This window comes from Sessilibacter sp. MAH3, assembly GCF_054658275.1.
Genome location: NZ_BAAGIE010000009.1, coordinates 1 through 57,671, shown reverse-complemented (window position 1 = coordinate 57,671; position 57,671 = coordinate 1). Strand labels below are relative to the sequence as shown.

The window sequence follows — 57,671 nt, the reverse complement described above, 5'->3', positions numbered from 1 at the left end:
CTTTTTTAGACGGTGTTTCTAAGAATTTAACTTACCTTACAAAAACCATGCTAAAGAAATACCAACGATGAATATTTATTGGTTTTTTTATTTTTATGACTCAAGACGACTGCTGGGAGGATAGTTCCTACGCCCTAAGTTGATCAAAAAACTTAACAAAATCTCTTCATATTTGAGTAAAAATACTTTGTTAAGAATTTGTTTCAAAGACACTAGATTAAGTGTGACTATACACACAATAAATTAACACTATAGTTAAATTTCGTTAATTTCCGGGATCTAGGTCACGAAATTATTTATGCACAAGTGACGAAAATATTGAACGTTCAAAACCGTATATATGTGAAAACCCCAATTCCGGTATGAACATTATTACCAAAAGCTGGATTAGTCGGTCAGCTGCCATAATTTACATTCAAAGTTCATAAAACATTTATAACGATTTAGTGCCACCAATTACATTTTTTCTCACCACTTTTTCCGAGATAATACTGCACCTATATGGAAACAATATGTCAGCAGGCATTAAAAACCACATAAATTCTTTCATAAATTCACAGTTGAAATAACAACTCAAGTCAAAAGAGCAAAATAGTCTTAATGGAAAACAACATTTACGAACAAATCGCCAGTGAACTTGGTGTAAAAAACGAACAAGTTAAAGCAACAGTCACTTTATTGGATGAAGGTTCAACCGTTCCTTTCATTGCTCGTTACCGTAAAGAAGTGACCGGAGCACTCGACGATAACCAATTGCGCACTCTAGAGGAACGCTTGCACTATTTAAGGGAACTTGAGGATCGACGCGCCACTGTTTTGAAAAGCATCGAAGAACAAGGAAAGCTGACCAGTGAGTTAAGAAATCAAATTATTTCTGCTGAAACCAAGAACCGGCTTGAAGATCTTTATCTGCCTTTTAAACCAAAAAGAAGAACCAAGGGCCAAATTGCCATTGAAGCAGGTCTCGAACCTTTGGCAGATAAATTGTTTTTAGATCCAAAATTGAATCCAGAGACGACAGCCGAAGCCTTTTTGAATCCAGAAAACAATATTTCGACGCCAAAAGATGCCCTAGATGGTGCAAAATATATTTTAATGGAGAGATTTGCTGAAAACGCTGATTTAATCGAAAAAGTTAGACGTTATCTGCTAGAAAATGCGAAATTGACGGCACGAGTTATCGCCGGTAAAGAATCTGAAGGCGCAAAGTTTCTCGATTATTTCGAACACGATGAACCATTAAAGTCAGTCCCATCACATAGAGCCTTAGCTATGCTACGCGGAAGAAACGATGGCATTCTAACGCTCGCACTCACTATTGAAGGTTTTGAACCCCCTGCCGGCCATCCTTGTGAATCGATTATTGCTGAACACTTCAATATTAGGGATGAATCCCGAGCGGCAGACGCTTGGTTAAGAGAAGTCGTACGATGGACCTGGAAAATAAAGCTTCTCACCCACATAGAAACCGATCTTATTGGCCAAATGCGTGAACGATCGGAACAACAGGCTATTGAGGTTTTCGCTCACAACTTGAAAGACTTGCTGTTAGCAGCACCGGCGGGTGCCAAACCCACCATAGGATTAGATCCAGGACTTCGTACTGGGGTGAAGGTTGCGGTAATCGATGCGACAGGAAAGGTTGTTGATCACGGAGCGATTTTTCCGACGCCGCCTCAAAATCGAATAGTCGAAGCAGAGGCAACCCTGGTAGCGCTGTGCAAAAAACATCATATCGAACTGATCGCGATTGGAAACGGTACGGCAAGTCGAGAAACGGAGAAATTCGTGGCCGACATGTTGAAAGCGCATCCAGACATCAAAGCACAAAAAGTCATCGTCAATGAAGCCGGAGCATCGGTCTATTCTGCCAGCGAATTTGCGGCTAAAGAGTTTCCTGAACTGGACGTAACCATTCGAGGGGCTATTTCAATCGCCAGACGCCTACAAGATCCTTTGGCGGAGCTGGTTAAAATTGATCCAAAATCCATCGGTGTTGGTCAATACCAGCATGATGTGTCTCAGCCACAATTGGCTAAATCCCTCGATACCGTGGTTGAAGACTGTGTAAACGCGGTCGGCGTGGAGGTAAATACTGCTTCGGCACCATTACTGGCGAGAGTTTCTGGTCTCACCCAAAGCATCGCAAATAATATCGTTTCCTTCAGAGATACCAACGGTCGCTTTAATACTCGTGCCGATCTTAAAAAAGTGCCTCGTTTTGGTGACAAAACCTTCGAACAAGCGGCGGGTTTCTTAAGAATTGTTGATGGTGAAAACCCTTTAGACAGATCCGCAGTTCACCCAGAATCTTACAGCGTTGTCGAATCAATTGCCGAACAGAACAAAAAAAGCGTTACATCTTTAATTGGCGACAGCCAGTTCTTGCGCTCCATAAAAGCAGAAGCTTTTGTCAGCGAAAAGACTGGCTTATTAACCGTAAAAGACATTATTGCGGAATTGGACAAACCCGGTCGAGATCCTCGCCCTGAATTTAAAACTGCCCAATTCCAGGATGGTGTGGAGAAGATTTCAGACCTGGAACCAGGAATGATCTTGGAGGGAGCAATTACAAACGTAACAGCCTTCGGCGCGTTTGTTGATATTGGTGTGCATCAAGATGGTCTAGTGCATATTTCAGCACTCTCAAATACCTTTGTGAAAGACCCAAGAGAAGTTGTTAAAGCAGGCGATATCGTGAAAGTGAAGGTTATGGAAGTTGATGTGCCTCGCAAACGAATTGGATTATCCATGCGACTCAGCGACGAACCGGGCGAGAAAATCACCGCTCAAGGGCAATCGAAACCCAAACAGAAAGCTAATCGACAAAAATTCGAAAAAGCCGAAGTTAAGAGTAATGGGGTGGGAAGTATGGGAGCACTGCTTGCGCAGGCGATGAAGAAGAAATAAGTATTTTTAAGACTGTGGTGCCCGAAAATAATTTAGGGCACCACATAGACGTGAATATCTGAGCTAATTAGGGCGAAACAGCAATTCCAAATCTGAAGTCACCATCTAAATCAGGATTATCAGCAACTAGATTAATAGCACCATCAACACCTGAAGCCGTGAAAGGGACTGTTACAGGAAAAGGTGTAGATCTGTTATCAATAGTTACTGAGGCCGCGACAAAACTGAGACCACCTGAAGACATAATATCAACATCGGTACCTATACCCGGAGGATTACCTTCAATGTCAAAGTCCTCTAACAAAATTCTTAAGAAGCCAGAAGTCACACCTCCTAATTCCAAAATTCCGTTATGATTAGAAGATGCTACTAAATTGGTAAGGCCAGCATCAGAATAAACCTCTACAGTTAATCCAACGCCATCACCACTGCCAACAACTAAGCCGTGAGCAAAGATAGTTGCTGTATCGTCTCCATCACAATTCGCGCTTGGAATAATGTCAATCAAACATACACCATCCCAAAAGCCATTTGGTTGGTCATAAACATTAGCTTGACCAGAGACACGATCTACGAAGATTTCACCAAACTCCCATGAGCCTGATTCATTCGCATCAAGGAACGGCTCAGGTAAGTCATCTTCGTCCAAATCAAAAACATCAACATCTTCATACACGAAGTTAGCATTTACATCCGCAAAGGTTTCCGTTCCTTCTGTAAAAGCTAAAATAGAACAGCGCTGTCCAGCATCATCTTGGCTAGCATTGTTACTCTCCCAAGTGACTGTACAACTACTATCATCACCAATTTCACACGATGGCTCTATACGTCCGCATTCAGCGAAGAAGTTTACTTGAGTTCCAGTAGCAATATCGTTCCCGAATTGATCGGTTGCACGAATACTAACGTCGATTTCTATACCATCGGCAGAGCCAGCGCGAGAAGGATTAACTGAGGTTTGCGAAAGAGAGAAAGAACGCTGTACGGGTAATCCTGAAGAAACCACAATACTGTCAGACTGCGCTGATATTTGAGTTGCATCGTGCGTAACAATTACTCGGACGTTACCAGCCGCTGTGCCAGATTGTAGTACTGTGCTGACGATCCCTTCAGCATTCGAGATATCTGTTTCTGCACCAGAAGCAATTCTGGCTCCACCGCTTCTATTTTGAGCATCTGTAGTAAAAGTCACCGACTCACCAACAATACTAGCGCCCTGAGCACCCACCAAACGGAAGGTTAAAAGAGATGTCTGGGTACCACCGATACCGGCAAGACTTAGGAATTCATTCGTTGCGCTTTCAAACGATATCGATAGAACCTGATCAGTTTCAATCGTTAAAGTGACCTGAGCAACGACAACGTCACCTGAAGCTAGTACCGCAGTCGCGGTAACAACGTCTTCGCCACTACAACCATTCGCTGTGTAGTTAGTGGTACCAAAACCGCTGCCGTTAGTTTCCAACGTTGGAAGACTGAAAGTAGACAAATTCATTGCAAAACATTGCGAACTAAAACTTACCGTCTGCACGGCTGTAACTGGGTCCGCATCACTGTCTACAAAGTTAATACGCAACGTAGTGCTGCCACCGGCCTGCAAGCTAGTATCGTCTGCACCAATAACACCCAGCTGGAAATTAGCACCAGTACCGTTACCAATTCTAACAACCGGATCAACAGTTACTGTTCCACTGTCATCTTCGCCTGTTGCCGATCCGCCACCACCAGAAGAAGGAGCCTCACCGATAGCGTTGTCACTAGAACCGCCGCTACCGCCGCCGCAGGCGACCAATACAAATGATGTGAAAGCAACAACCAAGAACTTAGCTAATACTGCCAAGGTCTTGTTATTGCCAGTGCGAGTAGCTTGCAAATTCATTAACTATTCTCCTGAGAGTCCAATTCTTCAGTCCAGCAAGTCCCTTCAACTTTGCGTTGAAAATATGGTTTAGTCGCTGGCTTTGTTTGTTAAAATTTTACTTGAACAGTATACGATAGAACCTTGAATACAAAGTAGTTAAAACACTTCGGTAGGTATAAATTTTAATATAGATTCAAAAATACTTAGATTTATTTTAGTAGATTGAGCACTGTTGCGATGCAGAGTACAAAAGAACAATTTATACATGTGTGTATCAAGTCACATAAATGAGTACTTATTAACATTCCAAGATTCAAGCCCAGCCTATCACATCATGATTGCGAATCTTTTAAGGCCAATCTAGGCAGTGATTCTCATTACAAAAGTGAACTTATCAGCGATTTAAACGCCCCACATTTATCTCACCTTTTACTAAGCTATTGAAATAGCACACTTTACGATGAAAACTTTCTTTAAAAACCGGGCTCTTGCGTTATTTAATACACTTACATTACTTGCTGCGCTCAGCAGTGCGAAAAGTTTTGCCGCGGTTGTGATTCAATATCACCACGTTTCTGAACAGACGCCGAAGATTACCAGCATTACGCCTAAACTATTTTCTGAACAAATAGAATTATTGATTAAAGATAATTTCGAATTTTTAAACGCTGCTCAGTTTGCTTCTCTCAATAATCAATACGATCTAGATCACACCCAAAAAAAACAGATATTGGTTACTTTTGATGACGGTTACGAGTCGGTGCTATCGAATGCTGCGCCGATATTGAACGCTCACAATATTCCTTTTGTTGTATTCATTAATCCCTCTTTGTTGGGAAAGAACGGATATTTATCTCTGAGTCAGCTCAGAGATCTTCAGAATCAAGGCGCAATTATCGCCAATCACACAATGACTCATCCACATTTGATAAGATCTCTCGATGGGGAGAACCAACAGCAATGGCAAAAAAGAGTCACAAAAGAAATAACCGAAGCCCAGGAATTTATCGAAAAAAACTTCGATAAAACAGCATCGTTTTTCGCGTACCCTTACGGAGAGTTCAATTCAGCACTTAAGAAAATTCTCAAAGAAAAGGGCTTGATAGGATTCTCTCAGCATTCCGGAGCAGTAGGAGCCGATAGTGATTGGCAGGCACTGCCTAGATTTGCCTTTGGAGGAGACTACGGACAAATAGATACCTTTGCTGATAAGGTGAATAGCCTGCCACTACCCTTGGAAAGCATCAGTATCTACGGTGAAACCGGCGCACATTTGTTAGATCCGTTACTGCCGCACACCAGCTCTACTCCCATCGTAAAACTAAAATCAAGTCATTCCATTCAACTAAGCTGCTACGCAAGTGGGCAGGGCAAAATCAATGTCACCAAGCAATCAGATCAATCATTGGTGGTACAAGCAAATTCGCCATTACCTATCGGAAGAAGTCGATATAACTGCACAGCGCCAAGCGATATAACCGGTCGATATTATTGGGTGTCTTTTCCATTTTATCGAAAGAACGAGAATGGCAGTTGGTATTTAGAATATTGAAATTAATATGTAAAAATCAGAAAACTAAAAACATAATATTGATATGAAAAAGGCCACATTAAGTGGCCTTTTTCACGTAATTGTATTTGAAGCTAAAGCGGATTAGATAAACTTCCGTTAAAGATAGGCTCAAAGGCTGTTAACGCATCTCGACTGGTAACATTACCTAAACCATGATTAGGAAACAGATTAGCGAAATTACCTTGAAGGTTATGCAGTGCAAGGTAATTAAGAACCACGGTCTCAACCAATAAATTCACGTTATTCGATGCCGGGGTCGCCGCCGTTTCTACATCACCACTGGCGCGCATAAAGCCAATTTGTTGATGCATGGCTTGCTGACTAGGCGTTGATCCCATCAGTACTGCTCGGGAACCTGGGTTATAAACCAAGAAAAACGCCGATGATGTTTGCTGGTTGTCACCCGTCCAAACGCCTTTACCTCGGCCTTCTACCGATTCATCTCGATTTCCGTTACTGAAGACAGAACCGTCAGTGAAAACATAAAGCATTAACGGACGACCAAGTTTAGCGGCATATTCAATACAAGCACCCATAGCCCTACCAGCGCGAAGGTCACGTAACTCACCGGTTGCACGATCACCAGTATGGTAATCATAGCCGCCCATGGTGACGGTACCTGCCGCAGAAAAACCATTTACAACTAATTTTGCGATGGAGGCCGTTTTCTCAAATTCGCGATCACCGTTGTACTCGGCGAAAGAGAAAACACCGGCTGGCCCGACAAGATCAGGATCGGCCAATGGATTAAGGTCGTTGGGATTACCAAAACGATCAGCAAGATCAGCTGCGCCAATGTAGCCACATCGAACTAAATCTTTAACTACATCGTCTGCGGTAATTCGAGTATCAACAGAGTTTAATTTCTGATCACTAATGCGATAAATAGATTCCATTACCGCTACCGTATCTTGTTGGCTTAAAAGACCAACAAGATCACCCGTATCAACCAAACCAGTAACATCGCTGGCACGATCGACCTTAGTTGGGCGAACCTCTGGATTGATCATACTGATCGGCGCTTCTGAGTTGCCGCCAGAAATACTGGAGCGCGAACCCACCAAGGTCACTAACTCACCCTCACCGCCGGCAATGTTGATGCCGTACATTGGGTTATGAGGGTTGTTACTGGTGTCATTCTCTGATCGAGCAACAATAACCGCACCGTTGGTACGACCCATGGTGTCGGCTGAAACTTTTTCTAAGATACCACGCAAAAAACCGCTGTCGGAGTGAAACGCCAACCCTAAATCGGTGTTGATAAAATCAGAGGCACCAGCCTGAACATTGGCTGCCTGCGGAACCATATCGGCGGGTAAGCCTTGTTTGACATACCCTTGGGTCGATAAAAAATCCAACTGACCACCACGCTGCCCCACAAGCACATTAGAACCCGCAATGTTAGCGCCACCGGCCAAATCGAAACAGATGAACGGAATTCGGTCAGCCGTAGCTATACCTCCACAAGTGTTATTGAGCACTTGGAAAATATCATCAGACAAAGTCGCATGAGCTTTACGAGGGTTTGCAAACAACCCTAAAACACTGCCACCAACGATGCTTGAAACACCTGCGGCCAAACCCTGTGCGATGAACGAGCGTCGGGTCAGTGGTTTGTGGTCATTAAACAACAACGGCTCATCAAGATTACGAAAGTTTTTTCGTCTGCTCATACAACCAATCCAGGTTTTAATATGGGTTTGTTGCCGGTCACACCAGCAACACTAATTTTTTGTCAACGTTTATTACTGAACCAACATCAATGCACTACCAGCAGCGGCGGCACAGGTCGCAGTAGCGGCAGCGTTAGCATTAGTCGATGTCAAAATACGATCATAAAGTTGTTCTAACTCGCTGCGAACCGAACGAGTTGCGCCACCAACCGGAGTTTCGGGGTCTGGCTGCGTGTTAAGTGCCTGACCTGAATTGACGGATAGACGGTTGGCCAGTAAACGATCTAAGAGCGTATCAATCAGCGCATCGCGACCGGTTAAGCCTTGTGTAGTCACCATTTGGTTACAATAGGCGACAGCAAGTTGAGCAATACCAGTTTGATGTGATGTTAAGAAACCAGAAATATTCTCAACGGTTGGCAACTGCTGCTGCAACGTATTGTAAGACTCGGCAACGTTTGCCTGAGTAATTGGAACACCCGTAACAGATGACAGAGTCGCATTAATCTCTGCAAAGGTTTTAATACCAATATCAGACACAGGCTCCAAATCCAGCGCCGGAGCGGCTGTTGGTGGCGTCGGAATCGGACGATTGAAAGAGCTATTGCCAATTTGATCGAAACTCAAGAAGAACAGATCATCGTCAGGACCAAAATCCAAAGGTACCAAAGCACCCAATCGTGAAAGCACCTGGCCGTTCACTGGATCGTAACTTGCGGTCGTAATATCAACATCCAAGTTTGCAAACGCTTGGCCTACCTCAGCCTCTTGCCCATTCACACCAAGGTACATACCTTCAATATGAACCTGACCAATGGTTGCATTAGGATCAAGGCTGATGAAAAACGGCTCGGTAAATAGATACGAGAAGCTGTCTAGCTGCTGAACCTCAAACGCTATATAAGATTCAGAAACATTAGTGTGCTCTTCAACGTTGAAGAGTAAGAAGAAGCGCTCACCAACACCGACTTCAAAGTTGTTGATGATGTCTTCTTGAGACATAGCCCGGTTGTGAATAGCTAACAGTCGAATCACACCCTGCCAAGGATCTGTTCCATCAACTTCGGACCCCAAAACCAACGCAAAGCTGCTGTTCCAAGCATTGAGGTTGCCACCGGCAGCACCTTCTTCTGCGACGAGAACACCATTCACATATAAACGTCGACCATCGACAGGATCAAAGGTAGCAACCACATGTTGCAAGGTAGCTTGTAAAATTTCGTCGCCGTTGTCGGTGCTCAAAGCGGGCTCACCGTTGGCGTCAGAAGTACTGCTGCGAGCAAGAAAATCGTAGGCAAATTCAGTCTGCCCCAGCAATAGGTTTCTCGTATTCGCAGAACCCGAGTAACTGACAATTCGAGCTGGGCCGTCTTGGCTGACATTGGCCGGAACGACCCAAGCCTCAACGGTATATTCACCCGTTGCAGTGATAAGATCATAGAGCTTACGGCTTTGCGATGTCGGCGCTTGGGCACGGCCACCGTCACCGATATCAATACCAAAACCACCTACCCATTCAACATCACCAGTAAGATTTAGGTTAACGGACGGTTCTACACCACTGGTATCAAAAGCGGTTCGTCCTTCACCTTCTGAGAAATCCCAAAGAGCGATTAGATTGGTTTCAACTCGACCGCCGCTGCTGGCAATAATGCCGTCGCTAGTTAAGTTAACCGCGCGACTGATAACCAACGCTGGATCTACTTCGGTCACAGGAATGGTGCCAGATAAGGCTGCAATTGCTTCTGCCATGGTGATGGCGTTGTCTGGACAATCACTCCAGCAGTTGTGAGATTCATTGAGGCGAATTACCAAACGAGAGTTGGTTGGTGTTGCCAAATCAATACGCGGCTGAGCGGCTGCGTAGGCAACATCTACATCACTACTGCCAAAAAATGGTTGCTGTGGTGTGGATGAATCTTCCGAGTGACAATCTGAACAGAATGCACTCAAAAGCGGATAAACCGTCGCCGCAAATTCGCTAGAATCTTGCGGGAAGACCTGTGCACCACCAACGTCACGTAAAACCGGAGCGGTCAGTTCAATAGAGTTTGAAGAAGTGCCAGACGCTTCGGCCCAATCACGAATAAAGCCTTCAATTAAAGTTAAACATACGGAATTTACCGCCAACCAACAGTTATGCGGTTCTGCAACTTTAGTAACTAGGCGCGATTGAGCGGGGTTTTCCAAATCAACCAAGGCATTAACTTCGGCATAAGCTAGGTTGATATCGTCGGTTCGAACAAAGGTCGGCGGTGTTTCACCGGTATCATGACAGGCGCCACAACGATCTGGACGAGCTAAGTTTTCCCACACATTTAACCGGAAGTTCTGAACGTCGTCATTAGCAGGGTCAGGACCGTTATAAACCACCATCGGTGGAATATCGTTACTGGTGTCTTGGTTTACTATGACATCCGCACCAGAACCACTACTACCACCGCAGGCGACGAGAGCTAAGGAAAGGGAGATAATTGAAAAATATGCGAATAGTGTCTTCATGATATTCTCCTATTCGCCCTTGCAGTAGTTTGCGCTCTCTGCAAACACTTGTTTTATATTGTAGTTTGTCGATTGAAAACTAGAGACCATTGCATCAATCTGATTTCGATCGGTCGCGTCAACGGGTGGGCGTAAACACACAGTGTTAAATACCTTAGTAACTTGGCAACTTGCAAACGCATCACTGTGAGCAAGCTCCATACTCATACTTCTCGCACCAGATCCCGAGCCGGGCAGCGATTCATCCCAACCGATGGCGCGGTTAATTCCTTGGCGCCAGTAGTTATCCCAATTATCGTTAGGCGTGATAAATCCAAATGGGAAACTATTACTGTTGATCAGGTATTTTTCTTGAACACGAGTCCCAGTAACCGGGTCAATGTCTCCGGCTCTGTGGTAGTCAATCTGACCATTCTCACCGGTCGGGTCGGTATCAACATCAAAATTCCATGAGTAATAAGCGTATGCTTGAGCTAAAGGGTCCATTCCCGAATGGCAACCCACACAGTTATTAAGGAAGACTCGGCTATCACCACCCGGACTTCTCGATACATCTTGGCGGATTCGGTCTGGAATTCTTGTGTTATCTTGAAGCTGCTCAAGATCGGTACAAAGATGATTCAACAAGGTAAAGCGGAACATTGCCCGGTTGGTACCGGCAAAAAAGAAAGCTCTCGCTCCAGCACGACTGGTAATGATTCCCGATGCTGCATCGGCCGGTAACCCGGTAACCTCAGATTGCACTCGCAGCTCTAAGTTATCGCGAAGGTTGATACCGCGTGATTCGAGTTGCTCGTAATGATTGTTGTTGCTGTTAGAGTAAGCCGCAACACCCGTGCTCGCAGCACCAACGTAAAGAATGTTGTCGTAGAGAATACGTCTAAAATCGATTTCATCTCGTGTCGCACCAATGACGGTGGCGGTGTAGTCATTCAACGGACGAAACACGTCCTCGTCACGGTTAGTCCAGGGTGTCACCCAGTTTTTAACCGTCACGCTGTAAAACCGCTCATCGTTCATGGCTATTCGAGCAGCCTGAACGCCATTTCCCTCGGCAATTAAATTGGCCATGGCCAATAACGTTGACTCAGTGGCTGGGGCACCAACCAAACGGTCATGCATCCGTTTGGCCTGTTCAAAAGGCCCTGCTTGCACGGATGTTGAAAGAGCTAGAGCTACAGCAAAAGCAGCACATTGAGCTACATTTTTGGTAAACGCTCGCAAGGTGAACCCTATTTCATTATCTAGGCTAATCATGTGATTTCGCAGAATGTTCTCAGTATTTTGAGCTGAATGGACAGAATCCATCATCGTTGTTAACCACAAAGTTTAACCTTTAATGGTTAGAAACTTGTGTTTATTGCAACACAAAATCTTCAAATTTAAGGAATAGCACTTTCTTATCGGAATCATCAGTGCAAATAATGGTTGCCTCGGCAAACCAGCATCCAAGTCAAATTCACTGATATTATGCGGATAAAAACCGAGATAGACAGGACTTGTTCGCGCCAGTAGATGTTAAACAAGTCTCAAGTTAGAGCATCACTAATGTCTAAATTTAAATAACATCTAAACATAACAAAATTATATTCTAATAATCTTTAAATTATGTATTCTCAGTTATTAATTGCTAATGAATAAATCAAACATCTGATAAATCTAGCATTTTTCTGTTTGCCGTTTTAAATCCCGAATCTTGTGCTTTCGAGCTGTGCTTTTAATTTCGTGAATTATGGCACGGATAGATTTAGCGGATTTCCAGACAATTCAGGGCATTAAAAGTCTGTGCGAAGACTCAGTGTTAGTAAAACTAACTTCATACACGTTAAAAGATTACTCAGAGCAATTTAACTGGTCTGCGTCGGTTGCTACTTAGGCCAAAGCCTTACCGAGCACCTTATTTAACCATCATTTGGGAAACCCCATGTTGTTACGTCGTTATCATCGTCTGTATCTGCCAACTCTTTTAGCAATAGCACTTACAGGCTGCGGCGGCGCAGGCTCCAGCGGAGGCAATGGTGGTGTCAGTTCGGGCGACGAGCCCGATGTGGTTGTTCAAGATATCCCCATCGCATACATTCGCCGACCAATACCGGTTGATGATAACGGCGATATGATTGCTAACGAACTGCTCGACCCAACGCAATTTTTCCCAGGGGCCGAGTTGATTATTCGTGAACGAGCCGATTCAGATGCACAGGAGTTTATTGTTACTGAGGGAGTGTTTGCCGAAGGCGAGCTTTACGATGTAAAAGATTTGAGCGTATCCAACGACGGCGAATTGTTGCTGTTTGCAATGCGAGCGCCTGAAATCGAAGACGCCGATGACGACGAACAGCCCACTTGGAACATTTGGGAATACAACCTTGCGGAAAATATTCTGCGCCGAATCATAGTCGATGACATCACCGCCGAGGCAGGCCAAGATGTGAACCCGCACTATCTTCCTGATGGGAGAATTGTTTTTTCTTCTACTCGCCAAGAGCGCAGCCGTGCCGTCTTACTCGACGATGGCAAACCTCAGTATGCCGCTCAAACAGAAGCTAACGCTGAAGATGGCTTTGTACTGCACGTCATGGAAAATACCGGCATTAATATTCAACAAATCACTTACAATCAAAGCCACGACTTACAACCCACCGTGATCGCCAACGGACAAATCGTATTCAATCGTTGGAGCAACAAAGATCGAACCAACCGTGTTTCACTGTTTAGCATTCGCCCAGACGGTCAAGACAATCAACAGTTATATGGCTATAACAGTCAAACCACAGGCTTTGAAGGCTCACAAGCGGTTTTTTTCGATCCGAAACCTATGGCCGATGGCAGGATGCTCGCCCTACTTCGAACGCGTAACTCCACCAACTGGGGCGGCGACATAGTTGCAATTGATATTGATAATTTCAGTGACGCTAACCAAGACATCAACCTGCCCATAAATGTCGACAACCCCGGTGACGCCGACATGACCGGCGGGCAAGAATCCTTGGCATTTGGTGTGATTCCTGTCGATAACAACCCAAATACTATTTCTCTGAATGGGTACTTCGCCGCGGCTACAGACCTGTTTGACAGTACCTCAAGACTGCTCGTGAGCTGGACAAACTGCCGATTAGAAGATCCAAATACCGGCGCGACACTCGCCTGTACCGACGATAACTTTACAATTGAAGGCATTACCGAAGCACAACCATTGTATGGGCTTTGGATTTACGATTTATCCGCCCGAACGCTTCTGCCAATCTTTCCGGCTACAGTCGGTGTCATGTACACCGATGTGGTCTCCTTTGGCGCGAGAGCAGAAGATTTGTTCTTGGCCGATCGACAACCCGGCGTCGAGCTTGATCAAATGCAGGTTGACGCTAACCTTGCCGAACTGCACATTCGCAACGTTTACGAAACTAACGGCGAAGATACCAGCATTGGTATCGCAAGGCTCGCTGACCCTGTACTTACAACAGCGGCGCAACGTCCGGCTCGCTTCTTAAAAATAGAAAAAGCCGTTAGCATTCCAGACGATGACGTGTTCGACTTCGATCGCTCCGCTTTTGGTTTTTCTAACTCGATGCGCGAAATAATTGGGTATGTGCCTGTTGAGCCCGACGGCTCGGTAATGACGTTGGTTCCAACCGATGTCGCATTAACCGTATCCATCACCAACGCCCAAGGTCAACGTATTAGCCGAACCAGCCCAACGTGGTTTACCGCCCGCCCTGGTGAAAACATTCAATCCAATGATTTGAGCATTGCACTGCGTCGCCTCGATGCGAGTCAACCATCCAGTAACCCCGGCGCACCGACAAACGGCTTCAACTTCCCAAATACCGAACCTCTACTTATCGCCTTTGAAGGCGAAACCATGGCTGAGACTTTTGCTCGCATTAACGGCATTCGTGAACCCAGCGTCGATTTGATTTTTGTCGACGACTGGACCGACCCGAATATTCGTCCAAAAGACCCGAGCTTCTCCTTTTTGTATGCCGACCTAGAAACACAAGCACCAGCCATTGAGGCCTGCCAAGATGATTGGGACGCAACCTGTAGAACCATCATCCACTACCCCGACCACATTCAACCTCTCTGGGATTTAGAACGCATCACGCTTGATATCAATGGTAACGAAATCAGCAACAACACCTGCACAGTTTGTCACAGTACTCGTGATGCTATGGATCAACTTCAGGTTCCGGCAGGTCAGCTCGAACTCGGCCAAATGCCATTAGACGGGAATCAGCAATTTCGCTCATTTAGAGAACTATTGGCTAATGATACCGAGGATGCCATTGTTGATGGGGCCCTCGTCCAAAGAACCGAAGAAGAATTCGCTCGGGATGAAAACGGCAATGTCATTTTTGAGACAGACGCCAACGGCAACATCATCCTTGATGAAAATGGCGCACCAATACCAGTAATAAATATCATAACCTTCCCTGTAGTTCGCAGCATGATTGCTAACAATGCACAAGCGAGCTCTTTCTTCGATATTTTCGAAGCTGGAGCCAGCCATGAGGGATTCTTGTCCGACGCTGAACTAAAACTCATTAGTGAGTGGCTAGATTTAGGCGCACAGTATTACAATAACCCTTTTGATGCTCCGGAAGATTGAGCATTAACTCGCTAAAAATACGGAATATATTTTGTCGCTGCCTACTTACTTCACTCGCCTAATCTGCGTTTGTAGTCTACTGTTCATCACGCCTGCGTGTTTGGCCAAAGACGCTACCAACGTCATAGTTGATACAGGATACATTGATGTTCACACAGGCCCTGGCCGAGGCTACCCTGTTTTTCATGCCCTTGAAAAAGGCGAAACCATTGAGCTACTAAAACAGCGCACCGACTGGATTAAAGTAAAAACCAAGCGTGGAAAAAAAGGCTGGATTCACGTCAGTGACGTTAACAAAACTCGTGGCGTAAACGGCGAAGTGGTAGCGTTTTCTACGCCGGGATTTGAACAATTCTCAAACCGCAAGTTTGAACTTGGCTTTTCGGCTGGGCAGTTCGAAAATTCTGACTCCATAAGCGCCTATGTGGGCTGGCATCTCAACAAAAACATCGCTCTTGAAGCTCACGCAACTCAGGTGGTTGGCGACTTCTCAGACAGCAGCATGTTTACCGCAAACGTTGTGTTAACACCATTTACGAACTGGAGAATCACTCCCTTTGTAACTTTAGGCGCAGGCACAATTGATATCAGCCCAGATGCAACTCTGGTGAGCACCGAAGATCGCACTAACGACGTTCTTCAAGTGGGTGGCGGAATTTACGGTTATATTGGACGTCGTTTTGTTGCACGCTTGCAATACAACAACAACACACTGGTCACGGATCGCAACGAAAATGAGGAGATTAACGAATGGCGACTCGGAATAACGGCTTTCTTTTAGGCCTTGCCATAGTTGCGACTGCAATCAGTTCGGTTTCTTACGCACAAGATGATGATGTTTTAGAAGCGATTATTACTCCAGATTTGGAGCGTCGCGAAATCAAAGAAAGTGATCTAGACACAGAAGATTTTGAAGTCGGCCTCTACTTTGGTGTGATCAATATCGAAGATTTTGGCAGTAACGACGTCGTCGGTGTTCGATTTGCGTATCATGTGAGTGAAGATTTTTTTATCGAAGCGGCCTACGCAGAAAGCTCTCTTAGCGAAACCAGCTTCGAGCGTCTATCGGGTGACATTCAGTTATTGACAGATGATCAACGCGACGTCACCTACTACAATCTGTCTGTTGGCTATAACTTTTTACCCGGAGAAGTGTTTCTTGGCTCCAAAAGAGCTCTGAATACCAATTTTTATTTGATTGCCGGAATTGGAAGCACCGAGTTTGCCGACGAAGAGCAGTTTACCTACAACGTTGGCGCCGGCCTGAATGTCTTTCCAACAGACTGGCTAAGTATTCGTCTGGATTTTCGTGATTACATCTTTGAACACGATATTTTTGGCGAAACAGTAAGCACGAATAACCTAGAGGCCACATTAGGATTCAACATTTATTTCTAACTGTTGTCATACGTCCGTTCAAATTGGCCCAACTAACAGATTATCGAGGATTAAGGATATGACTCTTAAACAACTATTAGCTCCATTGGCAACGCTGGCTCTGGGACTAACACTTATGACATCTACCGCCAATGCATCGGTAGAGCTCGACATTAAAGCCCCTGACTTTACGCTTAAACAACGCGGCGGCGAGAACTTCCGCCTGTCTGAGCATCGCGGCGAAGTGTTGTTCATCAACTTTTGGGCATCTTGGTGTGGCCCTTGCCGCCAAGAAATGCCGCTTTTGGATGAACTGCATCAACGCTACAGCGACGCTGGCTTTAAAGTCATTGGTATCAGCATTGATGAAGAACAATCTGCCGCTGATGCCATGCTGAAAAAAATCCCTGTTACATTCCCAGTTCTATACGATTCACAAAGCTCCGTAAGCCAGTTGTTTGATGTAGACGCCATGCCGACCAGCGTATTGGTTGATCGCAACGGCAACATGCGCTTTTTGCATCGCGGCTACAAACCAGGTTACGAAGACGACTACCGCGCACAAGTTAAAGAGTTGATCCGCGAATGAATCGAGTGATTCAACTGATCCTTTTATGGTGTTTGCTCATGCTGATGGGCTGCACCATAAAACCTTGGGTAAAACCCTATGAACGCCAAAATTTGGCCGATCCTATTATGAGCTTTGAGCGTGATCCTGTAGCAGCGGCTTACATCAATCACGTTTATGACGCTCGTGAAGCAGCACGTGGAGCCGAAGGCGGTTCTGGCGGTGGCTGCGGTTGTAACTAATCTGAAAGCATTATGAATAAAACTGCTGCAATACTGTTTCTGCGTTCATTCGTCCTGTTAACCGCGTCATTTGGTTTGTTAAATACAAGCAATGCCGCTGTGCTGCCCGAAGATCGAGCCGATATTCTCTACCACTCTTACGATGGCGGCGGTGTAAAAATCGACGGTCCATCTATTTTGGTTCGTAAAAATATTGCCGATAAAGTCTCGGTTTACGGTAATTATTATGTCGATGAAGTCACCGGTGCATCCATTGACGTAATGACCTTTGGTAGTCCGTATACCGAAGAGCGGGAAGAATTCAGTGTTGGTGCAGATTATCTGTACGACAAAACCATTATGAGTTTTGGTTACACCAACAGTAACGAAAATGACTTTGAAGCCGAAACCTACAACATTGGTTTTAGCCAAGATTTCTTTGGTGATTTATCTACCTTATCGATTGGTTTCACCTACGGTGAAAATACCATTGGCCGTACAGGCGATCCTGAGTTTGAAGAGTTTTCCGACTCGAAGCGCTTTCGTATCGGACTCACCCAAGTTATTACCAAAAACTTTTTGCTAAGCCTAAATGCCGAAACCGTTACCGATCAGGGCTTTTTAAATAACCCCTATCGTCAAGTGCGTTTCTTAACTGGCGATGGCACAACCGCCTCTTCACGCAGCGAGCTTTATCCCAACACTCGCAACAGCGATGCGTTTTCTATTAAGGGCATATACTATCTACCTTACCGGGCATCATTACGTGCCGACTATCGCACCTATTCCGACAGCTTTGGTGTAGAAGCAGAAAACTACGAAATTCGTTACGTTCATCCACTCAAAAGCGTACAAGGCTTAATTCTAGAAGCGCGAGTTAGAACCAACGACCAAACCCAAGCAGATTTCTACTCAGACCTACTACCCTTTGATGGCGCCACCAACTTTTTTGCCCGCGACAAAGAACTCAGCACCTTTACCAGTATTCAATTTGGCTTTGGAATCTCCTACGAACTTAAAGCCAAATGGCTTTCAGCTTTCGACAAAACCACCATCAACCTTCAATACGACCGCATCGAATTCGACTACGACAACTTCAGAGACCTAACCGCCAACCAAAACGGCGAATTCGCCATTGGCGAAGAACCCCTGTACAGCTTTGAAGCCGACGTAGTCAGACTGTATTTATCGTTTTGGTATTAGCAAGACAGTATAAGAACATTGAAAAATATACTCCTATTAGCCTAGCTTAATAATCTGTTAGCTAGGCCACTTCTCAAAGATCCGTGCTCTCCCCCTACTTTAGAATTAATTAAGCACTCACTTAATTATTAATAATAAAAATCAAAAATATAAAATTAATATATTTTATTTATAATAAATATTACTCAGCAATATAATCCTTTGTTCAAACCGGAACCTAACGCTATATCGCAATTCATTTCACAAAGGAACTTCAACCGTGAATAAACTTTTTGTATCTTTAATTTTTGCCGCAGCTTCATTTAACGCAGTAGCTGGATCAGGAAATGGATTCCACAAAATAACTTCTGTTAACTTGTCTGATACCGGATATTTACTTATCACTTTTGATGGTCGCGATCACACAGAATCGTGCACAACCACTAGCACCGGTAATACTTTAATTGTGGATCGCGCGAATGCTGACTACTTGGATCGCCGATATACAATGGCTTTATCAGCTTTGCTAGCTGGGAAGGAAGTTTACGCCTATGTAAACGGCTGCTTGTCTGAATTTAATAACGCAACGATGTATGGCAGGGCAACCAAGATGATCATAAAAGATTAACTTAAAAAAAGCCCGCATAAATGCGGGCTTCAAGCGCTCGGTTTAAAATGAACAAACAATAACCAAATTAGAATTGGTTCATGGTGTTGTCTTTACCACTTGCTTTAAGTGCAGCGTCACCAGAGAAGTATTCTTTGTGATCATCACCAATATTTGAACCAGCCATGTCTTGGTGTTTAACACAATCCAATCCTTCACGGATTTCTTTACGCTGTACGCCAGCAACATAAGCCAACATACCTTGGTCACCGAAGTAGCCTTTCGCAAGATTGTCAGTAGACAATGCAGCGGTGTGGTAAGTTGGTAGAGTGATCAAGTGGTGGAAAATACCCGCTTCACGTGATGCATCTGCTTGGAAAGACTGAATGCGAGCATCAGCTTCTTGCGCAAGATCGGTTGCATCGTAATCAACTGACATCAACTTAGCACGGTCGTAAGCAGATACGTCTTTACCTTCTGCAGCCCAAGCATCGAATACTTGTTGACGGAAGTTTAGAGTCCAGTTGAATGAAGGCGAGTTGTTGTAAACAAGTTTCGCATCAGGCACAACTTCACGAATACGGTTAACCATTTCGGCGATTTGGCCAACGTGTGGTTTTTCAGTTTCGATCCAAAGAAGGTCTGCACCGTTTTGTAGTGAAGTAATACAGTCAAGTACAACACGGTCAACACCAGAACCTGCTTTGAACTGGAACAAGCCAGAAGCCAAACGCTTAGGCTTAAGCAACTTGCCGTTTGCTTTAACAACAACGTCACCGTTAGCAATGTCGTCAGCGCTTTCGATGTAATCACCGTCAAGGAAGCTGTTGTATTTGTCGCCAAGGTCGCCTGGTTCGTTAGTAACCGCGATTTGCTTGGTAAGACCAGCACCTAAAGAGTCGGTACGAGCAACAATAACGCCGTCTTCAACACCTAGCTCCATAAACGCGTAACGAACAGCGTTGATTTTTGCTAAGAAGTCAGAGTGTGGAACGGTTACTTTACCGTCTTGGTGACCACATTGCTTCTCGTCAGATACTTGGTTTTCGATTTGGATGCAGCAAGCACCCGCTTCGATCATTTTCTTAGCAAGCAAGTAAGTTGCTTCTTCGTTACCGAAACCAGCGTCGATGTCCGCAATAATTGGCACAACGTGAGTTTGGAAGTTATCAACTTTAGCGATTGCCGCTTCTTCAGCTGCTTTGTCGCCTGCTGCACGAGCTGCGTCTAATTCTTTGAAGATATGACGAAGTTCACGAGCGTCAGCTTGTTTCAAGAAGGTGTAAAGCTCTTCGATCAAGTTAGCAACAGAGGTTTTTTCGTGCATTGATTGGTCTGGTAATGGACCGAAATCAGAGCGAAGTGCCGCAACCATCCAGCCAGAAAGGTACAAGTAACGGCTTTTGGTTTGACCAAAGTGCTTTTTAATGGCGATCAATTTTTGTTGACCGATAAAACCGTGCCAGCAACCCAAAGATTGAGTGTAGTTTGCTGGAGATTGGTCGTAAGCTGCCATGTCTTCACGCATAATTTTGGCAGTGTAGCGAGCGATATCCAAACCAGTTTTAAAGCGGTTTTGAAGATCCATACGCACAGCGTATTCAGGATTAATTTCACGCCATGCATTACCGTTCTTATCAATAACGCTTGCTGCGGCTTGGATTTTTTCTAAATAATTGCTCATGTCAATCTCCTCTGGGTAATACGTTGAGAGTCCAGCGTTAAATTCTTTCAGTTACAGTGCTTTCGCTTTTTGGCGGTAAGCATGTAGTAGTGGTTCGGTATAGCCGTTAGGCTGTGTTGTGCCTTCAAAAACCAAAGCTTCTGCAGCTTGATAGGCTACGCTCTGCTCAAAGTTTGGCGCCATATTTTGGTAATTAGGGTCACCGGCATTTTGTTGATCTACAACTTCAGCCATGCGCTGCATAACTTCTTTAACTTGTTCTACGGTACAAATTTCGTGCTTCAACCAGTTCGCAATGTGCTGGCTAGAAATACGTAAAGTTGCACGGTCTTCCATTAAACCTACGCCATTGATATCAGGTACTTTCGAACAGCCAACACCTTGATCAATCCAGCGAACAACGTAGCCCAAGATACCTTGCGCGTTGTTTTCCAGTTCTGCTTCGATAATTTTGGCAGTCGGTTGCATACCATGCGGCATCAACGGAATGGTCAAAATATCGGTTAAAGAAGCTCGCTCACGACCTTTCAACTCTTCTTGCGTCGCGAATACATCTACTTGGTGGTAGTGCATTGCGTGCAAAGTTGCAGCTGTAGGCGAAGGTACCCATGCGGTGCTAGCACCAGCTTTTGGGTGACCAATTTTTTGTTCCATCATGGCGGCCATTTCATCTGGCATCGCCCACATACCTTTACCGATTTGCGCTTTACCAGTGAATCCGCACTCAAGGCCGATATCCACGTTCCAGTTTTCGTAAGCAGCAATCCATGGTTGTGACTTGATTTGACCTTTAGGAATAAAGGCACCTGCTAACATGCTGGTGTGAATCTCGTCACCGGTACGATCTAAGAAGCCAGTATTAATGAAGAAAACACGCTCTTTAGCAGCACGGATACACTCTTTCAAATTAACCGTGGTGCGACGTTCTTCATCCATAATGCCGACTTTTAAGGTGTTCTTTTCAAGACCAAGCAATTGCTCAACACGTGTGAACAAGTCACAGGTGAACTGAACTTCAGCAGGGCCATGCATTTTTGGCTTAACGATGTAGATGCTGCCAGTACGACTGTTACGGTATTTACCTTTTTGGTTAAGGTCGATAGTCGCAATCAAAGATGTAACAACTGCATCAACAATACCTTCCGGTGCTTCTTCGCCAGTGCTGGTGGTCATTAAGCTTGTTGTCATCAAATGACCAACGTTACGCACCAACATCAACGAACGACCGTGAAGGTTGTAGTCACCACCTAACGGAGTGTGGAAGTGACGGTCATCAGCCATTTTACGCGTTAAGGTTTGGCCGCCTTTTTCAAAGCTCTCTTCTAGATCACCTTTGTTTAGGCCCAACCAGTTTTTGTAAACTTCGATCTTGTCTTCAGGATCAACCGCTGCAACCGAGTCTTCGCAATCCATAATGGTACTTAGCGCAGACTCAACCAAAATATCGGTAATAGTTGAGTTGTGATTGCTGTCTTTTTGATCGTTACGAATCAATTCTAGATCAATGTGAAGACCGTTATTCTTCAATACGATGGATTCTGGGTGGTTGCCGTCACCATCGTAAGCAACGAATTGTCCTGGGCTTTCTAGACCAGAAGTAATACCGCCGTCGAAGTAAGCCAATAGATGGCTTGAGAAAACGGAGTATTGCAAAACGTCTTTGTGCGAACCTTTAGCAAGTGGGAAGCACTTGTCTAAGAATTCTGCTGCGTATTCAATAACAGCCGCGCCGCGAGCGTGGTTGTATTCTTTACCTGGCGCTAACTCACCTTCTTTAGAGATAACATCAGAACCGTACAACGCATCGTACAAGCTACCCCAACGTGCGTTGGCAGCGTTTAATGCAAAGCGCGCGTTCTTAACAGGTACAACCAACTGAGGGCCTGCTAAAGAAGCAATCTCTTCGTCAACGTTTGCGGTTTCAATTTGGAAATCCGGACCTTCTTCAAGCAAATAACCTATGCTTTTCAAAAACTCCTGATACTCTGCTTGCTCAAAACCTTCTTGGCGTTCTAAATGCCATTGATCAATCTTGGCTTGGATTTCATCACGTACTGCAAGTAATTCTTTGTTGACCGGTGCCAAGTCTTCGATAAGCTGTTGGAAGCCTGCCCAAAACTCTTCTGATTTGACATCGGTGAGCGGCAACACTTCGTTTTGGATGAACGAATACAAATCCTGGTTAATCCGGGACATGTCGATTGGTCTCGGTGCTTCAGTGGATTGGTTCATGAGATTGCCCTTCGCGTTTTAGTTGCTGTTGAAACATGTTGCTAGTGTAGTAATTTTTTAACTAAAATTTCACAATAAAAATTTCACATTGTTAATTTCACAAAAATGAAGAATTCAAACAACTTACTTAGAAAATCCCATTTCCTCGGCACTAAGATCCGTAATCTGCGTAAAAGCAACCATTTAACAATGGAAGACTTATCGTCACGTTGCGTGAAGATCAACGCAGATCTCGCCCCTTCGGTGTCATATCTCTCCATGATTGAGCGAGGAAAGCGTGTCCCCAGTGAAGATATGCTCGGGGTAATTGCGGAGGTTTTTCAAAAAGACATTGGCTGGTTTTTAGACGATGTGTCTTCCGATGAAGCGATCAGTCCTGTGAAAACCAACCGTGGTGGCCTTAGCGGTATGGCACTGGAGCCCAGTTTTCTGTTCTCAAATGAGATTTTGCAAATTGCCCTTCCTGAAATGTTAGTCCAAACCGGAACAACCGGTAGACAATTTGCGCAATTATTAATCCGCGCTTATCAGGAATACCATCGCAATCACTTTCCTGACCTAGAGCGCGCTGCTGAGGAAGTTGGTCAAAAGCGTATGCCTTTAGATCAGCACGATATGATTGCAATCGCTGGGCGACTCGGCTTAGAAGTCGTTTGGTTTGACAGTGTACCAGAAGAAATTGCCGATGAGCTTGGCGTGCGCTCAAACAACATGGTGCGCTCGTATTTCGAGTCACCCAATAAAATTTGCCTTAACAACATCTTAAAAACCCAACCTGCTCGCATGAAATACGACCTAGCCGTACACATTGGTCACTGTATTTTGCACGACAAAGACGGCGTAAAGAGCTTATTAATGGCAGGCAGAAGCCAAGGCTTTAACGTAGAGCAAGGTCGGTTCGACTTATCGAATTCATCGGATGTAGACCCTAGAGATATATTGCAAGCATGGCGAGACTTCGAATGTAGCTTCTTCGCCGGCGCCCTTTTGTGCCCGAAAGTACCCTTCAGACAACTGCTTGATCGCACTGCCTACAGTGTTGACGTGCACAAAACCATTGGCGTAACGCCGTCGGTTGTGATGCGCAGAATGACCGCAGTTTCGCCTTATCCACACTGGCATTATTTCGATGCCTACGCACCGGGCACACTCAAAGCAGTGTATCGCGGCAATGGCATTCCCCTGCCTTGGGGCAACATGCGCCTGGTAGAAGACCCTTGCCAGCACTGGGCTGTATTCAGAATGATCACCAACGTTGATGCCCCGGATGGAACCTCGGCTCAGATTTCGGTGTTAGATGCCGGAGACGGCCCAAGAATTTACGCCTGTGAATCGCTCAAAGTACAAGATTTAGCCGGCAACAGCCACGTATTGTGTGCGGGTATCGATCTTAACCCCGCTTTAGATACTCAGATGCAAAATGCTCAAGAAATTGCACAGAGCCTAAAAGAAACCTGTGTCGCCGCAGGCGGTTCCGCAAAAATTCCCGACTCAATACAGAAAGAATTAACTCGTGTCGCGCGGATTTTAAATATCTCTTGGGTGAAACGCGGCCTAGACAGTTCCGCCCGCGTTATTTGTTCACGAGGTGCTGTATGTCCAAGAAAGCCCAGCTGCTATTCCTGCGTAAATATTTAAGGAAAACTCCGATTTATCCAAAGCTGCCTATCTCGGACGTGTTGCAATCTTCGTTAACGATGTAGTTGAAGATATAAAACCGAAAACAAACAGTCGAAATAGCAAATAAATTGGTAATCGCACTTGCTACATTCACTTCTGATTACAGCCTCTGGTTAAATTAAAGAGGCGTTGATCAGAGGTATCTCAACTAAAACTTATAGCTCTGTCAGCATTTTTTTAATCACCAAAAACCTTGTTTAATTTTTTACCGGTTAATCAGAAGTGTCAGCAATCTCGCTAATAATTTAAAAATCAAAACAGCTGACAAAAAGCTTTTAAATAATAGGTCTCAAAAAATCCTCCATCATACAAAAAATGTTTAATCCAGCATGTTGTATCAATCTCAACAACGGCTTTTAATCATGATAGAAAACTCTGATTAACTCAGAGCTTTCAGCAATAAAGTATTTCCAGAGCATTAAGCGATGATAGTTGTGAAGGGTCTGAACATGGAATCGTCAATTTACACTCAGTGATTAAATCATGACGGAGTTAATCGGAGATTCCTAAGAACTCCCTGATCACCAACTTATTTTATGGCGATCAACAAAGATTACGCCACCCAAATTCGTGCTCTAATGCATTTATATTTTTAAAAAACATGTACGAATACAACAGCACGGTATTTAAGAACTACCGATTAAATTATGCCCGCAAAAAAAACTGCGGCCTTAAAACAAAACATAGTAAAAACACTTCTGTAAATTACAGAAATTCCAAAAAATGAAAATTGTAAAAAAAATATTCGTAAAACTTGCCAGAAATACCAGTTCAAAGCGTGAGATATAAAAATAACACTCGCTCTTTTCTTGTTAACAACTGGACTGAACATGAACAAAATTCTGCTCACAACACTTTTAACGGTCATTGTTTCTGGATGCGAAACCTTCACCGACCTGTCAGCAACCAAAAACACGCAAACGAAAGAGACAGATAACGTGGCGTCTGTCAGCGAAAGCTGTCCGGGCAGCACGGAAATCCCCGCTCAATTCGAGCAGTACTTTAAAGCGGTCGATGACCAAGAGTTACTGGATAAAGCACTGGGAGAAGCGGGTAAAGGAGGTTTATGCAAAGGCCAAGTATACGAAAGCACACAAGAATTACCGGCAGACTTTTTTAGAGCTTGGAACAGCACCAATCCGAATAGTGAATTCGGCCAATGGTGGGCTTTCTTCAAACCAGAAGGCAGCACCTCTGAATATCGAGAACAATATGAAATTTGCTTTCAATGGTCGCCACTGGATCGCCTCGTATCCTGTCCACTAAAAGCACAGCAAAAGATTGTTGTCGGTCCCGGTCAAAGTGCCTATTGCTCTCAATACTTAAGCTACCCCGCATCTGAAGCTCTGCAAATCTTTATTGCAGATGCCGCAAACGCCTTCAACACCGACCAATGCCTAAAAGCCACCGATCACTTTAATTGGGTAGAAAATTAACCCATTAAAGCCTCTGATTGACTCATCTTTGAATTGATCAGAGGCCTCTACAACAACGCCCAATGATATCTACCTTTAATTACCCAAAAGTCAATTATCGTCCGCAAAATCACGCCAATACTTTTCCGAACAAAACACCATCCCCAAAAGCCGTCGCACAAACGCCTGCTCAATACCCGCAGAAAAACTCTGAACAAAGCTCGCATCCGTTTTAAATGAGAACAATATCGCTTATAAAAACCCTATTAAAGATACACTCGAACGAAAACGGTAAAGGTAATTTAGACACAGATGAATGAGAGCGAACAAAACCTGACACAATTATCAGATTGCATTAAAAAATAAGGCTTTTTTCCAAATAGTTTCCAGATTCCTAATTGTGCTCTAGGGTGTTAGCATAGGAATATAAAAATCAAAGAAATACTAAACAAAAGGTGATAAAAAAATTCATATTAATGAGTTTTTGTCCATCGCATAAAGAACGAATCAGCACTTTCGCACGACGGTGCACCATACTACCCAAACAAACTGGCGTTTTGCTTGCTGATAATGGATCTTAAACAATCGTCTTCGTATGAAAAAACAAAGGCAATTTTGGTTCTTCTTTTTGTGATGTACAGCGCTGAAAGCACGAACTTAGCCGCTCGCAATCTTTGGGCGGTTATAATCGCTACGGCCAAAACCGTAACGCTTTGACGGCAAAATCACTGTAAGATAGCTTTCTGTTCACCTAGGGATTTGAGTAAATGGCGCGAATTAAACACCTACTCAGCGGCCGGGAGTTTGAGCTTCGCTCTCATCACACCTTGGGCAGACGCGCGGACATTGCCGACACGCCTATTGCCGGCAAAGAAGTCTCAAAAATTCACGCGAGTCTAGAATATCTCGATAGCTCTTGGCGCATCAAAGACCTGAGCATGAATGGCACTTGGCTAAACGGCAACAAGTTAGATACGGGCCGACCCGAAAAAATACAAAGCTCAGACACCTTCTACTTCGCTGGCATACAAGATGACCTCTGGCAGCTTGTTGACGATAGTGCACCAGCAAATAAGATATTGGTTACTAACGCACCAGAAAGATCTTTAATTCTAGAAAACTACAACCTGCTGCCTTCAGAAGCAGATCCAAGCTACGCTCTGTATTTTGATAACTCTCAACAAGCTTGGACCCTTGAAAAAATTCATGCCGACGATACTCACCAAACGGAATATCTACACCATAACAGCACGTTCAGCGTCGATGGAGAAATGCACCAACTGTTTTTGTGCGGAACCTTACAAGCAACGCAAAAACTCGGCTTTGAGCCGCCTACAGAAGCTCCGCAGCTAACACTTACTTTTGATGTTAGCCAAGATGAAGAAAACATCACGTTAGTCATTAACGACGGCCAACAACAATTTGATCTTGGCGAACGCAGCCACCATGAAATACTGCTTTATCTTGCTCGTGAAAAGCTTAAGCACGTGGCCGAAAACTACGTTGTCCAAGAGCAAGGCTGGTGCCGTAAAACGGTAATTTCGCAGGAAGTTGGGCTGGAAGAAAGTCACATTAACATTTTGATATTTCGCGCTCGCAAACAAATTTCAGAGGCCAGCAAGCACTCGCTGGATTCCAGCACCATTATTGAGAGAAAACGGGGCAAAATACGTTTAAGCGTCGATAATATTATTATCAATAAATCTACCCCTCAAAAAAAATCATCAGCAACCAATACGGCTGAATCAGCCACGGAAACCGCTACCGAATCATGGACTCGATCAGTTTAAATCGATCAGAAATTAAGCCCAACTACCAAAACTACGAGATCATTAAAGAACTCGGTAGAGGCGGCATGGGTGTTGTTTATTTAGCAAAAGATCTACGCTTAAATCGGCTAGTCGCCATAAAACAGCTGCAAGGCAATGTGGCCGATGATAAATCACAAGAGTTTCTGCTGAACGAAGCCCGAACTCAGGCTGCATTTAATCATCCCAATATTATTCAAATCTATGACACCATTGAAGGCGAGCAAGCACCCGCAATTGTTATGGAATACGTTAATGGCGAAAACCTAAGCTCTAAAATTACTGAGCAAAATACGTCTTTAACAACTAAATTACGCTGGCTTAAGCAGATAGCGGGAGCTCTCGCCTGTGCTCATCAAAATGGAATTATTCATCGCGATTTAAAACCGGAAAATATTTTAATATCCGATAACAATATCGTTAAATTGAGTGACTTTGGCATTTCGTCAAAATTGTTTTCCGCTCACAAAAACCTTTCAGACAATGATTTAAAAAAGACGTCTCAATTTGGCTCTATTTACTGGGTTTCACCCGAAGAAATTCTAGAACATGACGTTGACTTTAGCAGCGATTTATTTTCATTTGGCTGTGTCGCCTACACACTGATATGCAGCCGCCACCCATTTATTGATATACGAAAAAATCCTTCTAAAAAAGAGACCATAGAAGCCTTACTGAACGAAAGACCCATAGAACCCGTTCACTTTGAGCCCAACCTAGACCCAAGAATTAATAATTTAATTCTGCAAACATTAGAGAAAGACAAAAAGAAAAGACCGCTGAGCAGCGTTTGGATAGAAACCTACCTAAACTCCATACTGTCTGAAAAAGTCAGTCCAGACACACTCGACCTATCAGACACACAGCCGCTAGAACCTGTTCGCAAAAGTTCTAAACGCAGATGGCAACTTGCAGCATTTATTGTAATTGCTTTAATCGTAGCGACTGGTTCTATTTTTTATATACAAAACAATAAAAACCAACCACAAACACTCGTCGCTGTTTACGCACCAGACCTATGGCCAAATCCGGAAAACCCAAATAAAGACGAATTACTGCATTCGAGCATATTGCAAGGGATTGATGAGTATCTATTATCGAACTCGAATATCGCTCTACTGGAAGTAGACTCATCCCTTAAAAACAATGTTAATTTAAAAGACTTTGCAAAACGTTCAGCGGCGCAAGATATCATTTATCCGAAACTGACCTGTACAGAGGTAACCTGTGATCTAACCGTTTCTAAAATAAATCCAGATCAGTTAGTGACCGAAAGAGCTTCAACACAAAGATTTTTGAGACAAGAGCAATACGATATATTACCAACCATCTCAAAGTCAGTTCTGAGCATTTATCCAAAACTCTTTGATAAAACCCCTGAATTTTCGATAAGTGAAACCGGTTATTCTGAATACATACAGCTTTACCAATTAAACAGCCAGAAAGGCTCAAGCGCACCCAATCTTTTAGAGAATGTTCGAAAACTTCAACAACAAGAACCTTTATTTCCAGGCATTTATCGTTTACTTTTCAGAATCGGAAATGAGTTATTTAGTCAAACTCAGGAACAAGATTATTTAAATTTACTCGCCCAAACAATCCAACTTGAAAAGCAAAACATTCCTAATCATCAGCAAATTTTTCTACATGAATTTTATTATTTAATTAATGCGGAACAATTTGATCAAGCTGAGTCATTAATACTCACCAAAGAACAACATCTAAAATCCAACATTAGTACATTACATGCTCACGGAACCTATTACTTAACAGTAGGAGATACACAAAACGCCAGTCTTTATCTGGAACAATTATCTCAACTAGTTCCTTCGACTACTAATCTGTACAATCTTGCACTCAGCTATTATTGGAGTTCAGACTACAAAAACCTAGAACTAACGTTGACGAAGATTTTCGAGACAGATGAAAATCATTTTCCAGCTAGAAAGTTGGAGGCTGTTTGGCTGCTTTCGGAAGGAAATCTTGACAAAGCAATTGATAAATACAGAAAGTTAATATCTATCAATGAAGACGCTCAGAGTAGAAGCAACCTAGGATTAGCTTTATTTTTTCAAGGTGATTACGAATCCGCAACCATAGAATTCGAAAAAGTGGTAGCTGAAAATCTATTACAAACAGACTTCTTAATTAATTTAGCAGATGCCCAAAAAGCTTCTGGCAACATCGAAGGTGCAACAAGAAATTATCAAACCATCATAAATTTAACTGACAATACTCCAGACCTATTGAAGCTACACAACCGAGCGCAAGCACTGGCACATTTAAGCCAGTTCACCGAAGCCATCGAAATAGTCAAAAAAATAGAACGAGAATTCCCAAGTAGTGGCAATACTTTTTATACTGCTGCAATTGTGTACGCTTTAGCGGGAGAGAAGCACTCATCATACTCCAGTATAAAATTAGCACTGGAGCATGGCGTTAGCGGCATATGGCTAAGTATTCCGTGGCTAGAAGAAATTTGTGCAATGGAAATACAAACTACTGAAAACAATAAAATCCACACGAAACACATATGCAATAAAATTTAACACTATTACAAATTAGCCTTAATTAGGAATTGTTGGTCCTACCGAAATTTTTGGATCATGCTTTTTCCCACCACTTGTAACCATAGAGACATTAAAAGAGAAATACTCTTGCCCATTTATCACACCGGTCGAAGGCGGCATTTTTTTAACAGTTACGACCAACGATGTTAAATAGCCCGCAGATTTGTTATCGGAAACAGTTACGGTATTTGGATCAATTGGAGTCGTAGAAAAGCTTGTATAGGTATTTGATTCTAACTGTATTGTATAGGTATAAGGATAACCGGCGGTTTCACTAGCATTATTGCTCATTAAGCAATTTATGTAGTCAAACGTGTCCGATGTAGTCATATCCTTCCAAACATGAGGAGTAACACTATCATCAGCCATCATACAATCTGGCGTTTCACCACCCTGATTTATTTCGCACATTGTAGAATTAGAACCGTCACTCATCCAATATCCCTCTTTCATATAATTACAATAATAACCATGAGTATACTAGAATAAATTCGACGGAAGTATTACATCTAATTACAATATTTTAGCACTGTTGAAAACATGACTTCTCTAAAACCATTGTCAATCATGGCTATTTCTGGATATTAATCATCGTCGCTATTTGTACAATTTTTTAAGTGCTTCAAAGGTTCCTAGATTCTCTTACTCAACAAAAGCCTTGTTTTGCTAGGAAACGCGTATTTTCATTAATTAATTAATTGATAGGAAACTCCGAATAAACCAGAGTTTCCTACAACAACGAAAAATTAACGAATTAAAGCAACCTGATCTGGCGCTGTGTAGAGTTGTAAACCGAAGTGTCCCAAGTTATAGGTATAGCTGGCATTTTCGTTGGCGATTTGGCTTGAGTGCACGCCGTAAACTAAGCACGAGCCCGATCCACAAACAATTTGATCAACCCAGCTTTTCATTGAGAATACGCGATTACCTATTTTTTTGCCAAAAATGCTGTCTAAAAATGGGCTACCAACGGAAAGACCTTGACTGGCGCAGGTAGTGCTCGAAACATTGAAGGGATAAACGCCGCAAGTCAGTAAGCCGCGATAAGCTCCAGCAATGCCCACAAAGGTGTTAACGTTATTTGCTTGACCTAATTTTATAATTTGTTGCGCTGCTAATGTCACTCCCATGGAGTGGCCAATAACATCGATCTTACCGGTACAAGAATTGGCTAGGGCACTACTTATAGCATTTCGCACTGGCGTTTCTTCAGAGCCACTATGATCGTTACAGGCGGCACAGCTTTTAGAACCCCAATTAGGTCGATAAATTTGGTTTGTTGTCCATCCTTGTCGAAGCAGTTCATCGTAGGTTGCATCCCAGTCATTAGGATCACCGGTATTACCGTGTACTAGTACGACGTTATCAATGCAAGCCGCAATGCTGGCCGCCGATACGCCTAACGTAGCCGAAATTAAGATAATCAGTTTGATGAAAAAAGCAGAAAAACGCGAACCTTTTAAGTAATTAGACATAAGGGTATTTCCATTCAGTGAATTATTATTGTTCTGAATGCTCTATAGGATTCATCTCTGAAGCGAATTTATTCAAGCATAAACATGCAGTAAATAAATGCCATCGAATGCTACATTAGTACTACTATTAATTTTTATTATTTCCTGGTTAAATTTTTTCATTAAATAGAAAAGACAAACCGACTACGAACCTTAATCTCTAAAGCATCAATCAAAGCTTGCTAAAAAAGTAGAAAATCTTTCTTGATTACATTTAAACGTTGAGGTTTTTTAGAATTATCCTCAAGGCTAAATACTCTCTTTTTATAAGATGAATTATTATAGAAAACTCTGATTAACCTAGAGTTTCCCGCGACACAAGGATGTATCGCCAACTTCAAGAACGGTATGTAATTGAAATTGTCAAGAAATTGGAAATCGCACTCTCAATTTCTGCCCTCCGATTAAATCACAGATGAGTTAACCAGAGGTTCCTATAGTTGCGCTCAGTATTAAAACCTTCTATTTAAATTGAAGGCGCACGTATCGTAAGTGACTCTTTTTGATCGCTCCACCAAAATTTAGGTATAGCTGTCAAATATTATCAGATAACTAGACAATTTCTGACTGCACCGTGCATAGGTATTAATTTTTTATTAATACTTTAAGCAAAAACTCGAACATAAAAAATTAACACCCAGCACCACCACAAATGAATCAATAAAAACTTTGTCGCTTACTCAGCAAATCATAAGTGATTCAACAATATTTAGCCAAAACACATTCATAACAATTAGAAATGAATTGTGAAATCATTATTTGGAATAATTTAGTTTTTTACTGCTGAATTATTGGTGTAAAAATGTTGCACCGCACATATTTCAATTTCGTTAAAAATCAATTTATCGAAAATAAAAACTGGTAATTATCTAAAAATCGAGACAGGTTTTTAGTGATTAACTGGGCAGATAAATTAGAAGTGAAACTACCGTATTCAGAGAACTCCAATCTATTTAGAATTCTCTGAACATAAAAAACATACTAACCGTAAAATTAAATCAAAATTCTCACGTAGCTACAGCGTTACAAAGGCAGTGCAATATTATTCGCTTTAGCCATAATCGGCGTTAGCGCGTTTTTCCAAAGTCCAGCATCAAATTCTACCTGTTGGTCACTAAAATAATCGTAGGCGTTAGTAATTACATCTTCCATCACCGCGGCAACGTATTCTCTTGCTTGATGGGATTGATTAAATCTTTCGGGAATGGCGGCCTCAAAATACAGCGTGTTACCTTCGGGTGAAAAACCGCCCATTCTCATACCGTCGAATTCGGGCTTATCGCCGTTGTAAGCCAAGCAGAAGGTAATATCCAACGAGGGGCCTTGCGTTAAATCCGTTAAATCTTGTCGATGAGTAGCAACACTCGCAGCTAATGCCGTGATAGCGCGTTCGATGGGAGTTTTTTCAAGATTACGATCGGGAATGTTCATGCTAATGGAGATAGGTTGCATTGTTTGCCCTCATTAAAACCATGATCAAAAAACGGTTATTGCGCAAATTACATTCCACACCTTTAAGCTTGCTGCAATCGCAATCCAGTTATCGTAGCAATCACAAGAAACACTTAAAAAAAGACTCGTAAGTGCACATTCAGCCATAAAGTTATCTTGCGAGCTTTGCGACAGATGAACGCAAAATGTGTTGTATTGACGACAATTTTCTTGATTTTGGTCAAATTACTCGCCCCACTCAACTCATTTTCAATGGCATGGCGCTTGCCAAACTGCTGATAGAAATAGGCATGAACTGATTGCGTTGTATTACCCTATTTCGACCACCCATCCTGATATCTAACCCAAGCAAAGGAACCGAACGATGGCAGCTACTTTTGAATTGAAATCGACCGAAGATTCTGGATATCAATTTGAATTACTTAACAGCAACGGTGAGGTTCTGCTGATCAGTGCCGAATTTGAAGAAAAAACAACCGCCGAACAAGCCATCCAAGACGTACGTGTCGGCTCAATGATGAGCGAGATGATTTCGGTAGGCAGCGGCCCTGCGGGCGAGAAGTTTTTCATTATTAAAAATAAAGCCGGACAACCGCTGGTAAAAAGCCAACTGTTTGCCGATGAGATGATGTTTAACAACGTGTTGCATAGCGTTCGCGACAGCGCTTGCATTGCCGCAGTTCAGGATTTAAGTGCAGCCTAATGCGCATTTAACCCCACTAACTGTGGTTTTTATCTACTGGCTCGAATGACTTATACTGCGGCTTTTTGAAAGACGTCACCGCATGTTAAATATCGTACTGTTCGAGCCAGAAATCCCACCCAATACCGGTAACATTATTCGCTTAGGTGCAAACACCGGTTGTACCTTGCAGCTTATCGAGCCTTTAGGCTTTGAATTAGACGATAAAAAATTGCGCCGCGCCGGTTTGGATTACGGTGAATGGAAAGACTTGGTAGTACATAAGAGTTGGCAGGCGTTTTTAGACGCGGCAAAACCACAAAATTTGTACGCCATCACCACCAAAGGCAAAAAATACCACCACGAAGTTAGCTTTACCGCTGACGATTATCTCGTCTTTGGGCCAGAAAGCCGTGGCCTTCCGCCCGAGGTTTTAGACTCACTAGAACCCAACCAAAAGCTACGCATTCCCATGTTACCCAATAGCCGCAGCATGAACCTTTCTAACGCTGCCGCCGTAATTGTTTACGAAGCTTGGCGACAACTGAATTTCACAGGCTCGCAATAAGCGCGTAAACTACGCGCTCGTTTTTACGGAGGCAGGCGAACATGGCTGACATACAAATATTGGTAGGAAGCGTAATGGGCACCGCGCAAGGTGTCGCAAAAACCATGGCTGAAAAACTCACAGCTTTAGGTCACTGCGTGCGAGTTAACGATAATTTCAAAAAGCCTGATTTAGCAAACGATCAAGAAGTCTTGTTGATTTGCTCATCCAACACCGGCGCCGGTGATATTCCTCCTAACTTACTGCCGTTTTATCTGCACTTGCGTAACGATTTTCCAAGAATTGGTGGCCGTCCTTACGGTTTGGTGAACTTGGGCGATAGCTCCTACCCAACCTTTGGTGAGGCCGGCCAACATCTAGAAGAAGCCATGCAAGATCTTGGCGCCGCACGAATCGGCGATATTTTGGTGTTAGACGCAACCTCTGGTGAAGATCCAAACGCGTTAGCCAGCGATTGGGTGGAACAATGGGCAACAAATATTTAAGTGGTAACCGTGTCTGATTCTATGTCTTCAAAACCTATTGCGCTGTTTTACGGAAGCTCAACTTGTTATACCGAAATGGCGGCGGAGAAAATCGCCAAATATCTAGGCGAAGAGAACGTTGATGTTTTTAACGTCAGTGACGAACCCATCGCCAATGCGTTGTTTTACCCAAACATCATCATGGGAATTCCAACCTGGGACTACGGTGAGCTGCAAGAAGATTGGGAAGAAATCTGGGATGAGATCGACAGCGTCGATTTCTCGGGTAAAACCATAGCGCTGTTTGGCTTGGGCGATCAGGTCGGTTACCCAGAATGGTTTTTAGATGCCCTAGGTTACTTGCACGCCAAGCTGAGCTCTTTGGGTGCGAACCTGGTTGGTTACTGGCCAGTAGAAGGTTACGAATTTGAAGAATCTAAAGCGCTCACACCCGACGGCAAGCATTTTGTCGGTTTAGCCCTAGACGAAGAAAACGAATTCGAGCAAACCGACGCTCGTATCGCCCAATGGTGCGATGCTCTAAAACCTATCTTCAGAATTACCTAGCAGTTGTATTTGTTCTGTAATTGGTATTCGCTCTGTGCTTAGCATTCACGCTGAGCACTTATCCACTCGGATTATTACCTTAAAACCACTCCGTTCAAACCGCAGCTTTCTGGTAATCACGCTCTACACATCTTTCGATTTTCGACCATTAGCTCTAATCTAACAATATATGGCTATTTGATCTTCTTGAAGGCCACTTCACATTTAGCAACAGAAAAGTCGATGCAAAATATCCAAGTTGTATACTCTCGCTCGTCACCCAAGCAAAGCCAAAGCTACTGTTAGAGAATAATGTGTTGCCTACTGAGGTAGCACGACTAAACAACAATAACGACGAACCAAGATTTTCTGTGAAAGAAGCCGAAACAACCCTAAAAAACGCCCAACTTGCTTGGGACGAGCAAGGCCAACCGCTGTCGACCGTTTTCGACGATGTTTATTTTTCAAAAGACAATGGCATGCTCGAAACCCAATACGTCTTTCTTGAGCAGAATCATCTACTCGAACGTTGGCGCAGCTTAAATGCAGGCGATAAGTTCGTAATCGCCGAAACCGGATTTGGTACCGGGTTGAATTTTTTATGTGCCTGGCAAGCATGGCTCGATCACTCACCAGAAAACACCCAACTGCATTTCATTAGTGTTGAACGGTTTCCTCTGCAAGTCTCAGATTTGGAAAAATCCCTTGAGCTTTGGCCCGCCCTTCACTCACTAAGCCAGCAGCTGCTTGCTCAATATCCGCAAGTATTAGTGGAAGGTGTGCACCGCCTAAATTTTAACGGCATTACCTTAACCTTAATTATTGGCGAGGCCAGTGCAGGCTTTGCCGAGATGCGCGCCAGTAATCACCCTTGGTTTTGCGGGCCGCTAAACAACTGTCATGTAGATGCTTGGTTTCTCGATGGCTTTGCGCCCGCGAAAAACCCAGAAATGTGGACGGAAACTTTGTTTGCGCACATCGCTGCGCTGTCAAAAACTGCAACCAAATCCAACCGAGCCACTACCTTTGCAACCTTTACCGCCGCCGGTATCGTGAAACGCGGCTTAAAATCCGCGGGCTTTAATACTGAAAAGGTTCGGGGTTTTGGTAAAAAACGCGAAATGTTACGGGGATACTTTACTGGCGAAACCGCCTCCCCCATGGAATCATCCACCGCTCTCAACGCCTCAGATTCTTCCGAGGCCCGTGACGCTGAAGAAACACGTAACGCTGAAAATGGCAGAGCTGAACCGCACATTACTCAGAAAGAGCAACGCTCACACCGCACACGCTTTCGCTACCCCATCGAGTCGCCTTGGTTTGTTCCAGCACACCATCACGATAAATACCGCAAACACCAACATCATCTTAAAACTGTGGCCATTATTGGTGGCGGCTTATCGGGGTGCTTTGCGGCGAATTATCTGAGTAAATTAGGTTTTGCTATAACTCTGTTTGAAGCCACCGACGATATCTGCCAAAAAGCCTCGGGTAATCCGCAGGGTGTGGTGTTTGCGAAACTATCACCAGAAACTGGGCACTTGGGTGATTTTAATCTATTAGCATTAATGGCCGCGGAGCGCTTCTATCAACCACTGTGGAAAGAAACCGACATCGGCAATCGCTGTGGTGTCTTGCAACTCAGTTTCGATGAAAAACTGCAAACTTTACACGACCAGACTTGGTCACGCTTCGGTACGGCCCAACAACTGTTCAGTCACGTAACTCAAACCCAAGCATCGCAACTGGCCGGCCTCGATTTAGAACACGGCGGACTGTGGTTTCCAAACTGCGGCTGGATTAATCCGCGCCAGCTGAGCCGCCGCCTGCTGGAGCAATCGGAACCGGCAATTCGGCTAAATACCACTGTTGATAAACTGAAATACAAAGATGGTCTCTGGCAGCTGCGCGATGGCAATAAAACGCATTTGGGTGAATTCAGCCACGTGATTATTGCCAATGCTGTAGACGCAAAACACTTCAAACAAACGCAAGATCTACCGCTGAAATCGGTGCGCGGACAAGTGACCTTCGTGCCGTCAAACTCAGTGAGTAATAACTTACAAACCGTAATCTGCTCAGAAGGCTATATCGCTCCGGCGGATGCCAGCGGCCATCATTGCTTGGGCGCAACCTTTGATCCCAAAAGTACCAACCTCGATGTCTTAGCCTCGGATCATCAAGAAAACATTGAGCACATTCGCAGCATCTGCAAGCCACTCACGGAAACCATAGAAGCGGGCTTACACCACAGCTACATTGGCCGAGTGGCATTGCGTTGCAGCACCCCTGATTACCTACCGATCGTTGGCCCGGTACCCGTTGCCAAGCAGTTCGACCGAGATTACGCACGCTTTAGCAAGAATGCTCGTGAAGTCGTGTCAACAGCAGGCAGCTACTACCCAGGCTTATTCACAAGCCTTGCGTATGGTTCACGGGCGCTGGCGTATCTGCCGCTAGCCACCGACCTTCTGTGTGCGCACATAAACGCAACGCCCAATCCCGTTGGACTGGAGCTGACCAAAGCATTGCATCCAGCGCGATTTTTGGTGCGTGACATCGCCAGAAACAAGCGTCAAGCAACCGGAAAACACACCTCACCGACCTAATTGTTGGATTAGTGGGCACACCTTGCAATCAGTGGCTACACTTAAACTAACCTGAGTTTCAGTCATATTATTGGTGAAGCGAAACGACAACAGCCTTGTTAGCAACGCCAATAAACCGAGTATTTTAATGTACACAGATTGGCAGGCACCTAGTTTGTTTCTGTGTTCATACTCAATCAAAGACAGGTTAATTCAGAGGCTTCTGACAGTAAGGCTCTCGCCCTATAACAATAATAGCGCCCGGTCTTACCACTGCTTAAAGAGGATCTTTCATGCTTTTGCAGCATTCCAGCAGTCATACGCATCTCACAGCGCTCGACAGCATTCACAACTACTACGAAAAGCTGGTCATTGATGAAATTCGACATCAAAGCGAAAGAGCCCGATTAGAATCGGACTTTCTTGCCGACGTTGCCTGCGTAAGTCTCAACCATCTACCGCCAAGATATATTCGCTACGATGTTGATATGACCTTTTTTCTGTCACCGCAAGAACAGAAAGAAATTCAAGACAAGGTGAAAACAGCGGTTCACGAGGCCATAACCTACGTCAGCTTGCGTGCTCGTCCACCCGAAGAAGAACCCGTAAAACCTCAAGCAACCAGCGCATCACAAGCACAACCGGTACTTGTTAATACTGCAAATAGCTTAAACCCAGACGTACCGCCTTCACTGGCTGAGATTACAGATCAAACCAATAAGTCTTCCGACACAGCCAGCAGCGCTAATGCGAATTCCGAAAACACGCCATAGAACCATCAATTTCGTCACTCTGAACTTGTTATTCGCTTTCTTGGCCCGTTAAAATTCTCGCTTCATTTTACCGGGCCTGTTGCATGTTCTCTCCACTCAGATTCTCACAATCCTTCAGTCACCGAACTCCATTGCAATCGCTAAAAACTGTCGTATTTGGTTTAATGCTCTGTTTCTGGGTGGGCACAGGCGTCTCGGCGAAGCCCGAAAACGATGTACTTAAAAACAATGTACCTAAAATCGACTACTCGGTAATACAGGAGAGAAACCACAACCCAAAGCTGTTTACACAAGGCTTTTTGATCGTGAAAGACTGGATTTACGAATCCAGCGGTCGTTACGGACAATCTCTTTTAGCACGCTATAAAGAAGAAAATGGCGAAGGTTTTTACAGCCAAAAACTGCCCGACGATATTTTTGCCGAAGGATTAACCTTCTGGAACAACAGCTTTTATCTTATTACTTGGCGCAACCAAACCGCCTACCGCTACGACGAATACTGGTCGCAAAAACAAACCTTTCACTACCAAGGTGAAGGCTGGGGACTCACACACACCGACACACAACTCATAATGAGCAACGGCTCTGACCAACTGCAATTTATTAATCCCGACGACTTTAGCGTAGAGAAAACCCTAACCGTAACGGGTTACAACCGCACTTGGGATTTATTAAACGAGCTTGAATATCACAACGGAATTGTTTGGGCGAACCGCTGGTTAAGCGACGAACTAATCGCTATTGATGCAACTACCGGAAATGTTCTAGGCGTTATAGATTTAACGGAACTAGCAAAACCCTACCGGAAAGGTATTTTTACCTCAGACAAGGTCGCCAATGGCATTGCCTGGAGCGAACAACATCAAGCCTTTTGGATAACCGGAAAATACTGGCCAAAAAGATATTTAATTAAAATTCCAGAGCAATATATTGCCGCACAAATTGCCGAAGAGAGTTCTAATGAATAAAAAGCTCTGACTAACCCATTATTGAATTAATCAGAGCTAAATAAAAAACACAAACTCTAGTTCAATTTTAAATTCGACAAAAAAATCTTTATTTATCGTAACCACAACCTTGCTCTAATCTTTTATATCGATCTGGATAAACCGTTTTTAAGGTTTGTAGCAAAAGCTTGTGGGATTGTGCTGCTGATTTTACTTCTTCAGAATCTGCATTTAATGGCAACGGTTTTTTTACCGCGGTATAAATGTAGCCATAAAAATTATCGTGATGATTTCGCTTCGCGCGCTACGTTGTGAATATTATCCTCACCATCATCAATCATTACGATGGTTTGATAATCAAGATCAGATGTTTCAAGTAACTCATACAACGCCAAGCCTTTATCAAATCCTGTGGTCATTAATATTCCGTCTTTATAACTCGCAGGCGCGATTCGCGTATTACCGGGTTTAATCAATGAAAAATAAGAATTATCGGTTTCGGTAGAAAGAGGCTCCGGCAATTGATAATGATTGTAATGCAACTCTCGCGTGGTTGCCGGTCGATAATCGGGACTTCTTGACGTTAATATCAGCTTATCACCGGCAATGGAATTGAAAACATCCAGTGGACTGGCAGCTGCATCGGCTGGAACTGTTTGAGTGGTTAACTCGTATAAAATAGGAATTATCTCCCATTTACATTGCACATAATTAGCATCGTTTTTATCGACGGTTTTTAGCCAGTTATACCAATAGTCGCTACCATAAAAGACCGGCGCGGTTAACAAAGTATCATCAATATCGAATACAAAAAGCGTAGACTCATTTCTAGGCACATCTAAAATCGCATTAAACGTATCTGTATGAGTTATGTTAGAGGTCACATCATTAAAATCTGACGTAGAAACGCACCCCAATAAACTGGTCGCAAAAAGCGCGATAAAAATTGATTTCATAATACTACCTTAATGGTTCATTCTCTTTTAATTTGAGTTAATCGTGTATCTATCTGAATATTTATATAGAAAACTCTGACAAATCTAGGGCATCCTGTGACACAAGAATACTCTTATACGCCATGCATTTTTTAGAAATTAAATGTGCATAAATCAATTCAATTTCCTTGCAATCACCCAATCCGTTCCTCATTAGACGGTCAAATCAGAAAATCTTGGAAATTTGGCAAAACTTTATTGCAATGGTTACAAGTTTTCCTACCTAAGATCATTGATTAAGCCATAAATTCTCTTCTTAAACTCAGCGCAGGCCTTATAAATAAAGGCTTTGGCGATATTGGCACAGCTATCGCTTATTAACTCTTGAAAGCGAAGCATACTAAGCGAATAACGCTAAAAATTTTAGGAGTAAGCCATGAAGAATTTAAATAATACCCTTAAAACTCGTAAAAAATTAACCAGTAAAGCTGTCTCCGTTGCGCTGGCCGGTGGACTAGCACTGTGTGCCACGGGATTTGCTAACGCACATGATACCGTCGAGCATATTAAAGAAAACGCTCAAGAAACCAGCCAAGAAGCGAAAATCATTTTCTCCAACGGTTGGAAAGAAGGCAAAATGGAAGCTGCTTTTTTATTCAATGAACATTTAAACAACTTTACCATTGATTCTGAAGTTGACAAAAACACCGCTATTTTAAGGGGCGAAGTAAATTCAGATATTCAAAAAGATCTAGCTCGTGAAGTTGCACTGTCTATTGAAGGCATTGATCGTGTGGATAACCGGTTAGAAATCGTACCTGAATCAAAAGACAAATACGAGCCTAAAGAGCAAAGCGAATTTATTTCTGCAATCGAAGACGCAACTATTTCGGCACGGTTGAAAATGAAAATGATCGTTAACGATAACCTCTCTGGTTTCGCCATTGACGTAGACACCGAAGACAATGTTGTCACGCTCAAAGGTGAAGTGCGCTCTGAGGCACAAAAAGCGCTCGCAGAAGTGATCGCAAAAAACGACGAATCCGTAGAGTCGGTACGCAATGAATTGCGTGTTGTACACAGTTAATACAAATTTTTCTAACCTTATTAAGGCCGGTTAATTCCGGCTTTAATGCGTTGTATGTTTTTCTCGCAATAAATACACAGTGCAGAGCACATGTTAAACCAGTGCATTCGTTAAACCAGACTAATTATTAAACAAGAGCACTTATTAAACAATTGAAGGAATCTATTGCCAACACGAGTAGCATGTCATAGGCAAGTTCCGATGGAAAAGGTAATATTGATTAAATTTGTGGGGCTTTTGTAACGAATAAAATTGATTTCACCACCTAATAACAGAAATTCTGATTGAACCAGAGTTTCCGGTAACACAAAGACGTGTCGCCAATTTCGAAACGGTAAGTGATTGAAATTGTGCAGAAATTGCAATTCCCTTTACCAATTTCTGCCTTCTGATTAAATTATGGAGAAGCTAATCAGAGGTTCTTAGAGTAACTAACGCCACCTACAACGAACATTTATTATATAAAACTGGCATATACATTTTAAGTTGCACTGTTATTAGCATCGGAGCTCAGACGATAATGACAAACGTACTATTAGTAGACGACGATTCAGGTTTTACCGAGGCTACAAGTGAATTAATTGCACTTTTAGGGCACAAAGTTACTGTTGCAGATTCGGTAAGCTCGGCAAAACAACAAATTGCTGAACAATCCTTCGATGTTGTTCTACTCGATATCATGCTCCCAGACGGTAATGGATTTGAGGTATTAAACGACTTAAAAAGTAAATCCAATCCGGCAAAAATTGTTTTTATAACCGGTCATGCCGCGGTTAAATCAGTCGTAAATTCCATCGCCGGCCCAGGTGTTAGTTATCTTTTAAAACCTATCGACCTTCCAGCATTAAAACCTTTATTAGAGTCCACTAATTTGGCTCAGGCGAGCGATGACCGTGCTCACTTCGGCGTTTTAATTGGTGAATCTGCTCCGATGAAATCGGTGTACACCATGATTGAGCGCGTCGCAACAACCCGCGCTAACGTAATGGTTATGGGTGAAAGCGGTACCGGCAAAGAGCTCATCGCCAAAGCCATCCACTCGGCCAGTGGCGCCAAAGGCGATTTGGTGGCAACCAACTGTGGCGCCTTATCACCGGAGCTTTTAAGCAGCGAATTATTTGGTCACGAAAAAGGCGCATTTACCGGTGCTGTTTCGCGCAAAATTGGCTTATTTGAACGCGCCAATAATGGCACATTGTTTTTAGACGAAATCACCGAAATGCCGATTGATATGCAGCCAACGCTGCTTCGCGTATTAGAAACCGGAATGATTACTCGCGTCGGCGGCACCGAAGAAATTCCCGTTAATTGTCGTGTGGTTTCGGCAACCAACCGCACCCCCGAACAAATTGCCACAGAAAATTGCTTACGCGAAGATATTTATTTCCGCTTGGCGGTATTCCCTATTTCATTACCACCACTTCGAGATCGCGAAGGTGATATACCGCTTCTTGCCGACTATTTTCTTAGCGAATTAAATCGCGAGCATGGTTCACACATACAGCTCAATGACGCATTACTCGAAAAATTATCGTCCTACACTTGGAGCGGTAATGTGCGTGAATTTAGACACACGCTGTATCGCGCCTTTATTTTAACCGATCCACAAAGTGCTTATCTGCAACTGCCGGTAGATATGGGCTCACCATTCGCGCAGGCAAATAAAGATGAGCCCAAGCAATCGGGCTTAAAAGCAGGTACAACCATTCAAGAGGTAGAGCGCGAACTCATTGCCTTAACACTTGAAAAAGTGGATGGCGACAAACCTAAAGCTGCAAATATGTTGGGAATAAGCCTTAAAACCTTATACAACCGCCTAAATCAATATGAAGCTTTAGACTCAGGGAATCTCTGAGGTAATCAGAGATTTCAAATGCAAAGATTAATTTTCGAATTTCGATAGTTTACCGTATCAAAACTGACAATCCGTTTCTGTGTTTTGGGAAACTAAGGCTCGCCAGAGTTTCCTTTAAGTCAATCTAACAAAAAGTTATTGAGCGAACAGAGGTAACTCTCATGCAAACCGAACAACTAAGTCATTTACGCCACGGTATTCGCAACAAGCTGAATACTATTTCGGTAAGCGCTGAACTAATTAAGCTACTTGCACAGAAAAATCCCGATCCAACACAATTGCAAAAAAGTGCCGAACGTATACTCAACGAATGTAGAGACTGCGTACAGCTACTTGAAGCCAGCGATGCAATAGAAAACTAAAACGGTACAATAATGTGTCTTCTATAAATTGAAGTTTGAGCCTTGGATTAACAGATTCTTAAATTAATCCGACGGTAAAAATTGTATCGGTGAAACATCAATACACATTCTCCGCGGCACACACTACTGGAAATTCTAATATATAGAGTCTTCTTTAAAATCTTGGGTTTTGGTTTTCGGATAAAACGGTAAAACCTCTAACAACAAAAATACTCTACAACAAGGACTCGGTTACAAATGCCTCATAGGAATAAACCCAAGTTCTTTCGCGGCTGGGCGATTATTATCATTGTTTTAGTGGGGTTTCTTGCTATTAATGCCACCCAATCCTACCGCGCGCTTAGTGAATTGGTCGAAAACGAAAACGACGCAAATCTTACTAAATCTGTATTAAGAACTATCAAAGACTTATATTCATCGGTACAAGAAGCCGAGTTAGGTTTACGCGGCTTCTTTTTAACTGGCGCAGAAAGCTATTTAGGCCCTTATTATTTTGCGCTTAGCACCATTGATGAAAATTTAATTGAAATGCGCAATTACGATTTTCAAATACCTGAGCAGATTGACAATACCAAGCGCTTGGAACTGGTTATTTTAGAACGCCTTCAAGAAGCTGGAAGCCATATTTTACAAAAACAGGCAGACCCTGACTCCTACAGAATCTCTTCCGAAAAAATGCGCCAAAGTTACGACAGTATGGCGGAACTTGGCGAAGTGATTCGAACCATGGAAGAGCTAGAATACGATTTATTAGAGCGCCAATCTGAACGAGCGCACAGAAGTCGCCAAAATTTGTTGTATACCATTGTGATTGCCAACTCAGTTGGTCTGTTGCTCGTTATTTTGGTTGCCTACTTGATAAGAAAAGCATTAAAGACTCAATTACTTGAAGCCGAACACTTGGAAATGTTGGTTCACCAAAGAACCGAAGAACTTGAGCATTACTCAAATGAATTACAACGCAGTAACCGAGAGCTGCAAGATTTTGCCTTTGTCGCCTCACACGATTTACAAGAACCACTGCGTAAAATTCGCGCCTTTGGTGATCGACTAAAATCTGTTTACGCCGGGAAATTAGGTGACGGAGAAGATTATATTGATCGAATGCAAAGCGCAGCATCGCGAATGTCTCGTCTCATTGAAGACCTATTGGAATTCTCGCGGGTATCAACTCGTGCCAAGCCGTTTGGTCCAGTTGATCTTAATCAGGTAATGAATGTTGTATTGGATAATCTAGAAATTAAAATTCAAGAACGTAACGCTCAAGTTACGGCCACAAAACTACCAATTATTGATGCCGACGAATCTCAAATGCATCAGTTGTTCCAAAATCTTATTGGCAACGCCATTAAATTTACTCAACCAGACATCCAACCACAAATCAGTATTGAGTGCCAAGTTTATGAAACCGTTAAATTGGGAGAACTAGAAAATACCGTTTATGAGATAAAAGTTAAAGACAACGGCATAGGTTTTGATGAAAAATACATTGAAAAGATTTTTACGCCGTTCCAACGTTTACACGGTAGAGATAAGTATGAGGGAACCGGCATTGGCCTGGCCATTTGCCGTAGAATTGTCGAACGTCACCAAGGCACCATTGAAGTTGATAGTATTCCTGGTGAAGGCTCTACATTTACACTTTATTTAAATTCCCGAACCAAAGATCAACTGGTTGGAACAGAAATAAGCCCGTTTACAGAAGGCACTCCAAATGGATAAAAAAACCATGGTTATTTTAATGGCTGACGATGACAAAGACGATCAGCTCTTGGCACGTGACGCCATGATTGAAGGTCATGTCACCAACGAATTACACTTTGTAAACGACGGAGTTGAATTACTGCAATATTTGCGCGGCGAAGGTGAATTTGCCGGTAACAATCCGTGGCCAAGTCTCATATTGCTTGATTTAAATATGCCGCGTAAAGATGGCAGAGAAGCTTTGGCAGAAATAAAAAGCGACCCTAAATTACGGCGTATTCCTGTGGTCATATTAACCACCTCTAAAACAGAAGAAGACATGTTACGCGGCTACGATTTAGGGGCGGCGTCTTACTTAACCAAGCCTGTAACCTTTCAAGGCTTGGTAGAACTCATGAAAGCTTTGGGTAAGTATTGGGTGGAATTTGTCGAAATTCCCATGCCTAACGACCATTAATAGATTTTGTGGCAACAGTAAAAAAGTGGATCTCAATCCACTTTTTTTATGAGCAAGTTTTTAAAATTAACCGATTAGAAGTCAACATCTAAAAATATTGCTCTCATAAATAGGTTATACATAACCCTCTATTAAACCCATCGAATAGGAGCAAGACATTACACACATCAGCAATAATCACTATTGTTTGCCTGCTAACCATGAGAGTTATGCCATATTATGAAGGGCTTGCATTCGATAAGTTCTGGTCAATTCCTGTGGGAGTTTTGCCTGTAGGATTAGTCGCGCTCCTTACCTTCGTTGTGAGTGCTAGGACGGGGTTTGGGTATATCATGATATTTGGTAAAAGGTATAACAAGGTTATTAATAACGCGCCTACCGCAGTAAAACTGTGCAAGTTATAACGACGTTTAATTCCTCGCTAATTTAATCGGAGGCCAGAAATTGCAATACAATTTCGAATTTTCATGCACTCAATTACATCATGCTAGTTAAATCACAATTAAATTAATTAGAACTTTCTTTACTAACATTTATACCTTGTAACAAAACAGCATTAAATGGTGAGCTATGTCCAAAGTACATCTCCTACTCGTTGAAGACGACGAAGACGATTACATAATTACACGAGATCTGCTCCGTGAAATCGATCCAGACATGTATAGCCTTGATTGGGCCACCACCATTGATGAAGCCAAATCAAAATTACAACTCGACCAACATCATGTTTGTTTAATGGACTATCGGCTGGGCCCGGAAGACGGCGTTGAGCTTTTAAAACAAGCGGGTGAGTTGGGATTTAAAGCACCCATAATTATGCTAACCGGCCAAGACGACGACCGCCTAGATACCGAAGCCCAAGCGGCAGGTGCGGTAGATTACTTGGTAAAATCAAATTTAACGGCATCACGTTTAGCCCGCGCCATTCGCTATGCTATTTCGCGTCGCGAAATGGAAACTGAGCGAGTTGAGCGACTGCGTGCAGAATCAGAAAATCAAGCAAAAAGCGAATTTCTAGCGCATTTAAGCCACGAACTTAGAACACCATTAACCGCGATTTTAGGCTACACCGACGTACTGCTACGTCAGGTGTCGAAAAACCAAGAAAAGAATAATTTAAATATCATTAAAAGAAACGGCCATCATTTATTAAGTTTACTCAATGACGTTTTAGATTTATCAAAAATAGAAGCTGGCAAGCTTGATATTGAAGAACGTGAATTCGAATTACAACCTTTTATTGATGACATATTTTATTTAATGCGCGTTAACGCCAACGATAAAGGTTTGGCATTTGTAGTCTCTGCAGATACACAGGTGCCGAGCGTAATAACCAGTGATCCAACTCGACTGCGACAAATTCTCTTAAATTTAATCGGCAACGCCATTAAATTCACAGATACAGGGCAAGTTAGTTTAACCATTTCGGCCAGACCATCATCTGCCCATAACGACCAGATTACACTCAGTTTTGCCATTAAAGATACCGGCATCGGTATTGCCCAAAAAAGCCTAAAAGATTTATTTAAGCCATTTTCTCAACTGCACGCGCAATCACCACAACGCTCCGGTGGCACCGGTTTAGGTTTGGCGATTAGCTCACAACTGGCCGAAAAATTGGGAGGTAATATTTCAGTAACCAGTCTAAAGGGCGTTGGTAGCGAATTTGTCGTAACCTTACTCAATAAAATACCTGAGACCCATGTTTGGACTGATTTTGAATTATCGGATGTTCAAGAAAAACAAGCACCTGCTCAAGCGCCTTCTCTTATGGGTAAAATTCTCATTGCCGATGATGTCGAAGAGATTCGATATTTAGTCGGTAATATTATCGAGCAGACTGGCGCCGAGGTGGATTACGCCGTTGACGGCCTAGACGCACTTGATAAATTTAATACGGCCACTGAACAACCTTACGATTTAGTTATTTTAGACATGCAAATGCCGCGCATGACCGGCAGTGAAACACTTCTGGCGCTGCGTAAACAAGGCGCTAAACAACCGGTTATTGCGCTGACAGCTGCGACTATGAAAGATCAGCGTGACGAAAGTATTCGCATGGGATTTAATGATCATTTAAGTAAACCGATTGATCAAAAGCAACTTTGGCAATGCGTAGCAAAATATCTAAATCAAGGTGAAGATTCGAGTGAGGTTAAATCGAGTTTATTATTAGTAGAAGACGACGACGACGCACGCAGTGCAACAACCATGCTACTGGAATTGATGGATGTGCGGGTGGATGCGGTTGCTAGCGTTAATGAGGCTCTCGAATTACTGAAACATAACATCTATGACGCTATTCTTTCGGATTTAAATCTACCGGGATTAAGTGGTTTTGCTTTAGCCGAAACTGTTCGCTCATTAGCAAATAAGCCAAAATACATGATCGCACTCAGTGGCGAATCGATAGATCCAGAAAAATTACAGAAATCGGGATTTGATCAAGCATATCTAAAGCCTATTAATTTAGAAAAGCTCGAGACAATATTAAAAGCGATAAGAATCTAACCGTTTATACGTCTTAATAATATCAAAATTCTACGAAAATCTCTGATTGAATCCGCCGTGATTTAAATCAGAGGTCCCGGTGACATAAGGATGTATCGCCAACATCAAGAACGGTAAGTGATTGAAATTGTGAAGAAATTGGAAATTACACTTTCAATTTCTTCCCTCTGATTAAATCATGGATGAGTTAATCAGAGGTTCTTATAAGTACACGTGAATTTTTATAAATAAAAACATCTCTCCTTAACTCTTCTGAATTTTATCAAAAAAGACATCAAATTTTTAAAATCCAAAAAAATTACCCACAACCATCCCAAATTTCATCGCAGCCATAAAGGCCATAGCTTATTTTGAATTTTTTTCTGTAAAAAATGAAAGGATTACAGCGCTAACGCAAAAAGCTTTTAAAAAAATTACAAATCACGAGAGCTTTTTTGCGGTTCTTACGTAATTAACCGCTAGATCCAACTAAAACTGAGCAAAAAAAAGAAAAATAAATCTTGGCACGGCTGTCGCTATATAACTGTCGAATTAAATAATTAACAAGAGGAATTTACTATGTTGGGTTGGGCACTTACGTTTTTAATTATTGCGATAATAGCAGCGATTTTTGGTTTCGGTGGTATTGCAGGCATGGCTGCTGGTATTGCAAAGTTTATTTTCTTTTTATTTGTTGTTTTATTGGTTATCACTCTCATTGCCAATGCAGTGCGAGGTAAGGCGCCAAGAGTGTAGAACCGGGTTTTAATACCCGCCATCATCTAAAACCATTTACAGATTGAACAACTTACATATTAAACAACATTTACGTTAAAAAATTCTGGAGAAAGATCATGTTAAATATTAAATCTATCCTAGCCGCAGGTGTAATTTCGTTAGCAACTTTTGGTATTGCCGCTTGTGAAGATGGCACTGCTGAAAATGCAGGTGAAACTATTGATGAAGCAATTCATGATGCCGGTAATGAAATCGAAGATGCCTGTGAAGAAGTTAAAGACGGTGTAAACGCAAAAGATACAGATTGTTAATATATAGGAAACTCTGATTAACCTAGAGTTTCCAGCGATACAAGGATGTGTCGCCAATTTCAAGAACCGTAAGTGATTGAAATTGTGAAGAAATTGGAAATCGCATTTTCAATTTCTGTGCTCTGATTAAATCATGGACGAGTTAATCAGAGCTTCCTATATCTTGAAGTATCAATAAAAAAAAGCGATCTCTAACAGGATCGCTTTTTTATTTGTGCCTTTTTATTTTAAAACACCTGATTAATTCCTCCATGAGTTAATCAGACGATCTTAAATTTTATACTTCTACGGCTAAGCTAGGTATTATTTTGTCGGATTGCTTTTTCGCTTTCTTAGATTTAGCAATTTGCGGCGGACATAAATCGTCATTATCGTAGTAAACAATACACTCTAAACATTGAATACATTCGTTATAGTCAACCTTGCCCGTTGTTTTAATCGCTTTGATTTCGCACTTATGGTAGCAAAGTGCGCAAGGAGAGCCACATTCTTGTCGACGAGTCAGCCATTCAACTTTGTGAAACCAACCTAAAATGGCGAGACCGGCACCTAACGGACAAACATATCGGCAATAAAATTTATGAATAAATAAGCCTAGACCCAATAAAACAACGGAGTAAACCACAAACGGCCACGAACGTATAAAGTGTAATGTAATTGACGTTTTGAACGGCTCAACCTCAGACCAGACTTCTGCCATTTCAACCGAATACAAAGACACAGCCACCAGGCCAATCAGAATTACGTATTTCACCCATACCAGTTTTTCGTGCACAGGTTCTTTAATTTTGATTTGCTTAATCTTAAGTTTTTTGGCGATCCACGCAGCTATTTCTTGTAAAGCACCAAACGGACATAACCATCCGCAAAATAATCCGCGACCGACAATAAACAAACTGACAAAGACATAAGACCATAAAATAAATAACACGGGGTCGTTTAAATAGGTATCAATTCTAAAACCAGTAAAAGCAGACTGAATTATCGGATAAATATTAACAACCGATAATTGCCCTTGAGCATACCAACCAATGTAAACGAGAGTGAAGACCAGATACGCCCAACGTAATTGGTGAAAACGCTTAGGTTTTTTGACCAATTTATGCTGGTTGATAAAAATAACCGTCAGTGCAACCAACGATAAACCAATAATAGCAATCTGGAATTTTCTAGATTGCCACAGTGCCACCCAAACCGGTTGATCCTGCGAGGCGGTATCGACAATTTCTTTTTTAATAAAAAGTTGCTCAGGCAGCTGATAACCTTGACCAAACTGATGGTTTTGAACCGTGTAAAGTATCTCGCTTCCGGCGCTAACGTTTAAAAACAATTCCCAAAAACTCGAAGGATTGAAACCGGTTTGAGGTTTAATACGAAAAATTTTGACCTGATCAAAACTTTGTAAATAATCGGTTAGTGGCTCGGAGACATCGAAAAAATTCAAATCGCGAATTTCAATCGGAAAACCGCCCTGCTGAATAATGACTCGATCTGGCACAGAAGCTGGCACAAAGTCATCGTCTATAAATGAATAATCGCCCCGCGAAGCAATATAAATGGCATGCTCATTGGGTTCTAGCTTTTCAAGTAACCGCTGATAATCATCATCACTTAAGATTTGCCGACCTATAGTGGGTACATTAAGGTAGCCAAATTGCAAATCGATCGCATTTTCGCAGTCTGTACAGTTCTTTTGCGAATAATCCGCTAGTTGTTGCTGAACTTCGGATTCAGAAAAACTCAGCGATTTTATGTAATTTTTTTCGTTGAGCTCTTCTACCGTCAAATTTTCAAAAGCGTCTTGGTTTATTTCAACCTCAGCAGGGGCTTCAAAGCCCGCCAATTTTTGCCGGGCAACCGCTAGAGCTGATAAAACAATCGATTGATTAATGACTACAACCGAAACTGTCGCTTTGGTAATGCCGTCTATATAGGTGCCCGTATCGGAGTGACCGCTACCAACTTTAACGTTGTCACGAATACCTAAACCTTCGTATTGAGTGATAAATTCTAGAAGTGGTTTTTCACCTAATCCGTGTAAAAATATCGGTTCGCGGTGTTCAATCAACTCAACACCGGTAAATTTTCCGTTTAAATCGAGACCAACCAACATATCGACGGGCTCGCCCGAAAATGCTGGAATGGTGATGTAATCAAGAGAATGGAAGACGTAACCGATTTTATCGAACGCCTGATAAACCGGCCAAACCGGTGGAGACGATTCTTTTTCGCCAATAGAAGTTGCTTTAGGAAATACTTTTTCCCATCCAGCGGGGTCATCAGTATTTGCTAAAGTAAAACTAGAAATAGAAAAAAGCAGCAATAAAGCTGTAAAAAACCGCCACATTAGACATACCCACTGGAATTATTGTTATCGTTTTTGCGGACTGTAAAAAAAATGGCTCCGTATTCGGGAGCCATTTGGGGGTAGAGACAATTATACGTCTGGATCGTATTGAGTTTCTAACCAAGCACGGATAGCCCAAAGAGCTTCCTGAGTTAAAATGCCTTCAAACTTCGGCATGTAAGGAATACCGTTACGAGTAGCACCGTTTCTTACACGATATTGGAACCACTCATCACCGCCATCTCCTGGCTCTAGAGCACGAAGATCGGGTGCGATACCGCCTGATTTGGCCTCAAGGCCGTGACAACGAGCACAGTTTTGGTTGTACGCACCAGCACCTAGAGTGATAGCTTTTTCGTTACCGCGGTACGGGTTGGTTTCGCGCCATTCTTCGCCCAGCTGTTCAAGTTCAGAAGTATCAACAGCTTGTGGTACTACGTCACCGTGAGCAAGAGCAAACTGGCTGCATACAAACAACGAAATGCCAACTAGAGAACTGCGCAGACAATTTAATTTGAAATCCATCTTAGTCTCCTCTCAAGAGGTTTTTATTAATTTATCAATGTACGCTTGGTTAAAGTCGTTGTGCCCACGTTTCGTGAACACCCGTTCCTTTATTAAAATGTCAAGGAAGGTGATCACAAGACTTCAAAATGCTAGTTAGGTTCTATTATTTTTTAAGTGACAACTACCATGCCGGGACAAATCAATTCTAACAAACGGCACCTGTCGTCAAAACTTACTTAGTAAGGAATATTTTGGTTAATTAGTTGCAGAAAAATGCCCACCTGTTAAGGGATCAAAAAGGATGAATTTTATAGTCAGTCTGAATTAATACTTAGTAATGAATAAATAGGTGCTTAATGGGTATTTCAAGTAAGTGTGACTGTGAGTTAGTTTTTACCGCGCCAAGCTAGCATTCCGTTTCGGGCTGAATTTTGATCGGTAATTATTTTAACAGTAATGCTCTTATCGGTAATTCAATCAAAAATAATCTGGCAGGCAATATCAAAAATACTAACTACACTAATAAAATTATTTGTAGTCGTTAAATACAACGACTTAGCACTGCAAATAAATTTCTCTTTCCGATTTTCTTATAATTTATAATAAGGAGAATTGTATGAAACCCACCAACGAGCGGCAGCAGCGCTACTCCAAGTTATCTTCTACCATACAAAAACTCGCCCTAGGCAGTATCGCCGGCGTAGCCTTGTCAGCTTTGTCTCTCGGCGCAGTAGGTGAGGTAACATGGAAAGATATCGCAGACGATCACAAAACAACTAACGATGTCTTGCAATACGGTATGGGTGTAAATGCACAGCGTTACAGCCCTTTAAAGCAAATCAACACCAAAAACGTTAAACAATTACTTCCTGCATGGTCATGGTCTTTCGGTGACGAAAAACAACGCGGCCAAGAATCTCAAGCTGTCGTTCACGATGGCGTAATCTACATTTCTGCTTCTTACTCTCGTGTTTATGCACTCGATGCGAAAACCGGCAAGCAATTGTGGAGCTACTCTCACCGTCTACCAGAAGACATTCGTCCATGCTGTGACGTTGTGAACCGCGGTGTTGCAATTTACGGCGACAAAATTTTCTTCGGTACTCTAGATGCGCGTGTTGTTGCACTTGATGCAAAAACTGGTAAGCGCGTATGGAACAAAAAATTCGGCGATCACACTGCTGGATACACCATGACTGGTGCTCCAACCATCGTTAAAGACCAAAAAACCGGTCGCGTAATGTTGATTCACGGATCATCTGGTGACGAGTTCGGTGTTGTTGGTCAATTGTTTGCTCGCGACCCAGACACTGGCGAAGAAATTTGGATGCGTCCTTTCGTTGAAGGTCATATGGGCCGTCTAAACGGTAAAGAAAGCACTCCAACCGGCGATATCAATGCTCCAACCTGGCCACGTGACGAAAACGGTGAGCTAGTAGAAGCTTGGCATCACGGCGGTGGCGCTCCTTGGCAAAGTTCAAGCTTTGACATCGAACACAACACCATCATCATCGGTGCCGGTAACCCAGCTCCTTGGAACACTTGGGCACGTACCAAGAAAGGTGATGACCCACGTAACTGGGACAACCTATACACGTCAGGCCAAGTAGGTGTTGATCCAACTACTGGTGAAGTTAAGTGGTTCTACCAACACACTCCTAACGATGCATGGGATTTCTCTGGTAACAACGAACTTGTTCTTTTCGAATACGAAGAAAAGGGTAAAACTGTTAAAGCCACTGCTCACGCAGACCGTAACGGTTTCTTCTACGTTGTTAACCGCGAAGATGGTAAATTCATCCGTGCGTTCCCATTCGTAGATAACATTACTTGGGCTTCTCACATCGATCCTAAAACTGGTCGTCCTGTAGAGAACGAAGGTCAACGTCCACCCCTTCCAGAGCCAGGTGAAAAACGCGGTAAAGCAATTGAAGTTTCTCCTCCATTCCTTGGTGGCAAAAACTGGAACCCAATGGCTTACAGTCAAGATACTGGTTTCTTCTACGTTGGCGCAAACCACTGGAAAGAAGATTACTGGACTGAAGAAGTTCACTACAAAAAAGGTTCTGCTTACCTAGGTCAAGGTTTCCGTATTAAGAAAATGTACGAAGACCACGTAGGTGTACTTCGCGCGATGAACCCAATTTCTGGTGAAATCGAGTGGGAACATAAAGAACGTCTACCTCTATGGGCTGGTGTTCTTGCAACCAAAGGCAACCTAGTATTTACCGGTACTGGTGATGGTTACTTCAAAGCATTCAACGCCAAAACTGGTGAAGAGCTTTGGAAATTCCAAACTGGTTCGGGCATCGTTTCTTCTCCAGTTACTTGGGAACAAGATGGCGAGCAATACATTGGTGTAGCATCTGGTTACGGCGGTGCAGTACCTCTATGGGGTGGTGACATGGCTGACCTAACCAAACCAGTTCCACAAGGTGGCTCATTCTGGGTATTCAAAATCCCATCTTGGGCAGAAGCAGGTGAAGGCAAAAACGTTGCGAGCAACTAATTGACTTCAAACCTATAGAAAAACAGGCCTTTATGGCCTGTTTTTCGTTTATCGAACCTAAAAATAATTAATAATTGTGAACAGCAATCTAAGTTGACCTTTTGGCGCAATTTAAACGTAAATATACTGCGTAAATACGCTAAAAAGTTTACTCATACCCCCGCTTCTTCGAGCTATTGCACAGAATCGTAAAACCCGTTAAACCACAGCGCACAACTCGAACAACGGAATATCAATGAATTTTTAACCGATAATAAGGGAGCCTAAAATGGCCACGATAAAAATCATAATGAAAGCAGCAATGTGCGCTTCCCTAGCAATGATAACAAGCTTCGCAATCGCACAAGATGATGACGATGAAGAGAATTTACCGCCTGAATTTCCAACCATAAACGGCTGTGAAATAAAACCAGCTACCGTTTGCCCAAAAGCCGATTTACGTAACGCCGATTTGCGCCACGCAAAACTGGGTAATGCCAACCTTGCAGGAGCAGATCTACGCGGAGCCAATCTGGCCCGAGCCGATTTACGTCACGCCAATCTGCGCGGTGCAAATTTAACCGGTGCCAATCTAGAATCAATAAACGCTTGGGCAGCCTTCTTACAAGGTGCGACTCTCGATAAGGCAAATTTACACGGCGCAGATCTGAACTTTGCCAGACTTTCTGGTGCCAAGCTTATCGAAGCCAATTTACAAGCGGCCAACCTTGAAGCAGCATGGTTGCCAAAAGCCGACTTGTCTCGTGCCAATATGAAAAACGCTAATCTGCAAGAAGCTAAATTCTACAACGCCAATTTTGCCGATGCAGAACTGGAAGGTGCAAGAAAGCACTACGCCATTTTCCAAGACGCATTTATGGAAGGTTGCCACGCTTGCCCACTTGACTGGCAGCACTAAAAGAAGCCTATCGATTAGATCGAATCAGCACTAAATAACACTACAGGGTTTACGGATTTAACCTAAACCCTGTAATTCTATTTGATCATTTAAGCATCATTAGAATCGCGCGGCTCTGTCTGAGTAAGAAGAATCTCAAATCACTTATAAAAATATAGCCACTAAAACCGTGTTTTAGATAGACCTCCCCAAAAAAACAGCATAAATATCAACATCCGAATCAGCAGCATAAACTCTGCTGACAAACAAGATCAGAAACTCTTCAGTATAAATTGACGTTATCGATATATTAAAAACGCTTGTTTTGTTTTAATCGCAAATTTATATGCTTTAATTTATTTTTATAAAACAGCAGTATGACAACCATTGACCTAGACTTGTTGCTACCGTTGGGGCAACATTAGGCGAGCCAAATCAGCCTGTGGAAGTCAACCTGTCACCGAAATCAGTTTTGGCAAGACGGTATTCTGTAGAAATTGTTTTATGTATTTAAATTTGTGGGTTATTCCAATAGCGCTTATTATGAAGTATTACTTGAACCGTATCGATATCCTCAACCGCTTTGGCTCTTTGTCTTGTAAATACTTGGATAATAATAAATAGCGAACAAGTTATGTACAAAATCCTTATAGCAGATGACCACCCCCTTTTTCGCTTTGCGATTGCCACGGTGCTTGAAAAGCAGCTTGAACAGGTAGAAACCGTGTACAGTCAAGACTTCGACTCAACCATCGAAGCGCTAGATGCAAGCCCCGAACTCGATCTAATTCTGTTGGATCTCAATATGCCTGGTATGGAAGGCTTGAATGGTATTGTGCAATTGCGCAACCGTTTTCCTGCGGTACCTTTGGTAGTCGTATCGGCAGAAGAAAGTAGAAACATCGTTTTACAAGCAATGACTTATGGAGCTGTTGGTTTTATTACCAAATCCACTGACCGTGCACAAATGGGTGAAGCCATCGAAAAAATACTCGATGGTCAGGTTTATTTACCACCCGATGTGATTCGCAATACCGATGACAAAAAAGGCAACGAAGAAAAATCGTTAAAAATTGAACCCGAATTACTCGCCAAACTCAGTAAAAAAGAGCTGCAAGTCTACGAAGTAATGGCCAAAGGTGGTTCAAACAAACAAATTGCTTACGAATTAAACATTGCAGAAGCAACCGTTAAGTCACATGTTTCTTCCATTTTAAGAAAACTAAACGTAACCAATCGCGTGCAGGCCATTTTGCAATCATCTACCGATTCAAAATAACCTTTTCAAAACCTCTGATTTGTTTATTTATAGCCCAAACAGAGGTTTTAAACCTTCTTAAAATTTCCCACAAAAATCTCCGCCCCCAAACACTAAGCGTTTAATTATTCTCACGCTTTATTTTTTTAATACTCTTGGTTTCAAGTAATAACTGCAATCAATTATGCAGCAAGTAAATCTACTCGCTGCCCTAAAAATAATTCATTCGGT

General features: G+C 42.9%; 44 protein-coding genes. 32 read left to right on the top strand and 12 right to left on the bottom strand.

All coding sequences use genetic code 11. The annotated features are described in order from the left end of the window. The first annotated feature begins 600 nt into the window (after positions 1-600). Entirely contained in the window at positions 601-2,910 is a 2,310-nt protein-coding gene (locus ACYQ2C_RS07375; protein WP_460101297.1) for a Tex family protein, read from the top strand. Between the two features lie 67 nt (positions 2,911-2,977). Here ACYQ2C_RS07375 and ACYQ2C_RS07370 read toward each other — a convergent pair whose 3' ends face one another. Next, positions 2,978-4,789 carry a hypothetical protein gene (locus ACYQ2C_RS07370; protein WP_460101299.1) on the bottom strand — a complete coding sequence of 604 codons (1,812 nt, stop codon included), beginning with the start codon at positions 4,787-4,789 and terminating at the stop codon, positions 2,978-2,980. Positions 4,790-5,231: 442 nt separating this feature from the next. Between ACYQ2C_RS07370 and ACYQ2C_RS07365 the strand changes: the two genes are divergently transcribed. Further along, positions 5,232-6,323: a polysaccharide deacetylase family protein gene (locus ACYQ2C_RS07365; protein WP_460101301.1), complete on the top strand. Its 1,092-nt coding sequence runs from the start codon at positions 5,232-5,234 to the stop codon at positions 6,321-6,323. A gap of 92 nt (positions 6,324-6,415) precedes the next feature. On the opposite strand, the gene ACYQ2C_RS07360 is transcribed toward ACYQ2C_RS07365, so the two are convergent. From ACYQ2C_RS07360 to ACYQ2C_RS07350, 3 genes are all read right to left on the bottom strand, one after another. Next, entirely contained in the window at positions 6,416-8,017 is a 1,602-nt protein-coding gene (locus tag ACYQ2C_RS07360) for a hypothetical protein (protein ID WP_460049779.1), read from the bottom strand. Between the two features lie 72 nt (positions 8,018-8,089). Next, positions 8,090-10,519: a LamG domain-containing protein gene (locus tag ACYQ2C_RS07355; RefSeq protein WP_460101303.1), complete on the bottom strand. Its 2,430-nt coding sequence runs from the start codon at positions 10,517-10,519 to the stop codon at positions 8,090-8,092. Between the two features lie 9 nt (positions 10,520-10,528). Further along, positions 10,529-11,776: a hypothetical protein gene (locus ACYQ2C_RS07350; protein WP_460101305.1), complete on the bottom strand. Its 1,248-nt coding sequence runs from the start codon at positions 11,774-11,776 to the stop codon at positions 10,529-10,531. Between the two features lie 380 nt (positions 11,777-12,156). On the opposite strand from ACYQ2C_RS07350, the gene ACYQ2C_RS07345 reads away from it, so the two are divergent. From ACYQ2C_RS07345 to ACYQ2C_RS07310, 8 genes are all read left to right on the top strand, one after another. Further along, on the top strand, positions 12,157-12,240 hold the full coding sequence (locus ACYQ2C_RS07345) for a sortase B protein-sorting domain-containing protein (protein ID WP_460101350.1): 84 nt from the start codon (positions 12,157-12,159) through the stop codon (positions 12,238-12,240). Between the two features lie 203 nt (positions 12,241-12,443). Beyond that, positions 12,444-15,125: an HzsA-related protein gene (locus tag ACYQ2C_RS07340; RefSeq protein WP_460101307.1), complete on the top strand. Its 2,682-nt coding sequence runs from the start codon at positions 12,444-12,446 to the stop codon at positions 15,123-15,125. Positions 15,126-15,156: 31 nt separating this feature from the next. Continuing rightward, positions 15,157-15,906 carry an SH3 domain-containing protein gene (locus ACYQ2C_RS07335; RefSeq protein WP_460049787.1) on the top strand — a complete coding sequence of 250 codons (750 nt, stop codon included), beginning with the start codon at positions 15,157-15,159 and terminating at the stop codon, positions 15,904-15,906. Further along, the gene (locus ACYQ2C_RS07330; protein WP_460049789.1) at positions 15,876-16,523 is read left to right on the top strand and encodes an outer membrane beta-barrel domain-containing protein; all 648 of its coding nucleotides are present in this window, start codon (positions 15,876-15,878) and stop codon (positions 16,521-16,523) included. The genes ACYQ2C_RS07335 and ACYQ2C_RS07330 overlap by 31 nt, the downstream gene beginning before the upstream one ends. Positions 16,524-16,581: 58 nt before the next feature. After that, complete coding sequence (locus ACYQ2C_RS07325; protein WP_460049791.1) at positions 16,582-17,091, top strand: TlpA family protein disulfide reductase; 510 nt, start codon at positions 16,582-16,584, stop codon at positions 17,089-17,091. Next, positions 17,088-17,312, top strand: a complete 225-nt coding sequence (locus tag ACYQ2C_RS07320; RefSeq protein WP_460049793.1) for a DUF4266 domain-containing protein — start codon at positions 17,088-17,090, stop codon at positions 17,310-17,312. Before ACYQ2C_RS07325 ends, ACYQ2C_RS07320 begins: the two co-directional genes overlap by 4 nt. 12 nt (positions 17,313-17,324) lie before the next feature. Then, positions 17,325-18,494 (top strand): DUF3570 domain-containing protein, encoded by a 1,170-nt coding sequence (locus ACYQ2C_RS07315; protein ID WP_460101310.1) that lies wholly within the window; start codon positions 17,325-17,327, stop codon positions 18,492-18,494. Positions 18,495-18,753: 259 nt separating this feature from the next. Continuing rightward, positions 18,754-19,101, top strand: coding sequence for a hypothetical protein (locus ACYQ2C_RS07310; RefSeq protein ID WP_460049797.1), 348 nt, complete (start codon positions 18,754-18,756; stop codon positions 19,099-19,101). Positions 19,102-19,168: 67 nt separating this feature from the next. On the opposite strand, the gene ACYQ2C_RS07305 is transcribed toward ACYQ2C_RS07310, so the two are convergent. Then, complete coding sequence (locus ACYQ2C_RS07305) at positions 19,169-20,764, bottom strand: isocitrate lyase (protein WP_460049799.1); 1,596 nt, start codon at positions 20,762-20,764, stop codon at positions 19,169-19,171. Between the two features lie 51 nt (positions 20,765-20,815). Next, positions 20,816-22,996, bottom strand: a complete 2,181-nt coding sequence (locus ACYQ2C_RS07300; RefSeq protein ID WP_460101313.1) for a malate synthase G — start codon at positions 22,994-22,996, stop codon at positions 20,816-20,818. A 105-nt stretch (positions 22,997-23,101) separates the two neighbouring features. Here ACYQ2C_RS07300 and ACYQ2C_RS07295 point away from each other — a divergent pair, with 105 nt between their 5' ends. The 4 genes from ACYQ2C_RS07295 (at position 23,102) to ACYQ2C_RS07280 (ending at position 30,448) form a co-directional block, all read left to right on the top strand. After that, a complete protein-coding gene (locus ACYQ2C_RS07295) occupies positions 23,102-24,634 on the top strand; it encodes a DUF3612 domain-containing protein (protein ID WP_460049803.1) in 1,533 nt (510 codons plus the stop codon). Positions 24,635-25,506: 872 nt separating this feature from the next. Then, positions 25,507-26,112, top strand: coding sequence for a hypothetical protein (locus ACYQ2C_RS07290; protein WP_460101315.1), 606 nt, complete (start codon positions 25,507-25,509; stop codon positions 26,110-26,112). A gap of 746 nt (positions 26,113-26,858) precedes the next feature. After that, a complete protein-coding gene (locus ACYQ2C_RS07285; protein ID WP_460101317.1) occupies positions 26,859-27,881 on the top strand; it encodes an FHA domain-containing protein in 1,023 nt (340 codons plus the stop codon). Then, positions 27,863-30,448 carry a protein kinase domain-containing protein gene (locus tag ACYQ2C_RS07280; protein WP_460101319.1) on the top strand — a complete coding sequence of 862 codons (2,586 nt, stop codon included), beginning with the start codon at positions 27,863-27,865 and terminating at the stop codon, positions 30,446-30,448. Before ACYQ2C_RS07285 ends, ACYQ2C_RS07280 begins: the two co-directional genes overlap by 19 nt. A gap of 18 nt (positions 30,449-30,466) precedes the next feature. Here the strand turns inward: ACYQ2C_RS07280 and ACYQ2C_RS07275 are convergent, their stop codons facing one another. The 3 genes from ACYQ2C_RS07275 to ACYQ2C_RS07265 all read right to left on the bottom strand — a co-directional run bounded on the left by ACYQ2C_RS07275 (position 30,467) and on the right by ACYQ2C_RS07265 (position 33,435). After that, positions 30,467-30,904, bottom strand: a complete 438-nt coding sequence (locus ACYQ2C_RS07275) for a hypothetical protein (protein WP_460101322.1) — start codon at positions 30,902-30,904, stop codon at positions 30,467-30,469. Positions 30,905-31,215: 311 nt separating this feature from the next. Continuing rightward, positions 31,216-31,944, bottom strand: coding sequence for an alpha/beta fold hydrolase (locus ACYQ2C_RS07270; protein ID WP_460049813.1), 729 nt, complete (start codon positions 31,942-31,944; stop codon positions 31,216-31,218). A 1,062-nt stretch (positions 31,945-33,006) separates the two neighbouring features. Continuing rightward, the gene (locus tag ACYQ2C_RS07265) at positions 33,007-33,435 is read right to left on the bottom strand and encodes a hypothetical protein (protein ID WP_460101324.1); all 429 of its coding nucleotides are present in this window, start codon (positions 33,433-33,435) and stop codon (positions 33,007-33,009) included. A 364-nt stretch (positions 33,436-33,799) separates the two neighbouring features. Between ACYQ2C_RS07265 and ACYQ2C_RS07260 the strand changes: the two genes are divergently transcribed. The 7 genes from ACYQ2C_RS07260 (at position 33,800) to ACYQ2C_RS07230 (ending at position 40,024) form a co-directional block, all read left to right on the top strand. Further along, the gene (locus ACYQ2C_RS07260; protein WP_460049817.1) at positions 33,800-34,138 is read left to right on the top strand and encodes a DUF1508 domain-containing protein; all 339 of its coding nucleotides are present in this window, start codon (positions 33,800-33,802) and stop codon (positions 34,136-34,138) included. Between the two features lie 82 nt (positions 34,139-34,220). Continuing rightward, a complete protein-coding gene (gene trmL / locus ACYQ2C_RS07255) occupies positions 34,221-34,685 on the top strand; it encodes a tRNA (uridine(34)/cytosine(34)/5-carboxymethylaminomethyluridine(34)-2'-O)-methyltransferase TrmL (RefSeq protein ID WP_460049819.1) in 465 nt (154 codons plus the stop codon). A gap of 41 nt (positions 34,686-34,726) precedes the next feature. Continuing rightward, positions 34,727-35,170 (top strand): flavodoxin domain-containing protein, encoded by a 444-nt coding sequence (locus ACYQ2C_RS07250; protein WP_460101327.1) that lies wholly within the window; start codon positions 34,727-34,729, stop codon positions 35,168-35,170. A 21-nt stretch (positions 35,171-35,191) separates the two neighbouring features. Further along, positions 35,192-35,716, top strand: a complete 525-nt coding sequence (fldB, locus tag ACYQ2C_RS07245; RefSeq protein ID WP_460101352.1) for a flavodoxin FldB — start codon at positions 35,192-35,194, stop codon at positions 35,714-35,716. Positions 35,717-36,009: 293 nt separating this feature from the next. Continuing rightward, complete coding sequence (gene mnmC, locus ACYQ2C_RS07240; RefSeq protein WP_460101329.1) at positions 36,010-38,304, top strand: FAD-dependent 5-carboxymethylaminomethyl-2-thiouridine(34) oxidoreductase MnmC; 2,295 nt, start codon at positions 36,010-36,012, stop codon at positions 38,302-38,304. Between the two features lie 272 nt (positions 38,305-38,576). Further along, positions 38,577-39,056 (top strand): late competence development ComFB family protein, encoded by a 480-nt coding sequence (locus ACYQ2C_RS07235; protein WP_460101331.1) that lies wholly within the window; start codon positions 38,577-38,579, stop codon positions 39,054-39,056. Between the two features lie 83 nt (positions 39,057-39,139). Continuing rightward, a complete protein-coding gene (locus ACYQ2C_RS07230) occupies positions 39,140-40,024 on the top strand; it encodes a glutaminyl-peptide cyclotransferase (RefSeq protein ID WP_460101333.1) in 885 nt (294 codons plus the stop codon). A 257-nt stretch (positions 40,025-40,281) separates the two neighbouring features. Here the strand turns inward: ACYQ2C_RS07230 and ACYQ2C_RS07225 are convergent, their stop codons facing one another. Next, entirely contained in the window at positions 40,282-40,959 is a 678-nt protein-coding gene (locus tag ACYQ2C_RS07225) for a DUF2608 domain-containing protein (RefSeq protein ID WP_460101335.1), read from the bottom strand. Positions 40,960-41,374: 415 nt separating this feature from the next. Between ACYQ2C_RS07225 and ACYQ2C_RS07220 the strand changes: the two genes are divergently transcribed. The 8 genes from ACYQ2C_RS07220 (at position 41,375) to ACYQ2C_RS07185 (ending at position 49,942) form a co-directional block, all read left to right on the top strand. After that, positions 41,375-42,025 carry a BON domain-containing protein gene (locus ACYQ2C_RS07220; protein ID WP_460101337.1) on the top strand — a complete coding sequence of 217 codons (651 nt, stop codon included), beginning with the start codon at positions 41,375-41,377 and terminating at the stop codon, positions 42,023-42,025. Between the two features lie 520 nt (positions 42,026-42,545). Continuing rightward, entirely contained in the window at positions 42,546-43,880 is a 1,335-nt protein-coding gene (locus ACYQ2C_RS07215) for a sigma-54-dependent transcriptional regulator (RefSeq protein ID WP_460049835.1), read from the top strand. 161 nt (positions 43,881-44,041) lie between these two features. Next, positions 44,042-44,242, top strand: coding sequence for a histidine kinase dimerization/phospho-acceptor domain-containing protein (locus tag ACYQ2C_RS07210; protein ID WP_460049837.1), 201 nt, complete (start codon positions 44,042-44,044; stop codon positions 44,240-44,242). A 237-nt stretch (positions 44,243-44,479) separates the two neighbouring features. Beyond that, the gene (locus ACYQ2C_RS07205) at positions 44,480-45,964 is read left to right on the top strand and encodes a sensor histidine kinase (protein WP_460101340.1); all 1,485 of its coding nucleotides are present in this window, start codon (positions 44,480-44,482) and stop codon (positions 45,962-45,964) included. Continuing rightward, a complete protein-coding gene (locus tag ACYQ2C_RS07200) occupies positions 45,957-46,403 on the top strand; it encodes a response regulator (RefSeq protein ID WP_460049841.1) in 447 nt (148 codons plus the stop codon). The genes ACYQ2C_RS07205 and ACYQ2C_RS07200 overlap by 8 nt, the downstream gene beginning before the upstream one ends. Positions 46,404-46,973: 570 nt before the next feature. Continuing rightward, complete coding sequence (locus ACYQ2C_RS07195) at positions 46,974-48,914, top strand: response regulator (protein WP_460101342.1); 1,941 nt, start codon at positions 46,974-46,976, stop codon at positions 48,912-48,914. 558 nt (positions 48,915-49,472) lie between these two features. Next, on the top strand, positions 49,473-49,649 hold the full coding sequence (locus tag ACYQ2C_RS07190; RefSeq protein ID WP_460049847.1) for a DUF1328 family protein: 177 nt from the start codon (positions 49,473-49,475) through the stop codon (positions 49,647-49,649). Between the two features lie 98 nt (positions 49,650-49,747). After that, positions 49,748-49,942, top strand: a complete 195-nt coding sequence (locus ACYQ2C_RS07185) for a hypothetical protein (protein ID WP_460049849.1) — start codon at positions 49,748-49,750, stop codon at positions 49,940-49,942. 277 nt (positions 49,943-50,219) lie between these two features. Here the strand turns inward: ACYQ2C_RS07185 and ACYQ2C_RS07180 are convergent, their stop codons facing one another. After that, positions 50,220-52,289, bottom strand: coding sequence for a 4Fe-4S binding protein (locus tag ACYQ2C_RS07180; RefSeq protein WP_460101345.1), 2,070 nt, complete (start codon positions 52,287-52,289; stop codon positions 50,220-50,222). A 90-nt stretch (positions 52,290-52,379) separates the two neighbouring features. Further along, positions 52,380-52,814, bottom strand: coding sequence for a cytochrome c-550 PedF (gene pedF, locus ACYQ2C_RS07175; RefSeq protein ID WP_460049853.1), 435 nt, complete (start codon positions 52,812-52,814; stop codon positions 52,380-52,382). Positions 52,815-53,412: 598 nt separating this feature from the next. On the opposite strand from pedF, the gene exaA reads away from it, so the two are divergent. The 3 genes from exaA to ACYQ2C_RS07160 all read left to right on the top strand — a co-directional run bounded on the left by exaA (position 53,413) and on the right by ACYQ2C_RS07160 (position 57,461). Continuing rightward, positions 53,413-55,305 carry a quinoprotein ethanol dehydrogenase gene (gene exaA / locus ACYQ2C_RS07170; protein WP_460049855.1) on the top strand — a complete coding sequence of 631 codons (1,893 nt, stop codon included), beginning with the start codon at positions 53,413-53,415 and terminating at the stop codon, positions 55,303-55,305. Between the two features lie 268 nt (positions 55,306-55,573). Beyond that, a complete protein-coding gene (locus tag ACYQ2C_RS07165) occupies positions 55,574-56,203 on the top strand; it encodes a pentapeptide repeat-containing protein (RefSeq protein WP_460049857.1) in 630 nt (209 codons plus the stop codon). 613 nt (positions 56,204-56,816) lie between these two features. After that, positions 56,817-57,461 (top strand): response regulator, encoded by a 645-nt coding sequence (locus tag ACYQ2C_RS07160; RefSeq protein ID WP_460049859.1) that lies wholly within the window; start codon positions 56,817-56,819, stop codon positions 57,459-57,461. The last annotated feature ends 210 nt before the right edge of the window (positions 57,462-57,671 follow it).

Bases quoted from the DNA above. Each gene is read 5' to 3' on its own strand.
- ACYQ2C_RS07375 (WP_460101297.1), top strand. From the start codon at position 601: ATGGAAAACAACATTTACGAACAAATCGCCAGTGAACTTGGTGTAAAA.
- ACYQ2C_RS07370 (WP_460101299.1), bottom strand. From the start codon at position 4,789: ATGAATTTGCAAGCTACTCGCACTGGCAATAACAAGACCTTGGCAGTA.
- ACYQ2C_RS07365 (WP_460101301.1), top strand. From the start codon at position 5,232: ATGAAAACTTTCTTTAAAAACCGGGCTCTTGCGTTATTTAATACACTT.
- ACYQ2C_RS07360 (WP_460049779.1), bottom strand. From the start codon at position 8,017: ATGAGCAGACGAAAAAACTTTCGTAATCTTGATGAGCCGTTGTTGTTT.
- ACYQ2C_RS07355 (WP_460101303.1), bottom strand. From the start codon at position 10,519: ATGAAGACACTATTCGCATATTTTTCAATTATCTCCCTTTCCTTAGCT.
- ACYQ2C_RS07350 (WP_460101305.1), bottom strand. From the start codon at position 11,776: ATGATTAGCCTAGATAATGAAATAGGGTTCACCTTGCGAGCGTTTACC.
- ACYQ2C_RS07340 (WP_460101307.1), top strand. From the start codon at position 12,444: ATGTTGTTACGTCGTTATCATCGTCTGTATCTGCCAACTCTTTTAGCA.
- ACYQ2C_RS07330 (WP_460049789.1), top strand. From the start codon at position 15,876: ATGGCGACTCGGAATAACGGCTTTCTTTTAGGCCTTGCCATAGTTGCG.
- ACYQ2C_RS07325 (WP_460049791.1), top strand. From the start codon at position 16,582: ATGACTCTTAAACAACTATTAGCTCCATTGGCAACGCTGGCTCTGGGA.
- ACYQ2C_RS07320 (WP_460049793.1), top strand. From the start codon at position 17,088: ATGAATCGAGTGATTCAACTGATCCTTTTATGGTGTTTGCTCATGCTG.
- ACYQ2C_RS07315 (WP_460101310.1), top strand. From the start codon at position 17,325: ATGAATAAAACTGCTGCAATACTGTTTCTGCGTTCATTCGTCCTGTTA.
- ACYQ2C_RS07305 (WP_460049799.1), bottom strand. From the start codon at position 20,764: ATGAGCAATTATTTAGAAAAAATCCAAGCCGCAGCAAGCGTTATTGAT.
- ACYQ2C_RS07300 (WP_460101313.1), bottom strand. From the start codon at position 22,996: ATGAACCAATCCACTGAAGCACCGAGACCAATCGACATGTCCCGGATT.
- ACYQ2C_RS07295 (WP_460049803.1), top strand. From the start codon at position 23,102: ATGAAGAATTCAAACAACTTACTTAGAAAATCCCATTTCCTCGGCACT.
- ACYQ2C_RS07290 (WP_460101315.1), top strand. From the start codon at position 25,507: ATGAACAAAATTCTGCTCACAACACTTTTAACGGTCATTGTTTCTGGA.
- ACYQ2C_RS07285 (WP_460101317.1), top strand. From the start codon at position 26,859: ATGGCGCGAATTAAACACCTACTCAGCGGCCGGGAGTTTGAGCTTCGC.
- ACYQ2C_RS07280 (WP_460101319.1), top strand. From the start codon at position 27,863: ATGGACTCGATCAGTTTAAATCGATCAGAAATTAAGCCCAACTACCAA.
- ACYQ2C_RS07275 (WP_460101322.1), bottom strand. From the start codon at position 30,904: ATGAGTGACGGTTCTAATTCTACAATGTGCGAAATAAATCAGGGTGGT.
- ACYQ2C_RS07270 (WP_460049813.1), bottom strand. From the start codon at position 31,944: ATGTCTAATTACTTAAAAGGTTCGCGTTTTTCTGCTTTTTTCATCAAA.
- ACYQ2C_RS07265 (WP_460101324.1), bottom strand. From the start codon at position 33,435: ATGCAACCTATCTCCATTAGCATGAACATTCCCGATCGTAATCTTGAA.
- ACYQ2C_RS07260 (WP_460049817.1), top strand. From the start codon at position 33,800: ATGGCAGCTACTTTTGAATTGAAATCGACCGAAGATTCTGGATATCAA.
- trmL (WP_460049819.1), top strand. From the start codon at position 34,221: ATGTTAAATATCGTACTGTTCGAGCCAGAAATCCCACCCAATACCGGT.
- ACYQ2C_RS07250 (WP_460101327.1), top strand. From the start codon at position 34,727: ATGGCTGACATACAAATATTGGTAGGAAGCGTAATGGGCACCGCGCAA.
- fldB (WP_460101352.1), top strand. From the start codon at position 35,192: ATGTCTTCAAAACCTATTGCGCTGTTTTACGGAAGCTCAACTTGTTAT.
- ACYQ2C_RS07235 (WP_460101331.1), top strand. From the start codon at position 38,577: ATGCTTTTGCAGCATTCCAGCAGTCATACGCATCTCACAGCGCTCGAC.
- ACYQ2C_RS07230 (WP_460101333.1), top strand. From the start codon at position 39,140: ATGTTCTCTCCACTCAGATTCTCACAATCCTTCAGTCACCGAACTCCA.
- ACYQ2C_RS07225 (WP_460101335.1), bottom strand. From the start codon at position 40,959: ATGAAATCAATTTTTATCGCGCTTTTTGCGACCAGTTTATTGGGGTGC.
- ACYQ2C_RS07220 (WP_460101337.1), top strand. From the start codon at position 41,375: ATGAAGAATTTAAATAATACCCTTAAAACTCGTAAAAAATTAACCAGT.
- ACYQ2C_RS07215 (WP_460049835.1), top strand. From the start codon at position 42,546: ATGACAAACGTACTATTAGTAGACGACGATTCAGGTTTTACCGAGGCT.
- ACYQ2C_RS07210 (WP_460049837.1), top strand. From the start codon at position 44,042: ATGCAAACCGAACAACTAAGTCATTTACGCCACGGTATTCGCAACAAG.
- ACYQ2C_RS07205 (WP_460101340.1), top strand. From the start codon at position 44,480: ATGCCTCATAGGAATAAACCCAAGTTCTTTCGCGGCTGGGCGATTATT.
- ACYQ2C_RS07200 (WP_460049841.1), top strand. From the start codon at position 45,957: ATGGATAAAAAAACCATGGTTATTTTAATGGCTGACGATGACAAAGAC.
- ACYQ2C_RS07195 (WP_460101342.1), top strand. From the start codon at position 46,974: ATGTCCAAAGTACATCTCCTACTCGTTGAAGACGACGAAGACGATTAC.
- ACYQ2C_RS07190 (WP_460049847.1), top strand. From the start codon at position 49,473: ATGTTGGGTTGGGCACTTACGTTTTTAATTATTGCGATAATAGCAGCG.
- ACYQ2C_RS07185 (WP_460049849.1), top strand. From the start codon at position 49,748: ATGTTAAATATTAAATCTATCCTAGCCGCAGGTGTAATTTCGTTAGCA.
- ACYQ2C_RS07180 (WP_460101345.1), bottom strand. From the start codon at position 52,289: ATGTGGCGGTTTTTTACAGCTTTATTGCTGCTTTTTTCTATTTCTAGT.
- pedF (WP_460049853.1), bottom strand. From the start codon at position 52,814: ATGGATTTCAAATTAAATTGTCTGCGCAGTTCTCTAGTTGGCATTTCG.
- exaA (WP_460049855.1), top strand. From the start codon at position 53,413: ATGAAACCCACCAACGAGCGGCAGCAGCGCTACTCCAAGTTATCTTCT.
- ACYQ2C_RS07165 (WP_460049857.1), top strand. From the start codon at position 55,574: ATGGCCACGATAAAAATCATAATGAAAGCAGCAATGTGCGCTTCCCTA.
- ACYQ2C_RS07160 (WP_460049859.1), top strand. From the start codon at position 56,817: ATGTACAAAATCCTTATAGCAGATGACCACCCCCTTTTTCGCTTTGCG.